Origin of the sequence: Tumebacillus lipolyticus, assembly GCF_042682745.1 — a bacterium.
Lineage (GTDB): Bacteria > Bacillota > Bacilli > Tumebacillales > Tumebacillaceae > Tumebacillus_A > Tumebacillus_A lipolyticus.
In genome coordinates, this window is sequence record NZ_JBHUIO010000011.1 from 269186 (window position 1) to 309923 (window position 40738).

The 40738-nt window shown below is 56.5% G+C and carries 39 protein-coding genes, 1 other RNA gene, 1 riboswitch and 1 other annotated feature; of the genes, 12 read left to right on the forward strand and 28 right to left on the reverse strand.

Annotation, left to right across the window (positions count from 1 at the left end; translation table 11 throughout):
• Positions 1 to 49: 49 nt before the first annotated feature.
• Positions 50 to 161, reverse strand: a riboswitch (TPP riboswitch).
• A 41-nt stretch (positions 162 to 202) separates the two neighbouring features.
• A complete protein-coding gene (locus ACFSOY_RS17580; RefSeq protein ID WP_386048873.1) occupies positions 203 to 1090 on the reverse strand; it encodes a LysR family transcriptional regulator in 888 nt (295 codons plus the stop codon).
• Positions 1091 to 1205: 115 nt separating this feature from the next.
• Between ACFSOY_RS17580 and ACFSOY_RS17585 the strand changes: the two genes are divergently transcribed.
• Positions 1206 to 2303 carry a citrate/2-methylcitrate synthase gene (locus tag ACFSOY_RS17585; protein WP_386048875.1) on the forward strand — a complete coding sequence of 366 codons (1098 nt, stop codon included), beginning with the start codon at positions 1206 to 1208 and terminating at the stop codon, positions 2301 to 2303.
• A 93-nt stretch (positions 2304 to 2396) separates the two neighbouring features.
• Here the strand turns inward: ACFSOY_RS17585 and ACFSOY_RS17590 are convergent, their stop codons facing one another.
• The 5 genes from ACFSOY_RS17590 to ACFSOY_RS17610 all read right to left on the reverse strand — a co-directional run bounded on the left by ACFSOY_RS17590 (position 2397) and on the right by ACFSOY_RS17610 (position 9130).
• Complete coding sequence (locus ACFSOY_RS17590) at positions 2397 to 3818, reverse strand: PH domain-containing protein (RefSeq protein WP_386048877.1); 1422 nt, start codon at positions 3816 to 3818, stop codon at positions 2397 to 2399.
• On the reverse strand, positions 3808 to 4293 hold the full coding sequence (locus ACFSOY_RS17595) for a PH domain-containing protein (protein ID WP_386048879.1): 486 nt from the start codon (positions 4291 to 4293) through the stop codon (positions 3808 to 3810). The genes ACFSOY_RS17590 and ACFSOY_RS17595 overlap by 11 nt, the downstream gene beginning before the upstream one ends.
• Positions 4294 to 4447: 154 nt before the next feature.
• Positions 4448 to 6136 (reverse strand): methyl-accepting chemotaxis protein, encoded by a 1689-nt coding sequence (locus tag ACFSOY_RS17600; protein ID WP_386048881.1) that lies wholly within the window; start codon positions 6134 to 6136, stop codon positions 4448 to 4450.
• A gap of 181 nt (positions 6137 to 6317) precedes the next feature.
• Entirely contained in the window at positions 6318 to 7979 is a 1662-nt protein-coding gene (locus tag ACFSOY_RS17605) for a methyl-accepting chemotaxis protein (RefSeq protein WP_386048883.1), read from the reverse strand.
• A 200-nt stretch (positions 7980 to 8179) separates the two neighbouring features.
• On the reverse strand, positions 8180 to 9130 hold the full coding sequence (locus ACFSOY_RS17610; protein ID WP_386048884.1) for a 4-hydroxy-3-methylbut-2-enyl diphosphate reductase: 951 nt from the start codon (positions 9128 to 9130) through the stop codon (positions 8180 to 8182).
• A 191-nt stretch (positions 9131 to 9321) separates the two neighbouring features.
• On the opposite strand from ACFSOY_RS17610, the gene ACFSOY_RS17615 reads away from it, so the two are divergent.
• Positions 9322 to 10593 carry an MFS transporter gene (locus ACFSOY_RS17615; RefSeq protein ID WP_386048886.1) on the forward strand — a complete coding sequence of 424 codons (1272 nt, stop codon included), beginning with the start codon at positions 9322 to 9324 and terminating at the stop codon, positions 10591 to 10593.
• A gap of 85 nt (positions 10594 to 10678) precedes the next feature.
• Here the strand turns inward: ACFSOY_RS17615 and ACFSOY_RS17620 are convergent, their stop codons facing one another.
• The 4 genes from ACFSOY_RS17620 to ACFSOY_RS17635 form a co-directional block, all read right to left on the reverse strand.
• Positions 10679 to 12784 carry a hypothetical protein gene (locus tag ACFSOY_RS17620; protein WP_386048888.1) on the reverse strand — a complete coding sequence of 702 codons (2106 nt, stop codon included), beginning with the start codon at positions 12782 to 12784 and terminating at the stop codon, positions 10679 to 10681.
• A 21-nt stretch (positions 12785 to 12805) separates the two neighbouring features.
• Positions 12806 to 15682, reverse strand: a complete 2877-nt coding sequence (locus ACFSOY_RS17625; protein WP_386048889.1) for a hypothetical protein — start codon at positions 15680 to 15682, stop codon at positions 12806 to 12808.
• Positions 15675 to 17225 (reverse strand): hypothetical protein, encoded by a 1551-nt coding sequence (locus ACFSOY_RS17630; RefSeq protein WP_386048891.1) that lies wholly within the window; start codon positions 17223 to 17225, stop codon positions 15675 to 15677. Before ACFSOY_RS17630 ends, ACFSOY_RS17625 begins: the two co-directional genes overlap by 8 nt.
• 352 nt (positions 17226 to 17577) lie before the next feature.
• Positions 17578 to 18495, reverse strand: a complete 918-nt coding sequence (locus ACFSOY_RS17635; RefSeq protein WP_386048892.1) for a 50S ribosomal protein L11 methyltransferase — start codon at positions 18493 to 18495, stop codon at positions 17578 to 17580.
• Between the two features lie 103 nt (positions 18496 to 18598).
• On the opposite strand from ACFSOY_RS17635, the gene ACFSOY_RS17640 reads away from it, so the two are divergent.
• Positions 18599 to 18970, forward strand: coding sequence for a protease complex subunit PrcB family protein (locus ACFSOY_RS17640; RefSeq protein WP_386048894.1), 372 nt, complete (start codon positions 18599 to 18601; stop codon positions 18968 to 18970).
• Between the two features lie 80 nt (positions 18971 to 19050).
• Here ACFSOY_RS17640 and hisS read toward each other — a convergent pair whose 3' ends face one another.
• Positions 19051 to 20301 carry a histidine--tRNA ligase gene (gene hisS / locus ACFSOY_RS17645; protein WP_386048896.1) on the reverse strand — a complete coding sequence of 417 codons (1251 nt, stop codon included), beginning with the start codon at positions 20299 to 20301 and terminating at the stop codon, positions 19051 to 19053.
• 54 nt (positions 20302 to 20355) lie between these two features.
• Positions 20356 to 20630: a binding site (T-box leader), on the reverse strand.
• A 121-nt stretch (positions 20631 to 20751) separates the two neighbouring features.
• Between hisS and ACFSOY_RS17650 the strand changes: the two genes are divergently transcribed.
• Together ACFSOY_RS17650 and ACFSOY_RS17655 are read left to right on the forward strand one after the other, a co-directional pair.
• Positions 20752 to 21414: a peptidylprolyl isomerase gene (locus ACFSOY_RS17650; protein ID WP_386048898.1), complete on the forward strand. Its 663-nt coding sequence runs from the start codon at positions 20752 to 20754 to the stop codon at positions 21412 to 21414.
• A 172-nt stretch (positions 21415 to 21586) separates the two neighbouring features.
• Positions 21587 to 22030, forward strand: coding sequence for a hypothetical protein (locus ACFSOY_RS17655; protein ID WP_386048899.1), 444 nt, complete (start codon positions 21587 to 21589; stop codon positions 22028 to 22030).
• 2 nt (positions 22031 to 22032) lie between these two features.
• On the opposite strand, the gene ACFSOY_RS17660 is transcribed toward ACFSOY_RS17655, so the two are convergent.
• Both ACFSOY_RS17660 and ACFSOY_RS17665 read right to left on the reverse strand, forming a co-directional pair.
• Entirely contained in the window at positions 22033 to 22332 is a 300-nt protein-coding gene (locus ACFSOY_RS17660) for a spore germination protein GerPB (protein WP_386048901.1), read from the reverse strand.
• A gap of 14 nt (positions 22333 to 22346) precedes the next feature.
• Complete coding sequence (locus ACFSOY_RS17665) at positions 22347 to 22568, reverse strand: spore germination protein (RefSeq protein ID WP_386048902.1); 222 nt, start codon at positions 22566 to 22568, stop codon at positions 22347 to 22349.
• Positions 22569 to 22771: 203 nt separating this feature from the next.
• Here ACFSOY_RS17665 and ACFSOY_RS17670 point away from each other — a divergent pair, with 203 nt between their 5' ends.
• From ACFSOY_RS17670 to ACFSOY_RS17680, 3 genes are read left to right on the forward strand one after another with little or no spacing between them, the layout of a single operon-like run.
• Positions 22772 to 22993 carry a spore germination protein gene (locus ACFSOY_RS17670; RefSeq protein ID WP_386048904.1) on the forward strand — a complete coding sequence of 74 codons (222 nt, stop codon included), beginning with the start codon at positions 22772 to 22774 and terminating at the stop codon, positions 22991 to 22993.
• Between the two features lie 5 nt (positions 22994 to 22998).
• A complete protein-coding gene (locus tag ACFSOY_RS17675) occupies positions 22999 to 23301 on the forward strand; it encodes a hypothetical protein (protein WP_386048906.1) in 303 nt (100 codons plus the stop codon).
• Complete coding sequence (locus tag ACFSOY_RS17680) at positions 23298 to 23498, forward strand: hypothetical protein (protein WP_386048907.1); 201 nt, start codon at positions 23298 to 23300, stop codon at positions 23496 to 23498. Before ACFSOY_RS17675 ends, ACFSOY_RS17680 begins: the two co-directional genes overlap by 4 nt.
• 60 nt (positions 23499 to 23558) lie before the next feature.
• On the opposite strand, the gene ACFSOY_RS17685 is transcribed toward ACFSOY_RS17680, so the two are convergent.
• From ACFSOY_RS17685 to ACFSOY_RS17705, 5 genes are all read right to left on the reverse strand, one after another.
• Complete coding sequence (locus tag ACFSOY_RS17685) at positions 23559 to 24542, reverse strand: electron transfer flavoprotein subunit alpha/FixB family protein (protein ID WP_386048909.1); 984 nt, start codon at positions 24540 to 24542, stop codon at positions 23559 to 23561.
• Positions 24543 to 24583: 41 nt separating this feature from the next.
• On the reverse strand, positions 24584 to 25348 hold the full coding sequence (locus tag ACFSOY_RS17690) for an electron transfer flavoprotein subunit beta/FixA family protein (protein ID WP_386048911.1): 765 nt from the start codon (positions 25346 to 25348) through the stop codon (positions 24584 to 24586).
• Positions 25349 to 25387: 39 nt separating this feature from the next.
• Complete coding sequence (locus tag ACFSOY_RS17695) at positions 25388 to 26017, reverse strand: TetR/AcrR family transcriptional regulator (protein ID WP_386048913.1); 630 nt, start codon at positions 26015 to 26017, stop codon at positions 25388 to 25390.
• Between the two features lie 122 nt (positions 26018 to 26139).
• Positions 26140 to 26329, reverse strand: a non-coding RNA gene (gene ssrS / locus ACFSOY_RS17700) — 6S RNA.
• Positions 26330 to 26499: 170 nt separating this feature from the next.
• A complete protein-coding gene (locus tag ACFSOY_RS17705) occupies positions 26500 to 27225 on the reverse strand; it encodes a DUF6602 domain-containing protein (protein WP_386048914.1) in 726 nt (241 codons plus the stop codon).
• Positions 27226 to 27335: 110 nt separating this feature from the next.
• On the opposite strand from ACFSOY_RS17705, the gene ACFSOY_RS17710 reads away from it, so the two are divergent.
• Positions 27336 to 28460 carry a cation:proton antiporter gene (locus tag ACFSOY_RS17710; RefSeq protein ID WP_386048916.1) on the forward strand — a complete coding sequence of 375 codons (1125 nt, stop codon included), beginning with the start codon at positions 27336 to 27338 and terminating at the stop codon, positions 28458 to 28460.
• A gap of 45 nt (positions 28461 to 28505) precedes the next feature.
• On the opposite strand, the gene ACFSOY_RS17715 is transcribed toward ACFSOY_RS17710, so the two are convergent.
• From ACFSOY_RS17715 to ACFSOY_RS17730, 4 genes are all read right to left on the reverse strand, one after another.
• Positions 28506 to 30206: a methyl-accepting chemotaxis protein gene (locus ACFSOY_RS17715; RefSeq protein ID WP_386048918.1), complete on the reverse strand. Its 1701-nt coding sequence runs from the start codon at positions 30204 to 30206 to the stop codon at positions 28506 to 28508.
• A gap of 203 nt (positions 30207 to 30409) precedes the next feature.
• Positions 30410 to 30583 (reverse strand): hypothetical protein, encoded by a 174-nt coding sequence (locus ACFSOY_RS17720; RefSeq protein ID WP_386048920.1) that lies wholly within the window; start codon positions 30581 to 30583, stop codon positions 30410 to 30412.
• A gap of 122 nt (positions 30584 to 30705) precedes the next feature.
• A complete protein-coding gene (gene yjbM, locus ACFSOY_RS17725) occupies positions 30706 to 31503 on the reverse strand; it encodes a GTP diphosphokinase (RefSeq protein ID WP_386048922.1) in 798 nt (265 codons plus the stop codon).
• A 148-nt stretch (positions 31504 to 31651) separates the two neighbouring features.
• Positions 31652 to 31948, reverse strand: a complete 297-nt coding sequence (locus ACFSOY_RS17730; protein ID WP_386048923.1) for a hypothetical protein — start codon at positions 31946 to 31948, stop codon at positions 31652 to 31654.
• A 133-nt stretch (positions 31949 to 32081) separates the two neighbouring features.
• Between ACFSOY_RS17730 and ACFSOY_RS17735 the strand changes: the two genes are divergently transcribed.
• Positions 32082 to 33191: an aminopeptidase gene (locus ACFSOY_RS17735; protein ID WP_386048925.1), complete on the forward strand. Its 1110-nt coding sequence runs from the start codon at positions 32082 to 32084 to the stop codon at positions 33189 to 33191.
• Between the two features lie 106 nt (positions 33192 to 33297).
• On the opposite strand, the gene ACFSOY_RS17740 is transcribed toward ACFSOY_RS17735, so the two are convergent.
• From ACFSOY_RS17740 to ACFSOY_RS17765, 6 genes are all read right to left on the reverse strand, one after another.
• On the reverse strand, positions 33298 to 33747 hold the full coding sequence (locus tag ACFSOY_RS17740) for a cupredoxin domain-containing protein (protein WP_386048927.1): 450 nt from the start codon (positions 33745 to 33747) through the stop codon (positions 33298 to 33300).
• A gap of 150 nt (positions 33748 to 33897) precedes the next feature.
• Positions 33898 to 35364 (reverse strand): hypothetical protein, encoded by a 1467-nt coding sequence (locus ACFSOY_RS17745; RefSeq protein ID WP_386048929.1) that lies wholly within the window; start codon positions 35362 to 35364, stop codon positions 33898 to 33900.
• Positions 35361 to 35912: an RNA polymerase sigma factor gene (locus ACFSOY_RS17750; RefSeq protein WP_386048930.1), complete on the reverse strand. Its 552-nt coding sequence runs from the start codon at positions 35910 to 35912 to the stop codon at positions 35361 to 35363. The genes ACFSOY_RS17745 and ACFSOY_RS17750 overlap by 4 nt, the downstream gene beginning before the upstream one ends.
• A gap of 163 nt (positions 35913 to 36075) precedes the next feature.
• Complete coding sequence (mnmM, locus tag ACFSOY_RS17755) at positions 36076 to 36654, reverse strand: tRNA 5-(aminomethyl)-2-thiouridylate-methyltransferase MnmM (protein WP_386048932.1); 579 nt, start codon at positions 36652 to 36654, stop codon at positions 36076 to 36078.
• A gap of 12 nt (positions 36655 to 36666) precedes the next feature.
• Positions 36667 to 37623 carry a tRNA modification radical SAM protein MnmL/YtqA gene (gene mnmL / locus ACFSOY_RS17760; RefSeq protein ID WP_386048934.1) on the reverse strand — a complete coding sequence of 319 codons (957 nt, stop codon included), beginning with the start codon at positions 37621 to 37623 and terminating at the stop codon, positions 36667 to 36669.
• Between the two features lie 266 nt (positions 37624 to 37889).
• Positions 37890 to 39206 (reverse strand): phytoene desaturase family protein, encoded by a 1317-nt coding sequence (locus tag ACFSOY_RS17765; protein WP_386048936.1) that lies wholly within the window; start codon positions 39204 to 39206, stop codon positions 37890 to 37892.
• 172 nt (positions 39207 to 39378) lie between these two features.
• Between ACFSOY_RS17765 and ACFSOY_RS17770 the strand changes: the two genes are divergently transcribed.
• Positions 39379 to 39975: a TetR/AcrR family transcriptional regulator gene (locus ACFSOY_RS17770; RefSeq protein WP_386048937.1), complete on the forward strand. Its 597-nt coding sequence runs from the start codon at positions 39379 to 39381 to the stop codon at positions 39973 to 39975.
• Positions 39976 to 40139: 164 nt separating this feature from the next.
• A partial coding sequence (locus ACFSOY_RS17775) for a superoxide dismutase (RefSeq protein ID WP_386048939.1) occupies positions 40140 to 40738 on the forward strand: 599 nt, incomplete at its 3' end.

A 40738-nucleotide genomic window follows, 5' to 3' on the forward strand; every position in this document is an offset into this window, starting at 1 on the left:
CGAAACGAACGCATGACCGATGTGCGCACTGCGGCACATCAGCATACAGATCATAGTTTCTCTACATTCCCTACGCTGGCATTATCCAGATCAGGTTTACGGTCGATGGTAGACTTCCCATCCTCTCAGCCTGGTTCAACCAAGCTCCCGTTCTTATGAAGTTGCTATTTCCACCTTATACCTATTGTGGCTGAAAAGCAAGTCATTTCGCTCGATCGTCAAGCGGCTGGTCGAGCAGGTTTAAAAAATTGACTGCTGCGAGAGGCAGCTCTTTGTTGCGCGGCGTGACCACATACGTATAGGCGGTCGGCAAGCGCAGATCGGGCGTGGGCAGTTCGACCAGATCGCCTTGCGCGAGGTCTTCTTGCACAGCCGACTTGGGCAAAAATGATACGCCCATCCCTTCGATGATCAGCTTGCGGGTCACCGCCACCTGTGAAACTTGCATCGGGCGAATCGGCGCGCGGTTTTCGTGCAGCTGAAACAGCAGTTCATCCCAATAGTCCGGGTGGTTTTTCGTCAGCAAGGGATGATCGAGCAGCAGCTCGCGATAGTCCACCTTCTGCGGGTCGACCGAGCCTGGGGCGATCATCACCACCGGATCTTCGCGCAGGATGCGCGACTCCGTATCGGGATGCGTCGACTCGACCCGCGAGAGCCCGATGTGCGATCGCCCAGCTGCGATGCCTGGCCCGACCGAAGGAGAGAGGGTGGTGTAGATCCGCACTTCCACATTCGGATGCATCAGCGTGTATCGCTTCCACAGCGGTGGCAATACATATTCGGCACAGATCGGTGCCAAGAGCAGATCCAGCCGGTCGTCATAGCCAGCTTTCCAGCGCGCCAGATCGGAAAGCGCTTCATCATGCGCTTCCAGAATGCGATCCGCATGCAGGCGGAATCGCTCCCCCGCTGCGGTCAGGCGCACTTTCCGCCCGCTTCGCTCAAACAGCGGGTAGCCGACCAGACCTTCCAACTGGCGGATGTGCACCGAAACGGTCGGCTGTGCGAGGTACAACCGCTCGGCCGTCCGATGAAAATTGAGCTCTTTTGCCATCACGATAAAGGTGCGAAGAAGTTTGACGTCCATCCTGTCAACCTTTCCATTGATTATATTTCGTAATCGTATAGGACAATTATATCTATTTTCCTTTTTATAAATGTGTCTATACAATGAAACTATAGAGAAAGGGGTTGTACAGAAGATGGAAAACATCGTATCGCTCGGACTCGAAAATGTTGTCGTAGCTCAAACAGACTTGAGCCTGGTCGATGGACAAAACGGCCTGCTCGTCTATCGCAATCATTGGGCCCGTGACCTCGCTCTCCACCACACGTTTGAAGAAGTCGCCCACCTTCTCTGGTACGGTCATCTGCCCGACCAAGCGGAACTGGCTGCACTGCAGGAGAAGCTGTCGGCACAGCGGGAACTGCCCGCCTACGTAAAAACTGCCATCGATGCGATTCCGCACGATGTGGATATGATGAGCGCGCTGCGCACCGGCCTGTCGCTGCTCGGCGGACCGGAGTTTGCCGCTTGGCCGCCCACGCTGGGGCAGGTGATCTCCCTGACCGCGAAAGTGCCGACGCTGGTCGCCTACCGCTATGCGCGCATCGCCGGACATGCTCCGATCGCGCCGCGCACAGACCTCGGCCACACGGCAAACTACCTCTACATGCTCAAAGGGGAAGAACCGCTCGCTGCGCATGTGCGAGCGCTCGACGCCTATCTGATCCTGACGCAAGAGCACGGGTTGAACGCCTCGACGTTCGCAGGTCGCGTGGTCGCCTCCACCCGATCCGACCTGATCTCCTCGATCACCGCAGCGCTCGGTGCGCTCAAAGGACCGCTGCACGGCGGAGCGCCGTCCGAAGTGACCGAGATGATCGAAGCGATCGGCAGCAAGGAGAATGCAGAACCGTGGATGCGCAGCCGCTTGGAAGCGGGCGATCGCCTGATGGGCTTCGGCCACCGCGTGTATCGCACCTATGACCCGCGTGCGAAAGCGCTTTCGATCATCGCCAACGAGCTGGCGGGCGACGATCCGTGGTTCGAGTTGGCCACGCATGTGGAAGCGGTCGGCCTGCGTCTGCTCCAAGAGTTCAAGCCGAACCGTCCGCTGAACACCAACGTCGAATTCTATGCGGCTGCGGTGATGCGCGCCATCGGATTGCCAGACTCCCTGTTCACCCCGTCCTTCGCCGTCTCCCGCACGGTGGGCTGGTGTGCGCACATCCTCGAAGCGGCGGCAGGTCGCATCATCCGTCCGCAGTCGACCTATACCGGTCAGATGCCCGAATAGATCTCGTTACAGCGAACAGCCCCGACACACCACTTTTCTCGTGATGTGTCGGGGCTGTTTTTGTTGAACGATGACAGTTTGACTCGCGCTCCGCTACTTCCCGAACACCACATCCTGTTCCAGATCGACGATCTTGAACGTTTTGCCGATGCCGCCAGACGTGATGCGGACCGATGCGGTGGCGAGGCGAGCGCGCTTTTGAAACAGCGATTGCTGATGATGGAACGACTGGACTTTGCGCCGCGGGATCACTACCGTGGTGCGGGCGATCGTCCGCGAGCGAATCGTGTAAAAACCTTCCCGCATCGCCCATCCGGCCTCTCGATGCTGCAAAAATCCAAGCCCGACCAACAGCGGGATCAGCACCAGCCCGAACAGACCATAGGGGAAGAAAAACCAGGTGAGCACACCGATCGGAACGATCGAGAAGAGCGACGCCCGAAAGGCATATCTTCTTTTCGCACGCTTGGGCAGCGCGGCCAAGTCGGTGCTCATGCGAAACTCGGGCAAAACGTCTTCCAAAAACGCCGGCAGTTCGCTGCGCTTGACCATCGGGAAGATCACGGTGCTCTGGCCTTGGTTTTTCCCATAGCCACCGCTCTCGACATGCACCGTCACAAAACCGAACGGCTGACGCAAGATCCCTTCGACGATGCGAATGCCCTGCAATCGGTTGAGCGGCAACGTCAATTCCCGCTTCTCCAACAGGCCGCGCGAAATCTTGAGCTCATCTCCCTGTCGCGTCAAGGTGAACCGCGCATAGGCGAGGATGGTGGCGACCAGCGAGCCGACGACCGAAAGCGCGGCGATCACAACACCCAGCGCCACATACTTGTAGGCGGCCAGATCGAAAGAAGCGAAGTCAAACCAGTTCACAAAATAGTCGATAAAGTTGACGAGCGGCTCGGTGATCGTCGAGAGCACGGGGGCAAACAGACCGAGCGAGCTAGAGGTGAGCGCCATCAAGATCAGCCGCTTCGGGGTGAGCGTGTAACGCTTTTTCGGCGTCTCCGCCACCGCCTCCGCCTGCTCTTCCAGCGCCGCTTCACCCTGTTGCTTCTCCGCCTTGCCAGCCAGCTTCGCTTCGTTCAGCATCCGCTTCAGCTCTTCTGCCTCCTGCTTCTTGATCCCCGCCAGCGAGATCTCCGGCAGCTTTCCATCGGACGCCGTTTCGACCTGCAACTTGACCAGGCCGACCAGCTGAAAGATGATGCCCGCCGAAATGTCGATCGACTGGATGCGTTCGAGCGGAATATAGCGGCGCTGTTTGTTCAACAGGCCCTTCTGCACGCGCAGCTCTCCACCTTCGATCGAGTACGTAAAGTTGTACCACGCGAGCGCACCGAAAAAGCCTGTCAACAGCAAGACGCCAAACGCGCCGAGAATGGTGAGAAACGGATGCTCCCGAATTAAGGAAAACGAACCGACGACGATCGGAATCAGCGCATTTTTCATAAATTGCAACGCGAACGGGATGATCGCCAGCGGATGAACGCGGCGCGGCTTAGACATCATGGTCGTCCACCACCTTGGCGAACTCGGCGATCTTGTTGCGCAAGTTGTCGGCGACGTCCACCTGCAGCGCAGGGATTTTATGTTTGCCGCCCGCCGTGAAGATCGAAACGACAGCCAGATCGTAGGGGCGCAGCAGCACGCCCTGTGCTGTCTCCACATGCTGAACGCGGGTCATCGGAATCGAACTTCTGCGAACGACGAACACCCCGTGCTGCAGGTAGATCTCCTCCGCCGTGATCTCATAGCGCCACGTGCGATACCGAATGATCGGCACGAAGATCACTTCGAACAGCGTGATGATCAGTGCGAGCGTCAGCAGGAGCAGCAGCCCCCAATCGGGAAGCACGTCAACTCGCTTGCTGAGAAAATAGTATCCGACCGGAAAAAGCCAATAGAATAAGGACGTGAACAAAGCGGTGATCCGCCACACTTTTACCGCGCGATGATCAACCTCATGGATCGGTGGATTTCGCATGCTGTATGTACCTCCTCTAAGATTGTCTACCTTTTATACGGTTTGGTCGACTATAAGTTTCGGTAGCGATCAGATTCTCCCCTGCTTTTAGAAGCGAACAAAAGAGGAGAGCTGACATCCTCTTGATGTCGGCTCTCCTCGCTCCTGCCATTCGCTACAGTTTAAACTTGCCGATCAGCTCGCGCAGCTCCTGCGCGAGTTTGGTCAAGGACTCGGCAGACATCGAGATCTCTTCGACAGATGCCAACTGCTCCTCCGACGCGGCCGCGACGTTCTGCGCGTTGCCCGACGACGATTGGGCGATTCGGCTCATATCATCAACCGTATGCGACACCTGCTCGGTGCTCGCCGACATCTCCTCCGATGCGGCGGTGACCTCCTGAATCTGGTCGGCCACCTGCTTCGCGCTGAGCAGGATGCGCTCGAACGCCTCGCCCGCCACGTTGACCACCTCGGTGCCCACCTGCACCTCGCGGGTCACCTCGTTCATCGATCCGGCCGCTTTGGCCGTCTCCGTTTGAATCGTCTGGATCAGGTCGGAGATCCTCCCAGCCGAAACGCCCGACTGCTCGGCCAGCTTGCGCACCTCATCGGCGACCACCGCAAACCCTTTGCCCTGTTCACCTGCGCGCGCCGCCTCGATCGCCGCGTTCAGCGCCAGCAGGTTGGTCTGCTGAGCGATCCCGGTGATCACCTCAACGATCTCCCCGATCTCCTGAGAGCGCTTTTCCAACAGCTGAATGCCGCTCGCCGTCTCGTGGACAGACGTGTGGATCATCCCCATCTGACGCTTCGCCGTCAGGATCGATTCGTTGCCTTGCTCCGCCTCTTTGGCAGACTGCCAGGACGCCTCGCTGACCACCGTCGAAGTCTCGGCGATGCGCATGATGCCTTCCGACAGCGCTTCCATCGCGTCGGCGCTGTCCACCGCGCTCTGCAGCTGCTGCTCCGCTCCGATCGAAACATCTTGGATCGTCTTGGTGATCTGCTCCGTCGCGACAGCCGCTTGGTCGGTGCTGGCAGCCAACTGCTCCGAGGCGGCCGCCACATGCTCAGCCGTCACGTTCACCTGATTGATCAGCTCATGCAGGTTGTCGACCATCTTGTTGACCGAGCGGTTCAACTGTCCGATCTCATCGGCGCGGGTCAGCTCGATCTTCTCGACGCGCAGATCGCCTGACGCCACCTTGTTCGCCGTCTGCGTCAAGCGAACGAGCGGCCTTGCGTTCGCTTCGGCCACCAGCCAGGAGGCGATGATCGCGACGAGCAGTCCCACCACGCCAAAGATCGCCACCTCGAAGCGGAAGTCGTTCACGATCTGCTCAAACATCGAATCGGGCACCCCGACATACCAGATGCCGATCACTTTGCCATCTGCGCTCTTGATCGGCTGATAGGCGGTCTGGTTTCTCACACCGACCACTTCCGCCTCCCCGATGTACATCGTCCCCTGCTTCAACACAGCATCCGCAACGACATCCGATACTTTTGTGCCGATCGCGCGCGTTCCGTCCTCTTTCAGCACGTTGGTGGTCACCCGAGTATCGCCGAGGAACAGGGTGACCGTATCACCGCCGGTCAGCTTGCCGATCTCGTCGACGATCTGTTCATTCCCATTGATCAGCTGTTCGCCTTTGTACAGCTGATCTCCGCGCACCGACCAATCGCCCGGATATTTGTGTTCGATGATCTGCTGTCCGAGCAGCAGATCAGACTTCAGCTTGCCCTGTGCCGACTCGCGGATTTTGCCCTCCATCGTCTGAGCAGAAAAAATCCCCATCGCCGCAGTTCCTACCACAATAACCAGAGAAAATAGCAAGACGACCTTCGTTTTAATTTTCATCCAATTACCTCTTTTATGGAAAATATCATATCTCTAGTATCGCACGATCTGAAGTTTCTGTCACCGTTACCAGAAAAGTGTTAAAAAACTTTCGCAATCTGTGAAATTGACTTACAGATCAGTATTTTATGCGAAAAAGGCCGCATTCCCGGAGGAATGCGACCCTTCTGTTCCGTACCGCCTACAGCTTAAACTTGCCGACCAGCTCGCGCAGCTCCTGCGCGAGTTTGGTCAAGGACTCAGCAGACATCGAGATCTCTTCGACAGATGCCAACTGCTCCTCCGACGCGGCCGCGACGTTCTGCGCGTTGCCCGACGACGATTGGGCGATTCGGCTCATATCCTCGACCGAGTGCGATACCTGTTCGGTGCTCGCCGACATCTCCTCCGACGCGGCGGTGACCTCCTGAATCTGGTCGGCCACCTGCTTCGCGCTGAGCAGGATGCGCTCGAACGCCTCGCCCGCCACGTTGACCACCTCGGTGCCCACCTGCACCTCGCGGGTCACCTCGTTCATCGATCCGGCCGCTTTCGTCGTCTCCTTTTGAATCGTCTGGATCAGGTCGGAGATCCGCCCTGCCGAAACGCCCGACTGCTCGGCCAGCTTGCGCACCTCATCGGCTACCACCGCAAACCCTTTGCCCTGTTCACCTGCGCGCGCCGCCTCGATCGCCGCGTTCAGCGCCAGCAGGTTGGTCTGCTGGGCGATCCCGGTGATCACCTCGACAATCTCCCCGATCTCCTGGGAGCGCTTTTCCAACAGCTGAATGCCGCTCGCCGTCTCGTGGACAGACGTGTGGATCATCCCCATCTGACGCTTCGCCGTCAGGATCGATTCGTTGCCCTGCTCCGCCTCTTTGGCAGACTGCCAGGACGCCTCGCTGACCACCGTCGAAGTCTCGGCGATGCGCATGATGCCGACCGACAGCGCTTCCATCGCGTCGGCGCTGTCCACCGCGCTCTGCACTTGGCGCTCCGCTCCGATCGCCACATCTTGGATCGTCTTGGTGATCTGCTCTGTCGCGACAGCCGCTTGGTCGGTGCTGGCAGCCAGCTGCTCCGAGGTGGCCGCCACATGCTCAGCCGTCACGTTCACCTGATTGATCAGCTCATGCAGGTTGTCGACCATCTTGTTGACCGAACCGATCAGCTGTCCGATCTCATCCTCGCGCGCAACCGCAAACTTCTCGATGCGCAAGTCGCCGGCCGCCACCTTGTTGGCCACCTTGTTCAGCTTGACCAGCGGACGCGAGAACCTTTCTGCCATAAACCAGGCGGCGATGATCCCGACCAGCAGTCCGATCGCCCCGAAGACGATCAAACCGAAGCGGAAATCGTTCACCAGCTGTGCAAACATCGACTCGGGAACCCCGACCGACCAGATGCCGACCACCTTGCCCGAAGCATCGCGGATCGGCTCATAGGCGGTCCGATTGACAATGCCGATCACTTCTGCCTCTCCGTAATAGACTTCGCCGCGCTTCAACACCGACTCGGCGACAACGTCAGCAACTTTTGTGCCGGTCGCGCGCGAGCCATCCTCATTTTTGATCGTCGTCGCCGTGCGCGCATCTCCGAGGAACATCGTGACCGTATCGCCGCCCATCAACTTCTGAAACTCGTCGACCAGTCGATCGTTCCCACTCATCAACTGCTCGCCCTTGTACAGCTTATCCCCGCGCACATTCCATGCCCCTGGGTATTTGTTCTCAATAATCTGATAAGAGAGCTTGACATCAGACTGCAACTTTTCCTGGGAAGAGTCCAAGATGCTCGTCTTCATCGTCTGGGCGGAGAAGATCCCCATCGCCGACGTTCCAACCAAGATAACAAGAGTAATCATCAACAATAGCTTCGTTTTAAGTTTCATTTGATTACCTCTCACTTTGAAAATATTTAGCACTTAATTTTGGAGAATGTTTCCTTCCAGTATGCCACTCCCGACAGTTTCTGTCATCCATTCCTGATAAATGTTACTAATTCTGTCGCAAACTATAAAAAATGACCCCCAAAAAAGTTTTGGAGGTCTCGTAACTTAGATAACTATGATTTTGACTTTTCCTTAAATCGAGGCAAAATTCGGTTGATCGACACTTTGCGGATGCGCTCCCACGTCGCCTCATCCTCCGCATCGAACTGTTCAAGAAAATCGATCACCTCTTTGGTGATCTGCGTGGGCGTCGAAGCGCCTGAGGTGACAGCAACCTTGTTCACGCCCTGCAACCACTCCAGCCGAATCTCGGAGACGTCAGCCACGCGATACGCTTTGGTCCCAGCGATCTCCACCGACACTTGAGCGAGGCGGTTGGAGTTGTTCGACGCCGGATCGCCGACGACGATCGTCAAGTCTGCCGCTCCCGCCTGCTCTGCGACCGCCTCTTGGCGGATCTGTGTGGCGAGGCAGATCTCGTTGTGGATCTCAACATGCGGAAACTTGCGCAGCACGACGTTCATCAGGTGCTTCGTGTCCCACTGGCTCATCGTCGTCTGGTTGGTCACGAGCACCTTGTTCGTCTTGAACGCCAAACTTTCGACATCCGCCTCTTTTTCGACGAGGTGCACCGCATCGGGCGCCACGCCGAGCGCGCCTTCCGGTTCGGGATGCCCCTTCTTGCCGATGTAGATCACCTCATAGCCTTCGCGCGTCTTCTCGCGGATCAGGTCGTGCGTTTTCGTCACATCAGGACAGGTCGCATCGACGGTGGTCAGCCCCTTTTCCTGTGCGCGCTTGCGCACCTCTGGGGAGACGCCATGAGCGGTGAAGATGACGGTGCCGCTGTCGATCTTCTCCAGCTGATCCAAGCGGTTGTCACCGTCGATCGTGATGATGCCCTGCTCGGTAAACGCATCGACCACATGCTGGTTGTGAACGATCTTGCCGAGTATATAGATCGGACGTGGCAGATCGAGGTCTTTGGCCGCCTGCTGTGCCAACACCATCGCATCGACCACTCCATAACAATAGCCGCGGGGCGAAATTTTCATAACTTCCATCTGCGATTCCTCCTAAGCTTGCGAGGTTGTAAAGCAATCTCAGTATAGCATATTGACAAGGGAGCGTCGTGGCAGGATAATGAAAAAATTAGTAACTTGGTGAATAGTGACCGCGGGCGTCTTGTCGCTCGCGGTCTTTTCGATCTTAGAACTGCTGCAAACCGTTCGGTTTCGAGGAGAGGAGGAAGTCGATGTCACGAGATCTCAAGCGGTTTCGGGAGCTGCTCACCAACCGCAATTTTACGATCTATCTCTCAAGCTTCTACACGAGCTCGTTTGCCAATTTTGTGCAGATGTTTGCCATCTGGTCGCAAGTGCTGGTGCTGTCCGATCACGACCCGGTCGCGCTGGGCATCTCGACGATGCTTGAGATCTTGCCCGGCATCCTGATCTCACCTTGGGCAGGGCTTTTGGCAGACCGCATCTCGAAAAAGACGCTGCTGGTGCTCAGCAACCTGTTTCGCGCCGTCACGCTGCTGCTGATGTTTTTCTCCACCGAGCTGTGGCAGCTCTATCTGCTCGCCGCGCTGCACTCCACGTTTGTCGCCTTTGGCGAACCGCCACACCGCGCGCTCCTTCCGCTGTTGGTACAGCCGGGACAGTATGTGTCGATGAACTCGCTGCTTGCGACGCTGAACAACTTTTGGCAGATCTTCCGCCCGGCGCTCGGCGGTTACGTGGTGTTCTCCTTCGGCCATCAGGTCGCGTTCCTGATCGGCACCGCGCTCTACATGCTCACCCCGCTGTTGCTCCTGCTGGTGAAGGTGGTCGATCAAGCGGCCCTGCGCACCAAAGAGGAGCGCGAGCGATCGTCGATCTGGCAGGAGGTGCGCGAAGGGTTCGCCTACATCCGCACCGAGCCGATCCTGATCTACCTGTTCGCGTTCATGATGCTCTTCACGCTGTGCATGGGCACGCAGGGAACGCTGACGATCCTCTTTGTCGGCGAGCACCTCGTGCCGCAGGACCAAGCGAGCGGCGCGGTCGGGCTCCTCTTCTCGGCGCTTGGGATCGGCGGCTTGGTCGGAGCGTTTCTCACCACGCTGCTGGTCAAGCGCATCCCGATGCTCTGGCTGCTGTTCGCTTCTCTCGCCTTCGACGGCGGTGTCGTGGTCATCTTCGCCCTCTGTGATACGATGACGGTGGCGATCACCTGTTTCGCCTTCTTCGGCATCATCGGTTCGGTCAATCAGATCGTGCAGGACACGATCATTCAGACGATCGTGCCCGACCATCTGCGCGGCCGAGTCTATGGCGCATTCGGCCCGATCACCGGACCGCTTTCGCTCCTGTCGGTCGGTGCCGGAACATCGCTTGCCGCCGCGATCGGCACCCGCGCCGTCTTTTTGATCTGCGGCGTGATGGAGATCGGTGCGGTCGGCATCTGCCGCTTGCTCCCCTCCTACCGATCGGTCAGCCGCTCGATGGCGGAGAAGATCCCTCGTTCCACCTTTCAAAGCTAACAGCCGGGAGCGCACTCCCGGCTGTTCTCATGATCGCTCCTCGAATGCTCGCCGACCGTTTGCTGGCGATGCGCCGCGCCTTCGATCAGCGCGGCCTCCCATCTCCGTGGAAAACGCCGCCCGCCCGCTCAGCAGCCTCGCGCTCTCTTCGCTTTCTCCGCTCGGCAAGCTCTTCCGTCGCTCGCTTGCGCTCCTCGATCTCTCGCTGTCCGCGCTCATGTTCGCGCTGAAGTCGGTCGAGCTCCGCCCGATCTCGTTCCACCTGCCGCTCCACTTCATCCAACAGGCGCTTAAGCCGCTCTCTTTCCTCGCTCGTCTCCGGCTCTCGCTCCAACTGCTTGGCCAACTTCTCTCTCGTCCGCTTCGCCTCTTCGATCTCCCTCGAAGTGGTCTGCAGGCGATCGGCGCTGGCGATCTGCTCTTGTTGAATCTCCTGCACGCGCTGTTCGAGCTGGTGCTCCCTGTTTTGATAGAGGAAGCGCTCAACATCTGTTCGCAACAGGCTCTCCCCCGCCTTCAGATCGGCATAGCGCGCATAGACGCCGTCGCTCACCGCGATCGCCACCGTATCCTGCAGGCCGCGCTCGGTCAGGTCGCCGGCGATCTCCTCCAGCTTCGGGTTGGCGCTCAGCAGATCGGTCACCTGCTCGGCCAGATGATCGGCCACTCCCGTCCGATACTCGGGCGTATCCACCGCCTCCAGCAGTTCCTCAATGCTCTTGGAGAGCGAATCGGGCAGTTCCCGCGCCTCCTTGTTGACCGCATCGCGCACATAGCGCTCGGTGCGCTCGCGCAGATAGTCCCACGGAATGCGGTCGGCGATCTGCCCGATCTGCTCGACCTGCGTGCGCAGCGGCTCCAACAGCGGCGCCTCCTTGCTGAGCAGATCGACCGCGCCGCTCGTCGTCGAGCCGTACAGGCTGGGCACCCGCGCGTTCGGATCGGCCACCTCCAGCCCGCCAGCTCCCGTATAGTTTTCCGCGCGGCTGCGCTCGATGCCATCGCGAATCGCTTTTTCCGCCGCTTCTAGCGAGTCGATGCTCGCCAGCTCGTACGCATCGAGCGTCACCGCCGTGTTGTTCTTGAACAGGCGCACCGTGCGCATCGCTTCGCCAAAATAGTCGAGCGCCGACATGACCACCGTGTCCAGATGGAGCTTCCAATCGAGCTTCCTGACCGACTCGTAGAACGTCTCGCGGAAATTTTCGTCGAGCAGCAGCGCCTCTTCTGGGCGCAGTCGATCAAAGCCAGCCTGATCAAAATGATCGACCAACAGCGCGCCGACGCGCCACATCGGGTTGAACAGGTTGGGAGCAAACTTCATGTTCAGCCGCTCGACGATGCCCAAAACGTTCTCCCCCATGTGGATCGAGATCCCAAACACCGCATGCGGCAGCTCTTTAAAGGAGGAGATGGTCCAATCGACCAGCCCGTCAAACGGATGGACGGGCGTGGTCTGCATCGTCACCTTTTGCGTGCGGAATCCCGGCCGATCGATGACGAGATGAAAGTCTGCCGCCACCAGCGATGCGCCGAGCGTCTGATAGCCTGCCATCCGGCCCTTCTGCCGATACCGCTCGACCGCATGCTCGACGATCTCCGGAAACAGCTCGCGAAACACATCTTTCGCCGTGCCATCAAAATTGCGGGTGATGCGATAGGCGGACGGGTAGTGGCTGTTTTTGAGCGGGAAGGTGCGCAAGGGAAACGGAGAGGTCATCACATGCATCAGCCGATGGTCGGACAGCTTATCGTATGCGTTCTTCATCGAGTGTGCGTTGATGATGATGCCAAGATGTCCACCATCCTCGGGGAAGATCGAGTCGGTCAACGCGATCTGCGCCAGCTCGTTGGGCAGCGCCCGATGCTCTTTCCCAAAGTCTTTCGGAAACTCTCCGCCCACACCCTCTTGCAAAAGTTGCACCGCCGACTGTGCGGTCGTGCGCAAATATTCGCCCAACCGTTCCCCATACTGGGCGGGCTGTTCTCTGGCCAGCGTGCGCAGCGCGGTCGGCAGATCGCGCGGATGCACATCCCGCCCGAACAGCGTCTTCGAAAAACCATCCCAGAGCGGTCTGGGGAACGCGATGTGGCGCACGCCGCGCGTGGGAATCGAAACGATCCCATCTTGAACGAGCGGGTTGCGAATCCTCAGCAGCGGCAAACTGTTCAATCGTGGAAACAATCCCATCCGAGTAGCCTCCTCATTCGATTAATCAAACGGGTAGTACGAGATAAAAAACTCAAGCTCGATGTCGGTCACCTGGCTGATGTCTCTGCCCGCGTTGTTTTCCTCTGCGACTTCGATCTGCCAAAATGTGAACGGGCCGACCAGCGCGTAGGAGACAGCCCGCGTCTGATCGGAACCTCCCCCGCCGAGCTGCACGCTCACGCCCATCTGTCCGTCCGTCTTGACGCGGCGATCGGAGATCTGGTACACGAAGTCCGCATTGCGCGGCTTGTGTTTAAACCGATACAGATCGCCCTGCAGATCGGTGATCTCCTCTTCGCCCGTATGCGTGATCTTCACGTGCAGCAGATCATCTTCCGTCTTCGCGCCATGAATCCACGCTCGCACTTTCTCGACGCGAACATTCGCCCGCCCGGCGAACGGGTTCTCCCGTTTCAACGTTTCTTTAAGCGCCGTTTCGATCTGAATCACCGCTCGCCCGCTCCGGCGAAACCTGCTCAGCTGCCAGGCGGACAGTTTGACCAGAATGCCGCGATCGACCTTTGGATCGTAGTGTGGGACACTCGGGTCTGGATAGCGGCTCGGGTTGTTGGCAAACCGCTCCACCGCCTCTGTGAAGCGCTTCAGCAGTTCGCTGTGGGCAGCGCGCAGCACGGCCGCGTTGATATCGGGAGGTGTTGACCACTCGATCAGCGTTTGCAGCGGGCTTTGATCGGTCACCGCCCAAAAGCGAAAGGCGTTTGCGGTGAGCGACAGCATCTCCAACACTTGATTGCGCGCCGCATAGTACAGATGGGACAGAAAGGCGGTCAAGTTGAGCGACGTTCCTTTCAGGTTCGCCAGCGCTTGCCTGTTCAGATCGGCGATCGACAGTTTCGCCTGCTCGACCTGATCGCGATTTTGAAAGAGCAAGGACACGATCGCATTGTAGGTCAAGATCTCGTTGTTGCGCGCGACGATCGTCTGCACATAATCGTCGACGATCGCTTTAAACTCCTCACCCGCACGCTCAGGCAACTGCGAACTGATCGAATCTAACAGCCGATCCAGATCTCTTGCTGATGCGATCAGCTTGTTCGCCCCCGGATCGTCCGGTGCGAGCATCCCGTCGAGCTGCACTTTATACCCTTCGACCAGCGAGCCAAAGCTGTCTTTGATCGCGCGAATGCTCTTGATCAGATATCTCGTCTCGACCTTCTCCTCCTTGAGGTTGCTGTACTGGGAGTACAGCACAAGCGCCCCTTCCCCCAGATAGATCAGCGGCGCTTCTGGCGCGAAGGCGATCATCGAAAGCGCGGAGAAAATTTCGCGGATGGCGAAATTTTCTAAGTTGATCCGATCTTCGATCTGCCGCTCCAGCCTGTCGATCGCCTCGAGCAACGCCTCTTTTTTATCGGGCAAGGCGATCTCATATCGCTGGATGACACCGGCCGAAGCGGAGATCAGCTTTCGCAAATCCTCGACGTTCGCACCTGCCTGCGCGATGATCGACTCGCCATAGCTCCGCGCATGGTCAAGATAATCTCGAAGCTGGACAGCCTGATCCAAGCGATCATAATATTGCTGATAGACTGCTTCCAACTTTTCAAAATCATCGATCATCCGATTCAATATGCCTTCATACAGCGTGTAAGAGGCGAGCGGCGCATACTGCCTGTCATAGCCAAAAGCATCCTGCCCCAAGTTGAGCCGAGTCAAATAGTGTGAGGCTTGCTGATGAATGCAAGCGAGTTGGGCGACGCTGTTGTACGCGCCAAAAGCGGATTCGACCTCCTGATAATGTTTGAACAGCAGATGGTCAGGTTGCAGGTTGACGAACGGAGCGGTTCGCTCCTGCAAGCGTTTGAACAGCGTCCACACATCCTGTACGCTCTCCGTCACACGCGGGTTCAACGTCAAGTACATCAACTTCGCCTTCTCCAGCAGCATCGCACACTGGTGGGGATGAACGAACAGAAACTGCTCCCACTTCCAGCCGACCAGCAGCTCTGGAGAACCTTCGAGCACAAGCGCATGCTCTCCATCCATCCCGGAGATGCCGTTTGTGCCTGGGCGAACGCGTCCAGAGCCATGCGTTCCGTACGCTCCGCCGAGCGTATAGAGGTTGTGCCGCGCTTCCAGCTGCCAAGCGTCCGCAAGGTCGAGCAACAAACTTCCCGCTGTGCGCAGAGATTCGCCGAATTCAGCCTGATCGACGATCATGGCTGCTGCTTCGAGTTTCGCCTTTACGCTTTTGACCGCTTCCGCCTGCGGAAACTGGCTGAGCAGCGCGCGCAAATCTGCCTTTTGCACGACAAGATCTTGCTTGTGATAGATCGTGACGAGCTCTTCGGTCAGGCGGTTGTACGGATGAACGACCAGCGCGACCACCTGCCCGCCATCGCCGCCATTCCCTCCATCCCCGGCGGAGGTAAACATCTCTTCATGCTCTTTGTCGGAAGGAATCGAGCTTCCTTCCTGCCCATCGCCCCCCTTGCCACCTGTCGCATCGACCGCCAGAAATGGCCGTTCGGTCGAGACTGTCTCCGCGTACAAAAACAGATCGCCGCCCGCCTCACCATCACCGCCTCGCGCCCCTTTGACAGTTGGATCGAGGTTCGGCCCATCCGATTCGCTGCCATCCGCTCCCGCCGTGCTGATCAACCCCAGCGGCTTCCCCGCGTCAATCCGGTGCGCCGCAAGGATGCCTGTCCGCAGGCTGAACGTCCCGTAGAGCGACACTTGCTCCGCATAGATCGCAAGCGAGCTGTAAGCTGACTGATCTGCTCCGATCTCCGAACCTTTGCCGAGCTTCAACACATCTTCGGTCGATAAGAGGATCAATTTGCCCTCGATGTCCACCGAGAGCAAGCTCTCCCTTTTTTGTGACAACAGCACTTGCGCAGCGCCCTCACCCATTGGACACCTCGACGATGTGACCGACCAGGATCAGATCGCGCGGAACGTGAATGCCCGCTTGATGATCGAACGCAATCACCTTTTTGCCTGGCATCAACAGGTTGGTCGCTCGAAAATAGTTGATCGCCTCCAGATCGAAGGAGATCTCCGGCAAGTTGGAGTACACCTGTTTTTGCACAAAGCGAACCGCTTTCGAATCTCCACCAAAGCTCCCCGATGGAAACCCCTCGACACTCACCTTGTAATCTTCATTCTCCGTGCGAAAGCTGAGCGTGATCTCCTCATCGTTCAGGGTGACGATCTCGCGCAAAAGATACGTCTTATCCAGCGCGACCTTGACCTTCGCCTTTCCGTCCGAATAATGTCCACCATGACCGCCGATCGTAAATCTCGTCCATTTGACCTCCGTCCGCTGTTCCATCTCGACCTGAAGCGAGTCGGTGCTGAAGGCGAATCGAAATGGCTTGCCTCCTAAGTCCAATTTCAGAGCATCTACGGTGATGTCTTCAGCGAAGTCGAATACATTGCCCCATTTTGCGTTGACCGTTTTGTCAAAATGAGCGGTCGTAACCGCCCCCGTCTCGACAGATATGTCTTCGGCGATCGAGCGGAAACCGATCTTTGACAGCGCCTGTTGCAAGTAGACGCGCGCGACAAATTCATGGGAGAGGATCAGGCTGGCTGTGTAGCCTTTGGGAATCGGTTGGAGCGTACCGTCTCCCAGATCAAAACTCGAATTCGCCTTCCCCCCTTCGCCTCCGCTGTTCTCCGTTGCGATGAACAAGCTCAAAATGCCAGGCCCGCTCTGCTCAGCTTGGCTCGTCGAAAATACAAACTTTTTCGGTACGATTGTAAAGCGATTTTCGCCTACAGAATCGTTGTTCAGTGACGTGAGCGACCACTCAAGCTCATCGACATATTGATTAAAATAAGAATTGATCTCACGGACGATCACAGCCAGATCGCTTTTGTCTTCCTTCTTGGGCTCCGGGTCGATCTTAAACGAAGTGCCGAGCTCGCTTTTGAAATGCAGAAATACGTTTGCCTGCTGCCCATCCTCACGAAATTGAACCACTTGACCGCTCTTCTTCATCCCTTCCGCATCGTCTCCGACGATCGCTGCAAGCGATACGATCGCCAGCAAGCGGTACTGATTTTCAGGAAGGTCGTATTCGGTCAACAGCTTACCATCCTCTTTGCGCACCATGTTGCGCCCCTTCACCAGCGGGAGCTTTAGTTGACACAGGCCGTTCTGACTGAGAAACTCGATCGTTGGAGCTGCAAAGGAGAGTTCGTACGTGCTGATATAGGTTTCACGTGTGAAGCGATCCACCTCTTCGTTGGAAAATGTAAACTGACTGATCAATTTGCTTTTCCCATAGTGGTCAGCCAACACTTCGTTCAGCTTGTCCACATGGTAGGAACAGATGATGTCCCATTTGTTGGTGGTGCCATCTTTTGCTTCCGCCATCGCCTTTAGCAGCACCTCATAATCTGGAAGAGAATCTTCGACGTTCATCATGTCTGGCTGACTCATCGACATAAAATCCCTCCAACACCACTTGTAGTGTAATTTATTATATTTCACAATTCTGTATAATGAAATATAATTTTAACCTCAATATCAATATTTTTAGAAAAAGTATACCCAACGCAATCAAAGTCACTTTCACTTCGCTTTTCGTACGCTCGTTGGACTCCACCCACCCTGAGCATCACCTTCCCGCTCAACAAAAAAGAGACGGCAACCGCGCCGTCCCTACAATTTCTCCTGCAATAGCTTCAATAGACCTTGTGGATACAAGAGCTGCTCGCCGTTGGCAAACTTTTCGAGCGGCATCCAGACCGCCTCGTTGAGCTGATCTCCAAAGCGACAGGGCGCGGTTGAGCGCGCGTCATCGCTTCACCGCAAGCGTCACCCACTCATCCCCTTGCCTGCGCTCGACTGTCGAGTACCCAGCAGTAGCAAAATGGCTGACCACCTGCTCCTCCATCCACTCGACAATGCCGGAGAGCAGCAGCATGCCATCCTCCTTGACGATTCTCGACAGCAGCTGCTCAAGCTCGATCGCCTCTTTGCCGCCGATGTTGACCGCCACCAGGTCATAATGGCGCTCCACCTCGGCAAACTGGGCAAAAACATCCCCGATGCAAACTTCGATGCCCCCCAGTTCGTTCAACTCCATGTGGTAGTCGAGGCTGCTCGCAGTCGAAGGGTTGAGATCGACGGCGACCACTTCTGCCGCTCCCTTTTTCCTCGCCAACAGGCTCAAGATGCCTGAGCCTGCCCCGAGATCTGCCACTCGATCTCCCGCTCGCACCAGCTTGTCGATCAATTCCAGACAGTGGCGCGTCGTCGGGTGCATCCCTGTTCCGAACGCTGCTGCCGGCTCGATCAGGATCGTCAGCTCTCCAGACTCGCGCACCTCATCCCACGGAGGGCGAACCATCAGCCCAGGGCGCACCTCCAAGGCGGTAAACTGGTAGACCGGGTCTTCTGTCACCGCTTGCGGCACGCTCACTTCGACCGAATGGACCAACTCGCCAAGCGAGCTTCGCATCTGTTCGCCAAGCATCGCCAGCCCTTCTGGCGAAAGCTCTTCTGCTCGCTCCTCATACGCGCGCAAGACGGTCTGCTCCGTCTCCAGCTCCTGATAGCCATAGCCATCCTCGGTCACAAACGTTTCAAACGGCGCATCCTGCCAGACATATTCGATCCCGCGCATCTGCAGCGCCGCGATCGCTTCTTCCGCTCGCACCGTATCGACAGTCAAACGGTATTCGATATAGCGAGCTTCCTCTTCCATTTTCATCCTGACTTGCTCCTTTCGCTTCGCATCCTAGCGGCCGTCGCTTGCTCCTGCCCCCCGCTCTTGATAAAATCGACCCATCTACCACTAAAGGAGGGGTTACACCTTGAATCGAGACCAAGTGCCACCAGTTGGAACTCCCGTGCCCTATGAAGTGGTCACGCGCGCCAAAGATCTTCCCCAAGCGGTCATCGACTGCGCCGATCGCGCGATGTTCACCCCTGGCCTGCAAGTGCTGTCTGAAGGGGATGCCACCTATGCGATCCTCACGGCGAGCGAGCGCCCGACCGGCGGATTCACCCTGGAGCCGGTCTCTGCGATCGCAGGCGAAAGCGGCGTGGAGCTCACCGTCAAGCTGGTGCGTCCGAAGCCGGGCATGATGCTCCTCGACGCGATCACCTACCCGCAGTTGATCTTGCGCTTTTCGAACGTTTCGCTGCCTGTCGTGCTGCTCAATCAGGAGGAGCTGACCCGCTGATTCCGCTCCGGTTGCGAGCAGCTCTGATCGCCTGATCGGAGCTGCTCGCTTTCTGTTCCAACTGAGCGCCTGGCGGTCGATCAGCCTTCGATCCGGTACAGCAGCTCTTCCAGCGTCATCCGCTCTTGCGTCCCCGTCGCCAGCTCCTTGACCAACAGCTTTCCAGCTGCCAATTCCTCATCTCCTGCGATCAGCGCATAGGTCGCTTGCAAGCGGTCGGCACGCTTCAGCGCGCTCTTGAGCCCCTTGCCGGCAAAATCCCGCTCGACCACCAGCCCTGCCTGCCGCAATTCCTGCAACAGCGGAAGCACTGCGATCTCCGCCCGATCTCCGAGCGGTATCAGGTACAGATCCACGCGGTCTTCGCCGCCCAGCGCAGGTGCGCCCTGCTCTTCCAGCAACAGCAGCGCTCGCTCCAAGCCGATGCCGAAGCCCACAGCGGGCAGCTCGATCTCCCCTAACTCCGCATAGAGGCTGTTGTACCTTCCGCCTGCCGCAACGGTTGAGCGGGAAGCGGTCATCACTTCGAACACCGTCCGCGTGTAGTAGTCGATGCCACGCACCAGCCGCGCATCGATCTCGCAGGGAAGCCCGAGCGCTTCCAGCCCCTGCACGACGCCGGCAAAGTGCGTTTGGCACTCTTCGCACAGGCAGTCTTGGATCGACGGAGCGCCGAGCAGGGCAGCCTGGCAACAGGAGTTTTTGCAATCGAGAATCCGCAGCGGGTTTTTCTTCGCCCGGCGGTTGCAGTCTTCGCACATTCCCGTCAGGCGAAGCTCCAGATAGTCGAGCAGCGCTTCCCGATACTGGCTGCGGCAGGAGGCACAGCCCACGCTGTTCAGCGCGACCGTCAGCTCTTTCGCCCCGATCGCCCCGTAAAAGCTCATGATCAGCGCGATCATCTCCACCTCCGCGGCAGGCGACAGGCTGCCCACCATCTCCACGCCAAACTGGTGATGCTGTCGCAGCCTTCCCACCCCAGGACGTTCATAGCGAAACATCGGGGCGATGTATGACAGCTTCAGCGGCAGCATTTCCGCATAGAGCTTGTTTTCTAAAACGGCCCGCGCCACCGGAGCGGTTCCTTCCGGACGCAGTGTCAGACTGCGCCCGCCCTTATCGAGAAATGTGTACATCTCCTTTTCCACGATGTCAGTACCATCCCCAACACCGCGCAAAAACAGTTCGGTGTGCTCAAACATCGGAGTGCGAATTTCTTGGACATGGAAATGAGCGCACACCTCTCTTGCGATCTGTTCGAGCTTTTGCCAATCACGAGCTTGGCGTGGCAATAGATCTGCGGTGCCACGCGGACGATTGATTCGTTCCATCTCCTTTACGCCTCCTCCAAAGAATGTTGAGCAAATAAAAAAACTCCCCTCCCACAACGGGACGAGAGATTGCTCGCGGTACCACCCATCTTGCTATGCACGCATCCGATCGGAAGCGCACATAACCACTCATCAGGGGTCAAAACGACTAACCCCCCTTCCGCTGATAACGGTGGAAGTCTCCGGTGACGTCTACTGCGCAGTCGAAAACAGCGGTTCGGGCCACAGCTCAAGGGGGTGTTTCCACGATCACTGCCGACCGGTTCGCACCCTCCACCGGCTCTCTGCACGACATGATGACCTGTACTTTTCCCTTTCAAAGCTCTTGCATCAAGATGGAATTTGTCTTTTATTGTAGGCAGACTGTCATCCTTTGTCAACCGACTTGCCTTCCGTTTTGTGCCTGATACAATAGAGTCAGAACAAGACCTGTACATATTGGAGGAACGAATGATGAACAAGCGCAAATTGTTGCCCTCCCTGCTTGGCGTCGCACTGCTTGCGACCGCGCTGGTCGGTTGCGGTCAATCGACCGAAGATACACCGAAAAAAGAAGGGTCGGCACCAACAGAGACGCAACCGAAACAGTATGCTACCAAGCCGGAGATGAAGATCGACAAGGCAAAAGATTACACCGCCACGATCAAGACGAACAAAGGCGACATCAAGGTAAAGCTCTTCGACGATGAAGCTCCGATCACCGTCAACAACTTCGTGTTTCTCGCCCGTGAGCATTTTTATGATGGCGTGAAATTTCACCGCGTGATCCAAGATTTCATGATTCAGTCGGGCGATCCGACCGGAACGGGCGCAGGTGGCCCTGGCTACCGCTTCGAAGATGAACTCCCGCCCGTCAAGCCGTACAAAAAAGGCATCCTCGCGATGGCGAACGCCGGCAAAAACACGAACGGCAGCCAGTTCTTCATCGGCAGCGGCCCTCGGGCGGATGGCCTGAACAACTTGCCGAACTACACCGTTTTCGGCGAGGTCATCGAAGGAATCGAGACGGTGGACAAGATCGCAGCCGTTCCGGTCGGGCCGGGGCCAAGTGGAGAGGAAAGCAAGCCCAAGGAAGAGGTTAAGATCGAAACGGTGACGATCGAAGAAAAATAGCAGATGAGATCGCTGGCTCTCCCCGATGTGGAGAGCCATTTCTCATTCGACAGATTTTCATCTTTCGGTCGATTTCCCGGGAAATTGTCGAAGGAACCGCTCATTTGCTGACACATCTCCACACGATCGCCCCATAGGATAGAACAACTTGCGATGTGAAAGGAGATTGGACATGGGCCGAGAGCGCCACAAGCGCAGACGCCACCGCGAGCAAGATCCACTTCCGGCAGTCCCATCCGACTTTATCGTACCACCACCCCCTCCGCCTGGGTTTGGTATCATTCAGCCTCAGTTTCAGCGTGAAACGCCGCTGATCACCGGTCAGGTCTATTTTGATGATCCCTTTTACTCGCTGTTGCCGCCACCGCCCTTCGGTTCATCCGACCCCTGTTATCCCGCTTGGTTGTCGATGAAAAAAAAGGAGGAAGCGCGCTTTGAGGCCTGCGAGATCGGCAAGGAGACGGCCGAGTGTCAGCTCGCGCGGCGAGCCTATTTTGATGCGGCTCGCGAATATAGCACGGTGCTCGACCGCGTGTACGGCTTGAGCCGCTTCCAGACGAAACAGACAACTTCTCCCCCTCAAGGTGCTGGCAAACAAAAAAATCGTACCTGCTAAGCTCAGGTACGATTTTTTCTTCTCCTCTGGCGCCCTTCCACCTGAAACCCGCCTTGCGCGCCTCCCGATAAAGGCTCTTCCTCTGCGGTCTCGATCGGCAAACCCTCTTTTTTTAGCTCTGGCTCGATCTGCGAATGAATCTGATCTTCCAACATCTGTTCCGCCTGAGTGGGCGTGACCTCTTCCGTGATCGTTTCCGACCGGGCTTTGACGGCGCCGCTGGTGCCAATCTGCAAAACAGATGAGCTCGACATCGCATTGATTTGAATCGTTCCAATCTTGATCGTTTGATTGACACGCATTGAATCGCCTCCCGTTAAAAGACTGAGGCCACGTTTTCGTCCAGCACATCGTTGTCGTTAGTGTTCGTTGAAGAGACAACATTATACGTTTGAGGGAAATCTCCCGTATTGAACGATCCAGAACCGGCATAAGTTTTGGCTGTCGTCTTCGGAGAGATCAGACCTACATCCCCGATGCTCAAGACTCCGCCGGAAGAGATGTTGACCACTTTCAAGGTTCCGAGAATCGCAGGCACGACACCACCGCCTTCTGCCAGAACTCTTTCTCTAGGCAGTCTATGCAGGCCAGATGTGGTGGGTGAGTGCCTATTCTAACTGCCCGACATCCATCTTGATCAATGCTTTGATCAATACAAAGTGAGGCGTTCATCTGCTCACCACAGCTTCGGCGGCTACATACTGTATCACTATACCTGTATCGCGAAAAGGAGGAAATGCCATGCCGTCTATCGTCGGCGGACCGATCAAGATCGTCAGCATCTCAGGCGGTACCGTCCTCTTTGGCGATTCCGGATTTATCGCACCGAAAAGCCCCTCCAAGTCGTATACCGGCTCGGGGAGCGGCAACACGGGCGACTTCTCGGTATCGATCAACGGAATCAGCAACACGGCAACTGTCGATGCTGATGTGCTCGATAACAACACCAACTCCGGCATCTGACGACCATGTTGAAACGAAATCGAGCAAAACAGACGATCGTGCAGAATATGCTCGTCATCGCGATCGGCCCCTCCGGCGTCGTCCAGATCGGCGATGTCTGGGAGGGGGTCGATCCGTTTTCATACGGGGAAGCCTATTCTGGTTATCGCGGCGCTCCTGGCTTTGCGATCGTTGGCAAGTTTGAGGAGCCGATCAACACGCAGTTGCATTATGCGAACCAAGTGGATGAAGACGTTCGGGATCAGGATGTGGTCGGCAAGGATGTCGAAGTCTTTCTCCCCAACACCAGAGGAGTGGAAGCGAGATGAAAAAAATCAAGCTGAGAGTTGTCAACAACGGAGATCTGCAGGTAGCCAATTTCAAGATCAATTCGGTCACCTCATCGGCTGTCGTTCTGCTGGGAGACACCGAGCTGATCACACCGCGCTCCGTCTTCATCTCTCGCGGCGTGCGCCCCGTCGCCGCCATCGTACCGTCTGTGACCGGTCCGGTCGGTCGCATCTAAACACGCGCAAAGACCCTCTTGCACAATTTGCAAGAGGGTCTCTTGATTCTTTCAGGCCGATTACTCAGCCACTACTTTTTTCAGCTCTTCGACCAAGATCGGCACGATGTCGAACAGGTCGCCGACGATACCATAATCTGCCACTTTGAAGATCGGAGCTTCCGGGTCCTTGTTGATCGCGACGATCACTTTGGAGTTGGACATGCCCGCCAGATGCTGAATCGCTCCGGAGATGCCGACAGCGAAGTACAGGTCGGGCGTGACCACCTTGCCCGTCTGGCCGATCTGCAACGCATAGTCACAGTAGCCAGCATCGCAAGCACCGCGGGATGCGCCGACCGCAGCACCGAGGACTTCTGCCAGTTCATACAGCGGTTTGAATCCCTCTTCCGACTTGACGCCACGGCCGCCGGAAACGATCACTTTCGCCTCGGAGAGATCGACGCCGCCGGTCGATTTTTTCACGACCTCTTTGATGAACGTGCGCAGGGAGTCTGCAGGCAGGTCGACGGAGACGTTTACCACTTCTGCCGAACGGGATGCGTCCGCCTCACCGGCCGGCAAGTTGTTCGGACGAACGGTCGCCAAAACCAGATCGCCGGCAACCGTGTTTTTCGTAAACGCTTTCCCCGCGTAGATCGGGCGGGTGAAGACGAGGTTGCCGCCCTCTTCGGTCACATCGATGATGTCAGACACTTGACCTGCGCCAAAGCGCGCCGCCACCTTCGGAGCGAGGTCGCGACCGATCGCCGAATGCGCCATGAGCACGAGGTTCGGGTTCACGTCTTTGATCATCGTCTCCAACACGCTTGCGTATGCATCTGGCACGTAGTTTTCCAGCGCCGCGCTGTCAGCGACCAGCACTTTGTCAGCACCGTGATGGGCCAATTCTTCCGCTTTGATCGACCCGCTGTTGTTGCTGATGATCGATGCGATGACAGCGCCGCCGTTTGCCAGTTTTTTTGCAGTGGACAGCATTTCAAAAGTCACGTTGCGGACAGCGCCGTTGCGCAGGTCTGCCAATACGAGAATCGTTCTGCTCATGATATGTGCTCCTCTCTGTCTTTCAAGTTACCGTTCTCAACTTAGAGAACTTTCGCTTCGGTGCGCAGCAGGCCGACCAGCTCTTTGACGCGCTGTTCGTTGTCGCCTTCCAAGATGCGACCGCCCGCTTTTGCTGCCGGCAGGAACGTTTCCACGACGGACGCTTTTTTCGCGAGGTCGGCGGTGATGTTCAGGTCGCCGGCGCCCGGGTTGGCCAGCGGCTTCTTGTTCGCTTTGCGAATCCCGATCAGAGATGGGTAGCGCGGGTCGTTCAGACCTTGTTGAGCGGTCACGAGGATCGGCAGCTTGCCGCCGACCACTTCCAGGTCGCCTTCCGCATCGCGGTGCGCTTCCACGTCGGAGCCATTGATCTCAAGCTTGGTGATCGTGCCGATGTGCGGAATGTTGAGCAGTTCAGCAAGGCGGATTGCCACCTGACCAGAACCGTCGTCTACCGCCTGGTTGCCGCAGAGGATGATGTCATACTCTTTGTCTTTCAGATATGCTGCCAGCACGGTGGATGCTGTATATTCATCGCCAAAGAGCGATTCGTCGGTGATGTGAACCGCCTCATCAGCACCCATCGCTAGCGCCGTGCGCAACGCTTCCTGCGCACGCTCCGGGCCGATGGTGATAACAGTCACCGCACCGCCGTTCGCGTCGCGCAGCTTGATCGCTTCTTCGACCGCGTACTCATCGTACGGGTTCATGACAAAGCGCACGCCGTCTTCTTTGACTTGGCCGTTTTCGACAACGATCTTTTCCTCAGTATCAAACGTTTGTTTGAGGCACACGAAAATATTCATCGGTGAGAGCTCCTTTCAGACTGGTGATTCAAGTAATCGTCATGGTTTGGCGCAAAGCCCGCCTACCATCACATCGTAGACTGGAAGCACTAAAGACTGCAGTTCATATTTTGCACCCGTGAGAATCCATGCGGTAACAGTCTCATCCATCGTGCCAAAAATCATGCGGCGCGCAATTCGCTTATCGGTGCTTTGGCGAAACACACCGGACTCGATCCCCATCAGGATGATGTTGTCGATGATCTGATAGTACGGGCGGATGATGTCACCGATCTGCTTGCGCATCTCGGCGTTCGACTGACGCAGATGAACCTGTGTGAACATGGCCAAATCGGGGTTGACGCCAAAGATTTCAAAGTAGACGGTGATCAGCCGCTTCAACGACTCGGCCGCATCGCCTTCCACCGACCTCAGCTCACCAGAAATCCGATCGACAAGCGTGCCGATCGTCTCGCGGAGGATCGAGATCAGAATGTCCTCTTTGTTCTTAAAATAAAGATATACGGTACCATCCGCGACCCCCGCCTCCCGAGCAATCTTGGAAATGGGAGCGTTGTGATAGCCTGCTTGGCCGATCACTTTGACGGCAGCTCTGAGGATCGCTTCATACTTTTCGTTGTTTTTTTTCTGTGCGATCGTCCTCACCTCAATGAATGAGTATCCATTCATTCACTTCTTACTCCTATATTAGAATAGGCAGTCAAATCCGTCAACTGTCGACACAAAAACTGCAAAAATGCGACCTGCCGCCGAGGGGAGGTCGCTTCGTAGCTTGCTTGAGCTCGTTATGTAGATACCCCGCATGTGCCGTCGAGCCGTATGTTTCAGAACCTGCTCTCGCAGGTGGGCGACTCGTCCGCAGTTTTTGACTTCCCATGCATCTTTTGCAAGAGGTGGGCCTGTCATACGCTGAGAGTTCTGTCTCCCTTGAAACACTCAAGGTTCAAAACAGATCGACCCTAACGAACACCGCAGGAAGTGATATCATGTTCGATCGCATCCGTTCTATTGTTGCACCGAAGCGATGTCTTTATCCTACAGGAAGCGCCTTGCGCGCACAACATTCGGCTGGCAACAAACGCCCTCAAAAGAGCGAGCATCTCAACAACAATCTATCCTCAGAAGAGCTGATCACATCTGCTTCCCACAGGTTACGCTTGAAAATTGGCGTAGGACATCAACGGCATCAGATTGGGCGGGATGATCTCGATCGAGTTGAGGTAGGAGCAGAGGAAGAGCAGCAAAAAGGCGATCGTGTCCTCCCCCGACGCGATCGTTGTCAGCTTCGAGTCTGCCAGCGGGAAAAAGCGCACCTCTCCCGTCTGCTCGGTCCGATAGATGACAACGCCCACCCCGACCACAAACACGGCGCTGACCCGCTCCGTCTCCGGCCAGGCGGATTGCTCCGCTTCCAACACCTGCGCGATCTCCTCAAGGCTGATCTCAGCCGTCCGGGCCACGATGACGCCCATCGTATGCGGATGGGTGCTTACCAGTTGAAGCCCGCCGGTAAAACTTTTTTGTGTCAGCTTCTGCAAGCGGCGCACCTGGCGAATCTGGCGCGCCTCCTCCCGCAGCAGCTGAGCGGTCAGCACTTCCAGCGTCTGCATCGTCACCCCTGCAGTCTCCGCCGGGACGAGCTGCCGTTTTCCCACGAGGAGCCGCGGGGTATGCTGCCGATCGTAGAGAATCAAGTCGCTGTCATCAGCTGCGTCACCATCCAGCGAAAACACCTGACCTTGGCCGAGCGCAAACTTCTCCGGCAACTTTCCCTGCAAAAAGCTGCTCAACAGATCGAGAAATGGTTCGTTCAACTCAAATTTCACATTTTGTTCACATTTTATACCTTCATAAAATAATGACCACACATCTTTCATCACAGTCCTCCAGCATCGTTTCGATCTCTTTTCCCAGTATCGCAGAAATGCTATTCTTTTGCCAAATTCGCACACCCTAATGGACAGATGTGCTGAAAGGGGCCTCCTCCATGTTGATCTTCGAACTGACCATCATCTTAGTCGCAACCAAACTGGCGGGCGACCTCGCAGTGCGATTCGGCCAGCCGTCCGTCTTAGGCAAGCTGCTCGTCGGCCTTTTGCTCGGTCCATCTGTGCTCGGCTGGATTGAGAGCACCGATATTTTAAACGAGATCTCCCAGATCGGCGTGATCCTGCTGATGTTTCTCGCTGGCCTTGAAACTGATCTCGACGAGTTTAAGCGCTCTGGAAAGGCGGGCGCGCTGGTCGGCCTCGGCGGAATCGTCTTGCCACTCGGCCTTGGCTACCTCTCCGGCGCTGTCATCGGACTGAACCATCTGGAATCGCTGTTTCTCGGCCTGCTGCTGTCGGCGACGAGCGTCTCGATCACCGTCCAATCCCTGCGCGAGATGGGGCGGCTCAACTCGCGCGAAGGCACGACGCTGATGAGCGCAGCTGTCATCGACGACGTGCTGGTCGTCATCCTGCTCGCCTTCCTGCTCAGCTTTGCCGGCGGCGACATCAGCCTGCCGCTCTTGATCGGAAAAAAAGTGGGCTTTTTCCTCCTCGCCATCCTCGTCGGCTGGAAGGTCGTCCCCTATCTGATGAACAAGTTTGCTCCGCTGCGCGTCACCGAGGCGGTGATCACGATGGCGCTTGCGATCTGCTTCCTCTTCTCCTGGTTTGCCGAGCTGACCGGCGTGGCTGCCATCATCGGCGCCTACATCGCCGGGGTCGCCATCTCGCAGACCAAGCAGAAGGAAGAGGTGATGCACAAGACCGAAACGATCGCCTACTCGATCTTCGTGCCCGTCTTCTTCACATCTGTCGGCGTGATCACCGATCTGCAAGCCATTGGCAGCAACTGGTGGATCGCCCTGTTTTTGAGCATCGTCGCCGTGCTGACCAAATGGGTCGGGTCGGGATTCGGGGCCAAGCTGGCCGGGTTCTCCAACCGCAGTTCGCTGGCGATCGGAGCCGGGATGGTCTCCCGCGGCGAGGTGGCGCTGATCATCGCCGCGAGCGGGCTGTCGAGCGGGCTGCTCAACTCCTCCCTCTTTGCGGTCATCGTCGTCGTCGTGCTGGTCACCACCGTCGTCACCCCGCTGTTGCTCAAGCTCTCCTTCCCCAAATAAAGAAGGCTCCCGATCGGGAGCCTTCCTTACTGTCACTTCCTTCGCTTACACCTTGAACGTACTGACCGAATCCTGAAGTTCGCCTGCCATCTTCGCCAGCATGTTCGATGCGGCTGTGACCTCTTCCATCGAAGCGGTCTGCTCTTGGACGGTCGCCGCCACCTGTTGCGTATTGCCCGTCGCTTGGTCGGCAAACGTGGCGATCGTATCGATCGTCGCTGCCAGCTCCTGCGTTCCCACGTTGACCTGCTCGACCGCTTCGACCGTATCTTGCGCCTGTTTGGCGAGCGCATCGACAGCCGAATAGATGCCGCGGAACGAATCGCCCGTCAGGTGGATCATTCGAATGCCTTCATCGAACGATTTCGTCCCTTCGTTCATCGAGAGGATCGCCACGTTCGCATCGCCTTGCACCTCGCCGATCAGTGCGCGGATGTGGTCGGCCGCAGATGCGGACTGTTCGGCAAGCTTCCGCACCTCATCTGCCACCACAGCAAACCCCTTGCCGTGCTCGCCCGCGCGCGATGCTTCGATCGCCGCATTGAGCGCCAGCAGGTTGGTCTGGCCTGCGATGCTGGTGATCAGCTCGACGATCTGCCCGATCTCGTCCGTCTTCTGGCCCAGCTTGTTCAGTACCTGAGCAGTAGAATGGATCTTCTCGGTGCTCATCTCCATCTGCTTGATCGTCTTTTCCACCACGTCGTGTCCATCTTTCGCACGGCTTGTCGCCGTCAGCGAAGAGTCGGTCACCGTCGCGATGCCGGTGACGATGTGCTCGATGTTGCTCTTCATGTCGGTCACAACTTTGTTCGTGAAAGTGAGCCCTTGCAACTGCTTGTCTGCGCCGGCCGACACTTCCTGAACGGCTGCTGCGATCTGCTCGGCTGCGCGGCAGGTTTGATCCGCCCCGGCCATCAGCTGTTCGGAGGTCGATGCGACCTGTGCCGAATTTAACGATACCTGTTGCAAGATCCCGCGCAAATTCTGCACCATCTTGTCAAAGTCGCGGCTGAGATCGCCAATTTCATCACGCGATTTTAGGTTGATCGGCTCTAATGTAAAATCCCCGTTCGATACTTTCTTGACCTGTGCGGCCAGACGATAGACGGGCTTGGTAAATTGATTGGGAACGATAAAGACGATTAAAAAGGTCAGCAAGGTCGCGACAGCTGTCAGCGCCAACACGAAATTTCTTCCGTCGTGGTTGATCTCGACTGTCGATTTCGTCGCTGCTGCGCCATACTCTTGGTTGGTTTGCTTCAGCTTGTGCAGATCGGCGATCGCCTTGTCGAACGCCTCGATCGCAGCCAGATCCGCCTTGTTGAACGCCTCGATGTTGCGCTCTTCTGCCGCCTTGATCAAAAGCGGGATCTGCTCTTCAAATTTCTTGTAGTCTGCCGAGAAGGTAGCGAACAGCTTGCTCTCTTCCTCCGTGTCTGCCAACTCTTTGAATTGACCCAACATCTTGGTGACATCCGCTTGATCCGCTGTGATCGAGCTGACCACCTGCTCCGCATCTTGCGGAGTTTGCGCCATCCGCATTCTGGTCATCATCCGTTGGATGTTGGTGACCTTGGCTGTGATATCACCTGCGATCACGACGCTTGGCATCACATGTTCATCGATCTCCTGGGTCAACTTCTCCATGTTGTTCATCCGCTCGACCGCTACCGTACCTGTCGCGATCAACAGCAACAACACGAGGAGAAAGCTGATGAACAGCTTCATTCGCACCGAAAACTTCATTCCATTGCCTCCATTCAACACTGTTGTTTCCGTCAAAAACCGACACGTTTTCGACATCTATACCCCCTATAATAAATTAATATCCGATATTTTGAAAGACATATTTTATATTATATTCTTACCAATAAAGGATTTAGACAAAAAAAAACCTGCCGAGACCATGTCTCGTCAGGGATTGAAAATTTTGATCCGATCGGTTGTACCTATCGTTTTTTCATCTGCACCGACAGCACCGCTTCCGGTGCATCCACCTGTTGCAGAGCGACCTCGTCCTCCGTTTGGATCGCCGGTTGTGGGTCCTTCTGCACAACCAGATCGCCTGTGACCACCCCGAGCAACATGGCCACGAGAAATGCTGACACGCCTGGCGCTTTCATCTTTGCCACACCTCTGGTTTCCGATTCTCAAAAGAGTGTATTCAACAATCAAGACGCACAGAAGTCGACAGAAGTTTCCAGCCGCACAAAAAAAGGGCGTGTCGGCACGCCCTTCCTCTCGCTTATAGCCCGCTGCCATCGAGCAGCTGTTGCAACCGCAGCTCGATCTCTTTGGCCAGCTCGACCAACTTCTCGATCTCTTCGCTCTGCGTGTCGTGAAACCGCTGGTGGAACTCGGAGGCCACCTCGACATGTCCGGCGATGATCAGCTTCTCCAAGTTGCGAAGGATGCCCTCCACCGTGTTCGATTTCGTCTCAAACAGGATCTGCGCAACCAGGATCTCCTCGCGAATCTGCGACATCTCATTGTCGAGATGAAACGACGCTTCTGCTGCGCCGACCAGACGCTGACGAACGTTGGCCGGAATGTTCCCTTTGTACTTATAGTTCAGCGAATGTTCGATCGTCGCCCAAAAGTTCATCGCCAGCGTCCGAATCTGAACTTCCGCCAGCAGTTCTAACTCGCCGTCTGCCGTCTGCACCGGATAGCTGACGATAAAATGGTAAGAGCGATAGCCGCTCGGCTTGCGGTTGGTCACATAGTCGCGCTCTTCCACCACCACCATGTCCTTGCGGTTGCGAATGTGCTCCGCCACTCGATGCATATCTTCGACAAACTGGCACATGATGCGCAGACCGGCGATGTCTGGAACTTTCTCCACCTCGTCGAGCGGGATGTTTAAGATCTTCGCTTTTTCGATGATGCTCGATACCTTCTTGACGCGTCCGGTCACAAACTCGATCGGTGTATACTCCTCTTTGCGCTTCAACTCGGTGCGCAAGGCTCGCAACTTTACTTTGAGCTCCTCTACAGCCTGTTCATAAGGAATCAAGAATGTCTCCCAATCACGTCCGTACACACGGGATGCCCCCTTCACTTGCGACATGCGATCGTTCTGTTCACTCTGAGACGATCCTAGCAATCTCCGGCTCGAAACATCCGCTCACATCGCTAAGGTATTCAGAACCAACCTCGTTTCATGCTTCGAGCTGAAAGACAAACCTTGCTTAGAAACGCTCCTGACCAAACTCTTTGATGAAAGCTGGTGTATGTACGCGGGCATATTGAATTCGCCCTTCTTCGCTCGTCTGCCAATGCAGCGTGATCGGCGTCCACGTCCCGCGATCGCGGAACACGGCAACCGTCTGATGAAACCCCTTTTTCACAGCGTTCGGATTGATCTGATCGCTCGAAAGCAGGCGCTCTCCCAGCTGATCAGCTTTCTCGGCAGTAAGCGGCGTTTCGTCCGGCATAAACTCGATCAGAATCGACTGGATCGAAGTGATGTACTCCGGGTATGTCATAAGGGTGCCTCCTTCGGACAAACATTTTCTACAAGAGATGATAGCACATTTAGCAGGTGTTTTCGATGCAGGATTTCCAAGTCGCAAGCGGGAACTGATTAGGTATACCATATCTGCGAAAGAAGGGGACTCTATGCTCGACCCAAGAATGACCAAGCTGGCAGAAACGCTGGTCAACTTTTCGACCAACGTTCAGCCAGGAGAAAATGTGCACATCGACGTGACCGAGATCGACATGGCGCTGGTGAAAGAGCTGATCAAGGCGGTGCATAAAGCGGGGGGCAACCCGTTTGTCAACATCCGCCACAATGAAGTGCAACGCCAACTGCTGATGAACGCGACAGAGGATCAATTGCGCATCTGGGGAGAAAACGAGGCGGCTCATCTGGAAAAGATGGACTGCTGGATCGGCGTTCGCGGCGGCAACAACATCTCGTATCTCGCCGATGTTCCTGGCGAGAAGATGGCGATGTACAACAAGGTCTACCGCGCTCGTACAGGGCCTGCGATCGAATCTTGCCGCTGGGTGATCCTGCGCTACCCGACCGACGCGTTCGCCCAATCGGCCAACATGAGCACCGAAGCGTTTGAAGATTTCTACTTCGATGTCTGCACGCTCGACTACGCGAAGATGTCCAAAGCGATGGACGCGCTGAAAGAGCTGATGGACAAGACGGACAAAGTCCGCCTGATCGGCCCAGGCACCGACCTGAGCTTCTCGATGCAGGGCATCCCGTCGATCAAATGTGACGGCCATGTCAACATCCCGGATGGCGAAGTATATTCGGCGCCGATTCGCGATTCGGTAAACGGCATCATCTCCTTTAACACCGCGACCAACTACCAAGGGTTCACCTACGAAAACGTGCGCTTCGTCTTCGAAAACGGCAAGATCGTCGAAGCGACCGCCAACGACACGGAGCGGATCAACCGCGTGCTCGATACGGACGAGGGCGCGCGCTACATCGGCGAGTTTTCGATCGCCTTCAACCCTTACATCAAACACCCGATGCTCGACACGCTGTTCGATGAGAAGATCGACGGCTCGTTCCACTTCACGCCAGGTCAATGTTATGACAACGCGTCCAACGGCAACGACTCTGTCATCCACTGGGACATCGTGAGCATCCAACGCCCCGAGTACGGCGGTGGCGAGATCTGGTTTGACGATGTGCTGATCCGCAAAGATGGCCGCTTTGTCATCCCGGATCTCGAAGCGCTGAACCCGGAAAACCTGCTGTAATCGCGATTGCCCTCTTACGCCGACCACGGTGCGCAAGAGGGCAATTTTTACAAGCGGGTGACACGCTCGTCCAGCAAAAAGGACAGGTCTGCACCTGCCCTCATGACTACTGCACCCGCAGATAGCCGATCATCGGCCCTTCCTGCTCCAGCGTCGTATGGATCAGACAGACGATGCGGTAGGTTCCGACCTTTTTCGGGGTAAAGGTGACGGTCGTCACTTTTCCCTTCTCCACCTTGCCGCTCACGCCCAACCCCTCGATCTCGAACGGGTGCTCCTTCCCTTTCATTCCATAGAAGTGCAGCGTCACCGGCTTCCCTTTCTCGACTGTCAAAAAGCCTGGGTCCCACCGATACGCCTCGATCTCCTTCCCATCTTCCAGCTTCGTCTTGATCTCGTTGGTGACGATCCAAAACTCCTGCTTCTCCATCGCTTTGCTCACCGAGTGCGCTTGATCCAACTGCGGTGCTGTCTCCGCAAAACTTGTGCTGGGCAGCAGGAGCAGGGCGCTTGCGATCACCAGCGGCCTGATCGCCTTCCTAAACCTCTTTCGCATCCAAGATCCTCCTTTTCATCTTCCTTACACCTACTATCCCCCAGTGGCAACCAACCATTCTCATGCCTTCCAAACAAACTTCGCTTTCAGCTGCAAGCAAAAAGGACAGCTCGCCAAAGAGCTGCCCCGCTATTCATCCATTCGCTCCGCTCATCTTTTCGGGACGGTCACCTCATACGGATCGGCTAACAGCCTGCCTCGATCGTCGAACACTTTCACCACGAACGACTCCCCCTCGATCCGCCGCAGCATCTCATAGGGGACGGTCACCACCTGCACCCGATTTTTCTCATGCATCAGTTGCACTTGCAGCTCCGAACCTTTGAGCGAAAAGCCGTTCAGCTTCCCGTTGAACACGTAAAGGCCCGTCTCCTTTTGCAGATCCACCTTTTGATCGCTCGGGATCACATCGACGGTGTCCAAAAACTCGGGCGTTCGATCCGGATAGGAGAAGTTCAGCCCTTCGACGGGCAGCTCCACATTCTGCACATCAAACTTGACCATCGCCACCTGACCCAAACTGCTGTCAGGAGCCACTCGGCGCGCCTTCAGATCGACCAGATAGGTCCCCTCTCCCGCTCGCACCCGAATCTTCTCATTCGGCAGCGTGTGCATAACCTGCAGATCTTTCGCGCCGAGCACCCGAAACGTTGCGCTCATCCAGTTGGCGTCGCGCATTCTCCCGGTGATCGCCTCATAGAAGAGGATCTCACGCTCGCTCGACCCAGCCGGCTTAAAGTTGACAGCCAGCAGGTTGGTGTCCGTCCAGAAGACCTCTTCGACCTCTCCCGCGGGCAATTTAACCAAGAGCTGCGGTTTCATTCCGACAGACGCCATATAGATCTCCGGCGCTGGTTTCGGTTCGACAAACACCAGCTGCGAGGTAAACGAAGGGTCTGCTGCAAACATCGTCCATCTCGAATTGTTCGACCAATCGGATTGCTTGAGAAAAACTTCCGCCTTCCCACGCTGCGTGCGCACGATCTCCAGCCCGTCCGTCCCATCATAGGTCACCTCTCCGGAGCGCTTGATGCCGGAGATCTCCCAACGGCCCGCATTTTCACGGACGGTCACCTCATACGCCTCGCTGGAGGCGGCAGCACCTGACCACCCCCACGACACGCGAACGCTGTACTGTATCTTGCCGTTTCCTTTCGAGGCGTTATAGATCGTATAGCCGGTCATGTGCGGATTGGTCTGGTTGGACGTGACCAGATCGCGCTCCTGTCTCAACGATTCAGCAAAGAAGATGCTCGCATCGTCGACCCGTCGCTGGAGCAACAGGTTGAAATAGGAGCTGACCACTTCATACGGTGCGAGCCCCTGCACCATCTGATTGGCACTCGGCTGGGAGAACGTTTGCCAATCGGGCATTTTGATCGCACCATCCTCTTGAAACGGGGAGGTGATCAGCAGACCACAAAATACGGCGAGGGTGATCGTCAGCGCAATCGTACTGCGCCGCAGCCAGCGCGATCGCTGCTCCACGCGAGTCCGGCGATCATATTCCTGCAGAACCTGTTGTTTGAACGACAGCATGTCTTCCGGCTTGTCTTGCTCATTCGGCTGTATCTGCTTCAGCTCTTTTTTCAATCGATCCCACTGAGGTTCTGTCACCTGAAACTCACCCCTTTCTCAGCCGCCTCTTGTATGACCTGTTGAAACAGTGGATCGCCGCCAAGCAGTTCCTGAAGTTTTTTCAGTGCTCGGTGTAGCTTCGTCCGCGTTTTGGCAGACGTCCAGCCGAAAATCGCGGCCGTTTCCTCTGTGGAAAAATCATGGATCATCCGCAGCACGATCACATCGCGATCATCCTTTTTCAAGGACAGCAACGCTTCGCGCAACGCGGCTTCTTTCGCGCTCAGCTCCGCTCGCTCATAGAGGGAAGGCTCATCGCTTGGCACATCGTGGATCTCCGATAAGGAGAACAGGTTTTTAATCCGTTTCTTGCGATACCAATCGGCAACGGCGCGACGGGCGATCGCTAAGATCCACGTCTTCGGGGCGGCCAATCCTTGAAAGCGATCCGCCCCGACCAACACCCGGACGAACACCTCTTGCGCGATGTCCTCCACATCGTGGCGCGAGCGCACTTGGTATCCGATATATGCAAACACGTCTCGGTGGTAGAGACGGTACCATTCATCTAAATCATGTTCCACCATCGAGCCTTTCCCCTCCTCGTGCGCTGATTGTCATTCTCATCTGTCTAGTAGTATAGTCGAGAGTTCCGCGAATTCTGTTACACATTTATCCTAAAAATTAATCTAAACACCGAAAAATCACTCACTTATAAAGAAAGAAGGCTGTCCGATTGAATGACAGCCTTCAAAATTCGCGCTTTTCCAGCGCCAACAGCACCGGTGGATCGTTTTTCTGATTCAAAAACCGATGGAGCAACACGTGCACCTTCGTCTGTTCGAGCGACTCCGCCCAGGCGAGAACTGCCGAGGACTCCGCCTTGCCCGCCTGATGGCCCGAGTAGATCATCACCGTCATCACGCCGCCCGGCGCGAGCAGATCGAGACCCGCTTGCAGCGCGGCGAGCGTGGAAGCAGACTCGGTCACCACCGCTCGATCGCCGCCGGGCAGATAGCCGAGATTGAACATCACCGCCTTGACGCGCCCTCGCCAGTCTTCCGGCACACCATCGCTCATCAGCGCATGGCTCATCTGCCGCAGCTCGACGCGCTCCAAGACGCCGGCATCTGCCAGCCTCTCCCGCGCTCGTTCGAGCGCCATCTCCTGTACATCAAACCCGATCACGCGACCCGTCGGGCCGACGCGCTCCGCCAAGAACAGCGTGTCATGCCCGTTGCCGACCGTCGCATCGACCGCGACATCGCCAGGCGATAGGGCGATCGACAGCAGCTCTCGCGCATAGCGAAGCAATGGTGCGATCACCATCTGACCACCCGCTCACCGCGTTGGCACATAATATTTCCCCTGCCACGAACCGCGCCGCTTCAGCTCATCATCGATTCCGTTGAGCACCGACCACTTGTCGAGCGACCAGAGCGGGCCGATCAGCGTATCCGGCGGTCCATCGCCCGTCAGACGGTGAATCACCATGTCGGGCGGCAAGATTTCCAACATGTCGCACACCAGTTTCAGGTAGCGATCCTGATCGATAAACTCGACCAGACCTTCCTCGTACTGCTTGACCATCGGCGTGTATTTCAGCAAGTGCAGCAGATGGATCTTGATCCCCTGCACGCCCATCTGCGCCACCGCTCGCGCCGTCTCCATCATCATCTCATCCGTCTCCTGCGGCAGACCTAAGATGATGTGGGAGCACACGTTGATGCCGCGCTGCCGAAGCTTTGTCACCGCATCGAGGTAGACCTGATAATCGTGCGCCCTGTTGATCAGCTCTGCCGTCTCCTCATGGATCGTCTGCAGGCCGAGCTCCAGCCACAGATAGGTGCGGGAATTGAGCTCTGCCAGATAGTCGATCACATCATCGGGCAGACAGTCGGGACGCGTGGCGATCGAAAGGCCGACCACATCCTCTTGCTCAAGGATCGTCTCATAATACTCCCGCAGCGTCTCCACCGGCGCATACGTGTTGGTGTACGCCTGAAAATAGCCGAGGTATTTCGCCTTGGGCCATTTGCGATGCATCCGCTCTTTCACATCGTGAAACTGGGTGACCAGATCATCCTTGCGATTGCCTGCAAAATCGCCCGAGCCGCGCGCCGAGCAGAACGTGCACCCGCCGGTCGTCACCACCCCGTCGCGGTTCGGGCAGGTAAAGCCCGCATCGAGCGGCACCTTGAACACTTTCTCCCCAAACTGAGCGCGCAGATGATGATTCCACGTATGATAGCGCTTATCGCCCCAGAGGAGCGGTTCCTGTCTTGTCAACTGAGTCATTGTACGACCCCTTTCTACAGCGTCCAACCGTTTCGCCCTCTATTGTACCACCCATAGCATGTGTAGAAAAATCCGCATTTCACTCCCGGTTTTTTCGGTACGGTACAGACCGTTAGGACATATGATACATCAGATTAGCGGGTCATAATGCAAGTCTGGGAAAAACGCATCAACCGATCTGTCGAGCTTTCATGTTGGCGAGTAAAAACGCCCCTCACCACCGCGGTGGTGAAGGGCGTTTTTCGTAGGGTGTGTCCGCTGTCCGCTTAGACGGCCAGTTCGATCCAACCGGTATTTCCTTTACGCAAGATGCGTTCGCCCACCTCATAGCCGGACGAGAAGGACAGCTCCGAAAGCTGACCGACGCCTTGCACCCAATCGCCTGCAAAGAACGCGTTGGAGCAGGCGTGAAACTGGACGGGCATCAGCTGTTGATCATCTTCCACCTTGATCTCCTGCGCCGCGGCGCGCTCCGTGTAGCGCTTGGCTGCCAGCTGCTCGCGCCAGCCGGGCAGATGCTTGTCGAACAGGCGCTCGATCGCTTCCTTGCGCACCGCCGCATGCTCGCGATCCCCGACCTCTTCGCTCTTCAGATAGGCGACTGCCTGAATCAGCTGTCCACCCTCTGGCGTGCACGGCGTGTAGGCGGAGATGTCGGTCATGAACACGCGCGCGTTCTTATCGTAGATGTAGGTGTAGGGCGTCTCGATCCGCTTGTGCAGCCCGATATCATACACCAGCACGTTGTTCGCCTTGTGCAGGAGGTAGGGGGCGATCGACGATTGGAGCGGTGTGCCCTCAAAGATCTTCCCGAGCTCTTTCGGCGGGACGGCGAACACGAACTCCTCGCCTTCGATCACCCCTTCAGAAGTGACGACGCCCGACACGCGCCCCTGTTGGAACAGGACGCTCTCGATCTTCACCTTCGTCATGATCTGCGAGCCGCTCTCGATGATCACCCGCTCCAGCTCTGCCACGAGCGACCCCCAGCCGCCGGCGATGTAGGACACCGCTTTCGACGTGCGGAACAGGCGCTGGTAATACTTGAAAAACACAGTCGAAGGAATCCGCTCCGGCTCCTGGGTGAAGAAGTTGCTCGAAGCAAGCGTGAGCATCAGATCCTGCACCTCTTTGTGCTTGCCAGATCGACGGAACCATTCGCCGATCGACACGCCCTCTTCGCCTCGCTCCAACAGGCAGACCGTCTTGACGATCTCGATCGCAAACCGAGCTTTCGTCGCTCCGTTGAGCAACACTTTCGTCTTGTACAAGCCCTCAAGCGTCGCCGGCATCTCCGTCATCTGATCGCCGAGGTCGTAGCGCGCCTTCTTCGGATCGAAGTCAACCCACCCGATGTTGAGGCGCAACTCCTTCTCCAGCTTGCGAATGTAGGAAGAATCCCGGCTGTAGATCGCATGGGCTCCAAAGTTAAAGTCGAATCCTTTGAGCGGGATCGTCACCGCCCGCCCGCCCAGCTTTGGTGCTTTTTCCAGCAAAACAACGTCCTGACCCACTCTTGCCAACCGCGCTGCCACGCTCAACCCTGCCAGCCCGCCACCGATTACGACCGTCTTCTTTTTCATCGAAAACCCGCCTCCGATCAAGACTCCAGCTATTTCTATATTTGTACCTTTAATGTACTCAGTATATTATGCACTCAGTACAATTATATTACTGGTCTATGAATCATGTGTCTAGCCCCATTTTTGGTGTAAAATATAGGCAAGCAGAAATATGAGAAGAGGGGGCAAGGCGATGTCCAGCCGCAGAGAGAGAAAAAAGCAAGAGACGCGCAACAAAATTTTCACCAGTGCGATGAAACTGTTCCAAGCAGGCGGCTATGATGGCACGACGATCGACATGATCGCCGAGCATGCTGACGTGGCGCGTGGCACCGTCTTTTTGCATTTTCCTTCTAAAGAAGCGATTCTCGCCCACTGGGGGCAGGATCGGATGGAGGAGATGACGGAGCGCCGCGAGGAGTGGGATTGTCCGGAGCTGAACTGCGAAGAAAAGGTGATGCGCCTGTTCCGCATCGCGCTCGCCGCCAACCAGGAGAGCTTCGATCTGGTCAAGATCTGGGTGAAGTCCACCTTGGCCACGCCGACCGCGATGATCCATGAGCGGCAAAGTCCGGTCTCCTTGAAGAACCTGATGGCAGACATCCTTGAGGTGGCGCAGGAGGAAGGCAAGCTCAAACAGAACATCGATCCGATCATCGCCGGCGACATGTTGGAAAACATCTATCTGCACGCGATGCAAGATTGGGTGTTATCGGAGGGGAATTGGCCGGTCGAAGAGATTTTGACGACCAAGATCCACTATCTGTTCAACGGGCTCAATCAAGAATAGGTCAACACGATCGACAGCGGCGCGTATAAATGAAGCGAGTGCTGTGTATCCTATTCTGTGGAAAGTCGGGCCAATTGACCAAAATATGTCTTGGCATTCCGACCTAAATAAGATAATATATATGTATGTATAAAAACTACTTCTTACATAGGAGGTAATACAAAATGGCACATCAACTGCCGGCACTCCCGTATTCGAACGACGCACTCGAACCGCATTTCGACGCAATGACGATGGAAATCCATCACGACCGTCACCATGCGACTTACGTTAACAACCTGAACGCAGCTTTGGAAAGCCACGCTGACCTGGCATCCAAATCGATCGAAGAGCTGATCTCCAACATGGATGCGATTCCGGAAGGCATCCGCACCGCTGTTCGCAACAACGGTGGCGGCCATGCGAACCACTCCCTGTTCTGGGAAATCCTTTCCCCGAACGGCGGCGGCGCTCCGACTGGCGCTGTTGCTGATGCGATCAACTCCGCATTCGGCTCCTACGACAACTTCAAAGCTGAGTTCACCAAAGCAGCTACCACTCGCTTTGGCTCCGGCTGGGCGTGGCTGATCGTCGATGGCGGCAAGCTCGCTGTCACCTCCACCCCGAACCAAGACTCCCCGCTGATGGAAGGCAAAACGCCGATCCTCGGCCTCGACGTTTGGGAGCACGCGTACTACCTGAAGTTCCAAAACAAGCGTCCCGACTACATCGGCGCTTTCTGGAACCTGATCAACTGGGATGAAGTCAACAAGCGCTTCGCAGC

Bases quoted from the DNA above. Each gene is read 5' to 3' on its own strand.
- ACFSOY_RS17715 (WP_386048918.1), bottom strand. From the start codon at position 30,206: ATGAAGTTTTCGGTGCGAATGAAGCTGTTCATCAGCTTTCTCCTCGTG.
- ACFSOY_RS17660 (WP_386048901.1), bottom strand. From the start codon at position 22,332: ATGCGTGTCAATCAAACGATCAAGATTGGAACGATTCAAATCAATGCG.
- ACFSOY_RS17720 (WP_386048920.1), bottom strand. From the start codon at position 30,583: ATGAAAGCGCCAGGCGTGTCAGCATTTCTCGTGGCCATGTTGCTCGGG.
- ACFSOY_RS17650 (WP_386048898.1), top strand. From the start codon at position 20,752: ATGATGAACAAGCGCAAATTGTTGCCCTCCCTGCTTGGCGTCGCACTG.
- ACFSOY_RS17750 (WP_386048930.1), bottom strand. From the start codon at position 35,912: ATGGTGGAACATGATTTAGATGAATGGTACCGTCTCTACCACCGAGAC.
- ACFSOY_RS17625 (WP_386048889.1), bottom strand. From the start codon at position 15,682: ATGGGTGAGGGCGCTGCGCAAGTGCTGTTGTCACAAAAAAGGGAGAGC.
- ACFSOY_RS17730 (WP_386048923.1), bottom strand. From the start codon at position 31,948: ATGACATACCCGGAGTACATCACTTCGATCCAGTCGATTCTGATCGAG.
- mnmL (WP_386048934.1), bottom strand. From the start codon at position 37,623: ATGACTCAGTTGACAAGACAGGAACCGCTCCTCTGGGGCGATAAGCGC.
- ACFSOY_RS17680 (WP_386048907.1), top strand. From the start codon at position 23,298: ATGAAAAAAATCAAGCTGAGAGTTGTCAACAACGGAGATCTGCAGGTA.
- ACFSOY_RS17740 (WP_386048927.1), bottom strand. From the start codon at position 33,747: ATGCGAAAGAGGTTTAGGAAGGCGATCAGGCCGCTGGTGATCGCAAGC.
- ACFSOY_RS17605 (WP_386048883.1), bottom strand. From the start codon at position 7,979: ATGATTACTCTTGTTATCTTGGTTGGAACGTCGGCGATGGGGATCTTC.
- ACFSOY_RS17585 (WP_386048875.1), top strand. From the start codon at position 1,206: ATGGAAAACATCGTATCGCTCGGACTCGAAAATGTTGTCGTAGCTCAA.
- ACFSOY_RS17655 (WP_386048899.1), top strand. From the start codon at position 21,587: ATGGGCCGAGAGCGCCACAAGCGCAGACGCCACCGCGAGCAAGATCCA.
- ACFSOY_RS17690 (WP_386048911.1), bottom strand. From the start codon at position 25,348: ATGAATATTTTCGTGTGCCTCAAACAAACGTTTGATACTGAGGAAAAG.
- ACFSOY_RS17770 (WP_386048937.1), top strand. From the start codon at position 39,379: ATGTCCAGCCGCAGAGAGAGAAAAAAGCAAGAGACGCGCAACAAAATT.
- hisS (WP_386048896.1), bottom strand. From the start codon at position 20,301: ATGGAACGAATCAATCGTCCGCGTGGCACCGCAGATCTATTGCCACGC.
- ACFSOY_RS17765 (WP_386048936.1), bottom strand. From the start codon at position 39,206: ATGAAAAAGAAGACGGTCGTAATCGGTGGCGGGCTGGCAGGGTTGAGC.
- ACFSOY_RS17595 (WP_386048879.1), bottom strand. From the start codon at position 4,293: ATGCGAAATCCACCGATCCATGAGGTTGATCATCGCGCGGTAAAAGTG.
- ACFSOY_RS17675 (WP_386048906.1), top strand. From the start codon at position 22,999: ATGTTGAAACGAAATCGAGCAAAACAGACGATCGTGCAGAATATGCTC.
- ACFSOY_RS17685 (WP_386048909.1), bottom strand. From the start codon at position 24,542: ATGAGCAGAACGATTCTCGTATTGGCAGACCTGCGCAACGGCGCTGTC.
- ACFSOY_RS17580 (WP_386048873.1), bottom strand. From the start codon at position 1,090: ATGGACGTCAAACTTCTTCGCACCTTTATCGTGATGGCAAAAGAGCTC.
- ACFSOY_RS17615 (WP_386048886.1), top strand. From the start codon at position 9,322: ATGTCACGAGATCTCAAGCGGTTTCGGGAGCTGCTCACCAACCGCAAT.
- ACFSOY_RS17710 (WP_386048916.1), top strand. From the start codon at position 27,336: ATGTTGATCTTCGAACTGACCATCATCTTAGTCGCAACCAAACTGGCG.
- ACFSOY_RS17705 (WP_386048914.1), bottom strand. From the start codon at position 27,225: ATGAAAGATGTGTGGTCATTATTTTATGAAGGTATAAAATGTGAACAA.
- ACFSOY_RS17610 (WP_386048884.1), bottom strand. From the start codon at position 9,130: ATGGAAGTTATGAAAATTTCGCCCCGCGGCTATTGTTATGGAGTGGTC.
- mnmM (WP_386048932.1), bottom strand. From the start codon at position 36,654: ATGGTGATCGCACCATTGCTTCGCTATGCGCGAGAGCTGCTGTCGATC.
- ACFSOY_RS17620 (WP_386048888.1), bottom strand. From the start codon at position 12,784: ATGGGATTGTTTCCACGATTGAACAGTTTGCCGCTGCTGAGGATTCGC.
- ACFSOY_RS17635 (WP_386048892.1), bottom strand. From the start codon at position 18,495: ATGAAAATGGAAGAGGAAGCTCGCTATATCGAATACCGTTTGACTGTC.
- ACFSOY_RS17630 (WP_386048891.1), bottom strand. From the start codon at position 17,225: ATGTCGATGAGTCAGCCAGACATGATGAACGTCGAAGATTCTCTTCCA.
- ACFSOY_RS17695 (WP_386048913.1), bottom strand. From the start codon at position 26,017: ATGAATGGATACTCATTCATTGAGGTGAGGACGATCGCACAGAAAAAA.
- ACFSOY_RS17590 (WP_386048877.1), bottom strand. From the start codon at position 3,818: ATGATGTCTAAGCCGCGCCGCGTTCATCCGCTGGCGATCATCCCGTTC.
- ACFSOY_RS17670 (WP_386048904.1), top strand. From the start codon at position 22,772: ATGCCGTCTATCGTCGGCGGACCGATCAAGATCGTCAGCATCTCAGGC.
- ACFSOY_RS17600 (WP_386048881.1), bottom strand. From the start codon at position 6,136: ATGAAAATTAAAACGAAGGTCGTCTTGCTATTTTCTCTGGTTATTGTG.
- ACFSOY_RS17735 (WP_386048925.1), top strand. From the start codon at position 32,082: ATGCTCGACCCAAGAATGACCAAGCTGGCAGAAACGCTGGTCAACTTT.